The 55,962-nt window shown below is 71.9% G+C and carries 57 protein-coding genes and 1 pseudogene (1 of these 58 only partly in view); 34 read left to right on the forward strand and 24 right to left on the reverse strand.

From position 1 onward, the window contains the following. The 3 genes and pseudogenes from KR546_RS07195 to KR546_RS07205 form a co-directional block, all read left to right on the forward strand. Positions 1-236: pseudogene (locus KR546_RS07195) on the forward strand (hypothetical protein); the annotation flags it as partial. Positions 237-376: 140 nt separating this feature from the next. After that, the gene (locus KR546_RS19625) at positions 377-2,422 is read left to right on the forward strand and encodes a sensor histidine kinase (RefSeq protein WP_238444027.1); all 2,046 of its coding nucleotides are present in this window, start codon (positions 377-379) and stop codon (positions 2,420-2,422) included. Beyond that, positions 2,419-3,135, forward strand: coding sequence for a response regulator transcription factor (locus KR546_RS07205; RefSeq protein ID WP_238444028.1), 717 nt, complete (start codon positions 2,419-2,421; stop codon positions 3,133-3,135). Before KR546_RS19625 ends, KR546_RS07205 begins: the two co-directional genes overlap by 4 nt. 91 nt (positions 3,136-3,226) lie before the next feature. Here the strand turns inward: KR546_RS07205 and KR546_RS07210 are convergent, their stop codons facing one another. From KR546_RS07210 to KR546_RS07230, 5 genes are all read right to left on the reverse strand, one after another. Beyond that, on the reverse strand, positions 3,227-4,528 hold the full coding sequence (locus KR546_RS07210; RefSeq protein ID WP_238444029.1) for a sugar phosphate isomerase/epimerase family protein: 1,302 nt from the start codon (positions 4,526-4,528) through the stop codon (positions 3,227-3,229). 460 nt (positions 4,529-4,988) lie between these two features. Continuing rightward, a complete protein-coding gene (locus tag KR546_RS07215) occupies positions 4,989-5,519 on the reverse strand; it encodes a histidine phosphatase family protein (RefSeq protein WP_238444030.1) in 531 nt (176 codons plus the stop codon). 22 nt (positions 5,520-5,541) lie between these two features. Beyond that, positions 5,542-5,952, reverse strand: a complete 411-nt coding sequence (locus KR546_RS07220; protein WP_238444031.1) for a VOC family protein — start codon at positions 5,950-5,952, stop codon at positions 5,542-5,544. A gap of 86 nt (positions 5,953-6,038) precedes the next feature. After that, positions 6,039-8,426, reverse strand: a complete 2,388-nt coding sequence (locus tag KR546_RS07225) for a glycoside hydrolase family 31 protein (protein ID WP_238444032.1) — start codon at positions 8,424-8,426, stop codon at positions 6,039-6,041. Further along, positions 8,426-8,917 (reverse strand): GNAT family N-acetyltransferase, encoded by a 492-nt coding sequence (locus KR546_RS07230; RefSeq protein WP_238444033.1) that lies wholly within the window; start codon positions 8,915-8,917, stop codon positions 8,426-8,428. The genes KR546_RS07225 and KR546_RS07230 overlap by 1 nt, the downstream gene beginning before the upstream one ends. 80 nt (positions 8,918-8,997) lie before the next feature. Here KR546_RS07230 and cbiB point away from each other — a divergent pair, with 80 nt between their 5' ends. Together cbiB and KR546_RS07240 are read left to right on the forward strand one after the other, a co-directional pair. Further along, entirely contained in the window at positions 8,998-9,960 is a 963-nt protein-coding gene (gene cbiB, locus KR546_RS07235; RefSeq protein ID WP_238444034.1) for an adenosylcobinamide-phosphate synthase CbiB, read from the forward strand. Next, complete coding sequence (locus tag KR546_RS07240; RefSeq protein ID WP_238444035.1) at positions 9,957-10,946, forward strand: aminotransferase class I/II-fold pyridoxal phosphate-dependent enzyme; 990 nt, start codon at positions 9,957-9,959, stop codon at positions 10,944-10,946. Before cbiB ends, KR546_RS07240 begins: the two co-directional genes overlap by 4 nt. On the opposite strand, the gene xdhB is transcribed toward KR546_RS07240, so the two are convergent. From xdhB to KR546_RS07265, 5 genes are all read right to left on the reverse strand, one after another. Next, positions 10,939-13,347 carry a xanthine dehydrogenase molybdopterin binding subunit gene (xdhB, locus tag KR546_RS07245; RefSeq protein ID WP_238444036.1) on the reverse strand — a complete coding sequence of 803 codons (2,409 nt, stop codon included), beginning with the start codon at positions 13,345-13,347 and terminating at the stop codon, positions 10,939-10,941. The genes KR546_RS07240 and xdhB overlap by 8 nt on opposite strands. A 78-nt stretch (positions 13,348-13,425) precedes the next feature. Continuing rightward, on the reverse strand, positions 13,426-13,860 hold the full coding sequence (locus KR546_RS07250; RefSeq protein ID WP_238444037.1) for a VOC family protein: 435 nt from the start codon (positions 13,858-13,860) through the stop codon (positions 13,426-13,428). A gap of 45 nt (positions 13,861-13,905) precedes the next feature. After that, positions 13,906-14,295, reverse strand: a complete 390-nt coding sequence (locus KR546_RS07255; RefSeq protein WP_238444038.1) for an ArsR/SmtB family transcription factor — start codon at positions 14,293-14,295, stop codon at positions 13,906-13,908. Continuing rightward, the gene (locus tag KR546_RS07260) at positions 14,296-14,985 is read right to left on the reverse strand and encodes an SRPBCC domain-containing protein (protein ID WP_238444039.1); all 690 of its coding nucleotides are present in this window, start codon (positions 14,983-14,985) and stop codon (positions 14,296-14,298) included. 182 nt (positions 14,986-15,167) lie between these two features. After that, positions 15,168-16,136, reverse strand: coding sequence for an RNA polymerase subunit sigma-70 (locus KR546_RS07265; protein ID WP_238444040.1), 969 nt, complete (start codon positions 16,134-16,136; stop codon positions 15,168-15,170). Positions 16,137-16,286: 150 nt separating this feature from the next. Here KR546_RS07265 and KR546_RS07270 point away from each other — a divergent pair, with 150 nt between their 5' ends. The 7 genes from KR546_RS07270 (at position 16,287) to KR546_RS07300 (ending at position 23,125) form a co-directional block, all read left to right on the forward strand. Further along, a complete protein-coding gene (locus KR546_RS07270; protein WP_238444041.1) occupies positions 16,287-16,793 on the forward strand; it encodes a hypothetical protein in 507 nt (168 codons plus the stop codon). Between the two features lie 236 nt (positions 16,794-17,029). Further along, positions 17,030-17,608: a hypothetical protein gene (locus tag KR546_RS07275; RefSeq protein WP_238444042.1), complete on the forward strand. Its 579-nt coding sequence runs from the start codon at positions 17,030-17,032 to the stop codon at positions 17,606-17,608. A gap of 68 nt (positions 17,609-17,676) precedes the next feature. After that, positions 17,677-18,084 carry a DUF7144 family membrane protein gene (locus KR546_RS07280; protein ID WP_238444043.1) on the forward strand — a complete coding sequence of 136 codons (408 nt, stop codon included), beginning with the start codon at positions 17,677-17,679 and terminating at the stop codon, positions 18,082-18,084. Between the two features lie 672 nt (positions 18,085-18,756). Then, positions 18,757-20,220: a peroxidase family protein gene (locus tag KR546_RS07285; RefSeq protein ID WP_238444044.1), complete on the forward strand. Its 1,464-nt coding sequence runs from the start codon at positions 18,757-18,759 to the stop codon at positions 20,218-20,220. Between the two features lie 121 nt (positions 20,221-20,341). After that, complete coding sequence (locus KR546_RS07290; protein WP_238444045.1) at positions 20,342-21,049, forward strand: 4a-hydroxytetrahydrobiopterin dehydratase; 708 nt, start codon at positions 20,342-20,344, stop codon at positions 21,047-21,049. A 5-nt stretch (positions 21,050-21,054) separates the two neighbouring features. Next, positions 21,055-21,822 (forward strand): PIG-L deacetylase family protein, encoded by a 768-nt coding sequence (locus KR546_RS07295; RefSeq protein ID WP_238444046.1) that lies wholly within the window; start codon positions 21,055-21,057, stop codon positions 21,820-21,822. A gap of 100 nt (positions 21,823-21,922) precedes the next feature. After that, positions 21,923-23,125 (forward strand): MFS transporter, encoded by a 1,203-nt coding sequence (locus KR546_RS07300; protein WP_238444047.1) that lies wholly within the window; start codon positions 21,923-21,925, stop codon positions 23,123-23,125. Between the two features lie 10 nt (positions 23,126-23,135). Here KR546_RS07300 and KR546_RS07305 read toward each other — a convergent pair whose 3' ends face one another. Further along, positions 23,136-23,543, reverse strand: a complete 408-nt coding sequence (locus KR546_RS07305; RefSeq protein ID WP_238444048.1) for a secondary thiamine-phosphate synthase enzyme YjbQ — start codon at positions 23,541-23,543, stop codon at positions 23,136-23,138. Positions 23,544-23,684: 141 nt separating this feature from the next. Between KR546_RS07305 and KR546_RS07310 the strand changes: the two genes are divergently transcribed. After that, positions 23,685-24,581, forward strand: a complete 897-nt coding sequence (locus tag KR546_RS07310) for an EamA family transporter (protein WP_238444049.1) — start codon at positions 23,685-23,687, stop codon at positions 24,579-24,581. Positions 24,582-24,622: 41 nt separating this feature from the next. On the opposite strand, the gene KR546_RS07315 is transcribed toward KR546_RS07310, so the two are convergent. Then, positions 24,623-24,799: a hypothetical protein gene (locus KR546_RS07315; protein ID WP_238444050.1), complete on the reverse strand. Its 177-nt coding sequence runs from the start codon at positions 24,797-24,799 to the stop codon at positions 24,623-24,625. A 183-nt stretch (positions 24,800-24,982) separates the two neighbouring features. Continuing rightward, entirely contained in the window at positions 24,983-26,452 is a 1,470-nt protein-coding gene (locus tag KR546_RS07320) for an amidohydrolase family protein (RefSeq protein ID WP_238444051.1), read from the reverse strand. Positions 26,453-26,661: 209 nt separating this feature from the next. Here KR546_RS07320 and KR546_RS07325 point away from each other — a divergent pair, with 209 nt between their 5' ends. From KR546_RS07325 to KR546_RS07360, 8 genes are all read left to right on the forward strand, one after another. Beyond that, the gene (locus tag KR546_RS07325) at positions 26,662-27,045 is read left to right on the forward strand and encodes a DoxX family protein (RefSeq protein WP_238444052.1); all 384 of its coding nucleotides are present in this window, start codon (positions 26,662-26,664) and stop codon (positions 27,043-27,045) included. A 63-nt stretch (positions 27,046-27,108) separates the two neighbouring features. After that, positions 27,109-27,912: an IclR family transcriptional regulator domain-containing protein gene (locus tag KR546_RS07330; protein WP_420804244.1), complete on the forward strand. Its 804-nt coding sequence runs from the start codon at positions 27,109-27,111 to the stop codon at positions 27,910-27,912. Positions 27,913-28,003: 91 nt separating this feature from the next. Next, entirely contained in the window at positions 28,004-29,182 is a 1,179-nt protein-coding gene (locus tag KR546_RS07335) for a CaiB/BaiF CoA transferase family protein (RefSeq protein ID WP_238444054.1), read from the forward strand. Beyond that, the gene (locus KR546_RS07340) at positions 29,179-29,985 is read left to right on the forward strand and encodes a citryl-CoA lyase (protein ID WP_238444055.1); all 807 of its coding nucleotides are present in this window, start codon (positions 29,179-29,181) and stop codon (positions 29,983-29,985) included. Before KR546_RS07335 ends, KR546_RS07340 begins: the two co-directional genes overlap by 4 nt. A gap of 60 nt (positions 29,986-30,045) precedes the next feature. Continuing rightward, positions 30,046-30,948 carry a DODA-type extradiol aromatic ring-opening family dioxygenase gene (locus tag KR546_RS07345; RefSeq protein ID WP_238444056.1) on the forward strand — a complete coding sequence of 301 codons (903 nt, stop codon included), beginning with the start codon at positions 30,046-30,048 and terminating at the stop codon, positions 30,946-30,948. Continuing rightward, entirely contained in the window at positions 30,945-31,307 is a 363-nt protein-coding gene (locus KR546_RS07350) for a hypothetical protein (protein ID WP_238444057.1), read from the forward strand. The genes KR546_RS07345 and KR546_RS07350 overlap by 4 nt, the downstream gene beginning before the upstream one ends. 100 nt (positions 31,308-31,407) lie before the next feature. Then, positions 31,408-31,596, forward strand: coding sequence for a hypothetical protein (locus tag KR546_RS07355; protein ID WP_238444058.1), 189 nt, complete (start codon positions 31,408-31,410; stop codon positions 31,594-31,596). Beyond that, a complete protein-coding gene (locus tag KR546_RS07360; protein WP_238444059.1) occupies positions 31,593-31,949 on the forward strand; it encodes a VOC family protein in 357 nt (118 codons plus the stop codon). The genes KR546_RS07355 and KR546_RS07360 overlap by 4 nt, the downstream gene beginning before the upstream one ends. 42 nt (positions 31,950-31,991) lie before the next feature. Here the strand turns inward: KR546_RS07360 and xdhA are convergent, their stop codons facing one another. The 3 genes from xdhA to KR546_RS07375 form a co-directional block, all read right to left on the reverse strand. Next, on the reverse strand, positions 31,992-33,473 hold the full coding sequence (gene xdhA / locus KR546_RS07365) for a xanthine dehydrogenase small subunit (RefSeq protein WP_238444060.1): 1,482 nt from the start codon (positions 33,471-33,473) through the stop codon (positions 31,992-31,994). A gap of 121 nt (positions 33,474-33,594) precedes the next feature. Continuing rightward, positions 33,595-34,668, reverse strand: coding sequence for an ATP-dependent DNA ligase (locus tag KR546_RS07370; protein ID WP_238444061.1), 1,074 nt, complete (start codon positions 34,666-34,668; stop codon positions 33,595-33,597). Further along, entirely contained in the window at positions 34,665-35,057 is a 393-nt protein-coding gene (locus KR546_RS07375; RefSeq protein ID WP_238444062.1) for a YbbD-related protein, read from the reverse strand. The genes KR546_RS07370 and KR546_RS07375 overlap by 4 nt, the downstream gene beginning before the upstream one ends. A 351-nt stretch (positions 35,058-35,408) precedes the next feature. Between KR546_RS07375 and KR546_RS19115 the strand changes: the two genes are divergently transcribed. The 3 genes from KR546_RS19115 (at position 35,409) to KR546_RS07385 (ending at position 37,518) form a co-directional block, all read left to right on the forward strand. Beyond that, positions 35,409-35,534, forward strand: coding sequence for a hypothetical protein (locus KR546_RS19115; RefSeq protein WP_274387755.1), 126 nt, complete (start codon positions 35,409-35,411; stop codon positions 35,532-35,534). 134 nt (positions 35,535-35,668) lie between these two features. Further along, a complete protein-coding gene (locus KR546_RS07380; protein WP_238444063.1) occupies positions 35,669-37,306 on the forward strand; it encodes a 2-isopropylmalate synthase in 1,638 nt (545 codons plus the stop codon). Next, on the forward strand, positions 37,303-37,518 hold the full coding sequence (locus tag KR546_RS07385) for a hypothetical protein (protein WP_238444064.1): 216 nt from the start codon (positions 37,303-37,305) through the stop codon (positions 37,516-37,518). Before KR546_RS07380 ends, KR546_RS07385 begins: the two co-directional genes overlap by 4 nt. A 112-nt stretch (positions 37,519-37,630) precedes the next feature. Here KR546_RS07385 and KR546_RS07390 read toward each other — a convergent pair whose 3' ends face one another. After that, positions 37,631-38,338, reverse strand: a complete 708-nt coding sequence (locus KR546_RS07390) for a polyamine aminopropyltransferase (protein ID WP_238444065.1) — start codon at positions 38,336-38,338, stop codon at positions 37,631-37,633. 132 nt (positions 38,339-38,470) lie between these two features. Between KR546_RS07390 and leuC the strand changes: the two genes are divergently transcribed. The 4 genes from leuC to KR546_RS07410 all read left to right on the forward strand — a co-directional run bounded on the left by leuC (position 38,471) and on the right by KR546_RS07410 (position 43,288). Continuing rightward, positions 38,471-39,904, forward strand: a complete 1,434-nt coding sequence (gene leuC, locus KR546_RS07395; protein WP_238444066.1) for a 3-isopropylmalate dehydratase large subunit — start codon at positions 38,471-38,473, stop codon at positions 39,902-39,904. A 20-nt stretch (positions 39,905-39,924) separates the two neighbouring features. Further along, positions 39,925-40,530 (forward strand): 3-isopropylmalate dehydratase small subunit, encoded by a 606-nt coding sequence (gene leuD / locus KR546_RS07400; protein ID WP_238444067.1) that lies wholly within the window; start codon positions 39,925-39,927, stop codon positions 40,528-40,530. A 190-nt stretch (positions 40,531-40,720) separates the two neighbouring features. Next, positions 40,721-42,403, forward strand: a complete 1,683-nt coding sequence (locus KR546_RS07405; protein ID WP_238444068.1) for an MFS transporter — start codon at positions 40,721-40,723, stop codon at positions 42,401-42,403. Positions 42,404-42,604: 201 nt separating this feature from the next. Beyond that, complete coding sequence (locus tag KR546_RS07410) at positions 42,605-43,288, forward strand: hypothetical protein (RefSeq protein ID WP_238444069.1); 684 nt, start codon at positions 42,605-42,607, stop codon at positions 43,286-43,288. 92 nt (positions 43,289-43,380) lie between these two features. Here the strand turns inward: KR546_RS07410 and KR546_RS07415 are convergent, their stop codons facing one another. The 5 genes from KR546_RS07415 to KR546_RS07435 are packed head-to-tail and all read right to left on the reverse strand — an operon-like array spanning position 43,381 to position 49,073. After that, on the reverse strand, positions 43,381-44,442 hold the full coding sequence (locus tag KR546_RS07415; RefSeq protein ID WP_238444070.1) for a DNA glycosylase AlkZ-like family protein: 1,062 nt from the start codon (positions 44,440-44,442) through the stop codon (positions 43,381-43,383). Between the two features lie 39 nt (positions 44,443-44,481). After that, positions 44,482-45,378: a PhzF family phenazine biosynthesis protein gene (locus KR546_RS07420; protein WP_238444071.1), complete on the reverse strand. Its 897-nt coding sequence runs from the start codon at positions 45,376-45,378 to the stop codon at positions 44,482-44,484. Positions 45,379-45,401: 23 nt separating this feature from the next. Then, positions 45,402-46,343 (reverse strand): NAD(P)-dependent oxidoreductase, encoded by a 942-nt coding sequence (locus tag KR546_RS07425; RefSeq protein WP_238444072.1) that lies wholly within the window; start codon positions 46,341-46,343, stop codon positions 45,402-45,404. A gap of 25 nt (positions 46,344-46,368) precedes the next feature. Continuing rightward, complete coding sequence (gene murD / locus KR546_RS07430) at positions 46,369-47,736, reverse strand: UDP-N-acetylmuramoyl-L-alanine--D-glutamate ligase (RefSeq protein WP_238444073.1); 1,368 nt, start codon at positions 47,734-47,736, stop codon at positions 46,369-46,371. Then, a complete protein-coding gene (locus KR546_RS07435; protein WP_238444074.1) occupies positions 47,733-49,073 on the reverse strand; it encodes a MurL-like N-terminal domain-containing in 1,341 nt (446 codons plus the stop codon). Before KR546_RS07435 ends, murD begins: the two co-directional genes overlap by 4 nt. 145 nt (positions 49,074-49,218) lie before the next feature. On the opposite strand from KR546_RS07435, the gene KR546_RS07440 reads away from it, so the two are divergent. After that, on the forward strand, positions 49,219-49,866 hold the full coding sequence (locus tag KR546_RS07440) for a DUF7847 domain-containing protein (protein ID WP_238444075.1): 648 nt from the start codon (positions 49,219-49,221) through the stop codon (positions 49,864-49,866). Here the strand turns inward: KR546_RS07440 and KR546_RS07445 are convergent. Together KR546_RS07445 and KR546_RS07450 are read right to left on the reverse strand one after the other, a co-directional pair. After that, positions 49,848-50,297, reverse strand: coding sequence for a hypothetical protein (locus tag KR546_RS07445; RefSeq protein WP_238444076.1), 450 nt, complete (start codon positions 50,295-50,297; stop codon positions 49,848-49,850). The genes KR546_RS07440 and KR546_RS07445 overlap by 19 nt on opposite strands. Positions 50,298-50,310: 13 nt before the next feature. After that, entirely contained in the window at positions 50,311-50,874 is a 564-nt protein-coding gene (locus tag KR546_RS07450) for an RDD family protein (RefSeq protein ID WP_238444077.1), read from the reverse strand. A gap of 234 nt (positions 50,875-51,108) precedes the next feature. Here KR546_RS07450 and KR546_RS07455 point away from each other — a divergent pair, with 234 nt between their 5' ends. The 5 genes from KR546_RS07455 to cimA form a co-directional block, all read left to right on the forward strand. Then, positions 51,109-52,155: a 3-isopropylmalate dehydrogenase gene (locus KR546_RS07455; protein WP_238444078.1), complete on the forward strand. Its 1,047-nt coding sequence runs from the start codon at positions 51,109-51,111 to the stop codon at positions 52,153-52,155. Beyond that, complete coding sequence (locus KR546_RS07460; RefSeq protein WP_238444079.1) at positions 52,152-53,372, forward strand: GNAT family N-acetyltransferase; 1,221 nt, start codon at positions 52,152-52,154, stop codon at positions 53,370-53,372. The genes KR546_RS07455 and KR546_RS07460 overlap by 4 nt, the downstream gene beginning before the upstream one ends. Before the next feature lie 154 nt (positions 53,373-53,526). Next, entirely contained in the window at positions 53,527-53,757 is a 231-nt protein-coding gene (locus KR546_RS07465; RefSeq protein WP_238444080.1) for a hypothetical protein, read from the forward strand. A gap of 82 nt (positions 53,758-53,839) precedes the next feature. After that, a complete protein-coding gene (locus KR546_RS07470) occupies positions 53,840-54,061 on the forward strand; it encodes a dodecin (protein WP_238444081.1) in 222 nt (73 codons plus the stop codon). Positions 54,062-54,319: 258 nt separating this feature from the next. Further along, positions 54,320-55,962, forward strand: the 5' portion of a protein-coding gene (gene cimA / locus KR546_RS07475; RefSeq protein ID WP_238444082.1) for a citramalate synthase. Its footprint extends 73 nt past the window's final position; the window shows 1,643 of its 1,716 coding nt (coding positions 1-1,643); the start codon lies at positions 54,320-54,322; its stop codon lies beyond the right edge, outside the window.

Here is a 55,962-nt window from a genome sequence, read left to right on the forward strand (position 1 = left end):
TCCGCGAGGTGGAGGCGGCGCGTGCGCGCGCCGACACCCAGGCCCGCGCCGCTCGCCAGGCCCGGACCCTGGCGGACGAGCTGGCGTCCCAGGCCTCCCGGGCCACCGACCACGCCACGAAGGCACGCGAGACCGCGGAGCGGGCTGACGAGGAGGCCGACGCGGCATCCCGGCGCGCGACCGAGGCCGAGCAGGCCGCCGTCACCGCTCGCGAGGACCTCGACGACCTCGCCTGACCGACCAGGCGTTCCGGCCAGCCCCACCCGGGTCGGTGGGCCGCCCCATCGCGCGCGGACGTCCGATCTGCAAGGATGGGACGACGATGGGACGGGGACGGGGACGCGCCGATGATCGGCCGGCGGCCGGTCTGTCGCCCGTGCCCACCACGCGAGCCGGCGGCTGGCCGCCGGACGTCGTCCTCGGCCTGGGCTGGCTCGCCACGGTCGTGGAGTGCGGGCTGGTCGTCGCCACGGGGGCTTGGGGCGAGGTCTTCTGGATCGCGTCGACCACGACGGGCCTGGCCGCGGCGACCGTGGTCCGGCTTCGTCGACCCGAGTTGGCGTTGTCTTCGTGGTTCGGCGTGCTGGCAGGCGGGACGGCCCTCATCCAACTGTTCGACGTCGCCCTGTCGGCGCTGGACGCCCTCGGTGCCGCCGACGCAGCCATCGCCACGTGCGACCTGCTCGGTGGGCTGTCGTGGGCCCTGACCGCCGTCGCGGCGATGCACCTGTTCGTGCTGTTCCCGGACGGACGTCCGACCAACCGGTTGGAGCGCTGGGTGCCACGGGCGTCGTGGGCGCTGTTCGCGGTCCCCATGCTGCTGGCGATGTCCACGCCGGTCGTGTCCGTGCCGTGGTACGTCGACATCCCGCCCGCCGACAACCCCTACCACGTGCTCCCGGTCGCGCTGGACCCGGTGGCGGCGGGCGACCTCGGCGCGTGGCTCGACTCGTTCTCGTTCGTCGCGTGGATCCTGCTCGGGCTCCGGTACCGGCGGCTCGACGACGCCCGGCGACGCCAGGCGCGGTGGCTCCTCGTCCCCGTCCTGGTCAGCCTGCTCGCCGTGGCGCTCAACCTCGTCGTCCGCGACGGCGCGCCCCTCCTCGTGAGCCTCGTCACGATCGGCCTGCCCGCGATGAGCGGCATCGCGGTCGCGATCGCCCTGTTGCGGCCGGAGGGGATCGACGTCGACCGGGTCCTGCGGCGTTCCCTGGTGTACGGCCTGCTCTGGGTCGCGATCGCGGGGGCCTACTCGGCTGCGGCCGCCGCGGTGGGCTTCGCTGCGGGTCGACGGCTGTCGATCGGCTGGGCGATCCTGCTGACGGTGGTGGCGACACTGCTGTTCCAACCGGCGCGGGCCCGGCTGGAGGTGGTGGCCGACCGGTGGGTGTTCGGATCGCGGGGTGACCCGACGCAGGTCATCGCCCGGCTGGGCGCGACGTTGGCCGAGACCTACGACCTGCAGACCCTGCTCCCACGCATGGCCGCCACCCTGGAGGACGGGCTCGGCCTCACGTGGGCGCGGGTGCACCTGGACGGTCCTGCCGCGCCGGCCAGCTCGCACGATGCACCCCCGCCGACGCCTCCCGTGCTGGCCGTGCCGATCGAGCTGGAGGGGGAGCACCTCGGGACCGTCGAGTGTGGTCCGCGGCGCGACGGCGACCTGACCGACGACGATCGGCTGGTCGTCGAGACGCTCGCCCGCCAGGCGGCGCTGGCGGTCCGCAACGTGCGCCTCACCGCCGAGCTGGCCCGCCAGGCCGACCGGCTCGCCGCGTCCCGGACCCGGCTGGTCCGCGCGCAGGAGGTGGAGCGCCGACGGATCGAGCGCAACATCCACGACGGCGTCCAGCAGGAGCTGGTCGCCCTGATCAGCCAGGCCGGCCAGGTCGGCCGTGACCTCGACCACGACCCGGCCGCGGCCGCGACCGACCTCGCGGACCTCCAGGTCGGCCTGCGCCGGGTCCTCAAGGACCTGCGCGAGCTCGCCGCAGGCATCCACCCGAGCCTGCTCAGTGACCGCGGGCTGTTGGCGGCGGTGGAGTCCCTGGCCGCACGCAATCCGGTCCCGGTCACGCTCCGGGCCGACCCACGGCTGCGCTCGCTGCGTGCCTCCGAGGAGGTCGAGGGGGCTGGCTACTTCACCGTGGCCGAGGCCCTGGCCAACAGCCTCAAGCACGCCGAGGCGTCCTGTGTCGACGTGACCCTGTCACGAGCCGGCGACTCGCTGCACATCACGGTCCACGACGACGGGCGGGGATTCGGGGTCGGAGCCGGACCGGACAGGGACGGTCGGTTCGGCGGCAACGGACTGTCCAACCTCGCCGAGCGGGTGACCGCGCTCGGCGGAGAGTTCCAGGTCGTCGGCGGCCCCGACCGGGGGACCACGGTGACCGCCGTGCTCCCCGTGGGGAGGTCGTGACCGTGGACGGGCCGTTGCGGATCGTCGTGGCCGAGGACCACTACCTCGTCCGCGAGGGCACGCGTCGCGCGCTCGACCAGGCCGAGGGCATCGAGGTGGTGGCCGCCGTGGGCACGGCCGTCGAGCTGGAACACGTCGTCGAGCGTGAGCTGCCCGACGTGGTCGTCACCGACATCCGCATGCCCCCCGACCACCACACCGAGGGCATCGAGGCCGCCCACCGGATCCGGGCCGCCCACCCCGACGTGGGCGTGGTGGTGCTGTCGCAGTACGCCGAGGCCGCCTACGCGATGGAACTGCTGCGCGACGGCACCGCGGGTCGTGCCTACCTGCTCAAGGAGCAGGTCGGTGACCCGGCGCAGCTGGTCGCGGCCGTGCGGACCGTCGCCCGGGGCGGGTCGTGGATCGATCCGGATGTCGTCGGGGCGATGGTGTCGCAGACGGCACGGCGCGTGTCGTCCCCGCTGCGGGACCTGACCGACCGGGAGCGCCAGGTCCTCGAGCAGATGGCGCAGGGCCGGACCAATGCGGCCATCGCGGACCGGCTCGGCCTGTCGGAGTCCTCGGTCGAGAAGTACTCGACGTCGTTGTTCCTCAAGCTGGGCCTGTCCGACGAACCCCACGTGCACCGGCGGGTCGCGGCCGTCCTGACGTTCATGCACGACCAGGGACGGGCGCGTCCCCTGGCGGGGGACGACGCCGCCGAGCGGTGACGGGCGGTCCGTGCCTGGCGTACGGACCACGGTGCGGCACGACGCTGCCCCTGCCCGCCGTGGCGGACAGGGGCAGCTGCCGAGACCTGCGTCAGCCGCGCAGGGCGGTCATGTTGCCGGCGCTGATCGCCGAGTGGCGCAGCGACCGGCCGGGGTCTGACCCACCGCCGGGTGCGTTGTCCTGCTCGTAGTTGGGGTTGTGGGACCCCTTCGCGCCCATGTTCTTGAAGAAGTTCTGGAACCCGATGTCACCGGTCCCGAACGGCACGATGCCGTAGCCGTTGCCGACCCCCGGTTCCTGGCCGGTCTCCGCGCCGTCCTTGGCGTGGAACAGCGGGTAGCGATGCGTCTGCGTCGCGACCTGGGCCAGCGGGTCGAAGATGTCCTCGACGCGGTTGCCGTTCTCGTCGTAGCGCCAGCGGTGCTGGTGCTGCGCGACGTGGGCCCAGTAGATGTCCAGCTCGGCCAGGCACAGGTCCGGGTCGGTGATGTCGAGGTAGTGCTGCATGAGCCGCTTCCCGGACTCCGCGCGCACCATGGTCGGTGCGATGGGCTCCCCGGTGGTGCGGTGCTCGGTCACCTCGACCATCGGGCCGTCCTGCAGGAAGTTGTAGGCCGGCGAGTGGTTGTGCGGGTACAGGTGGATGCCCCACTGCAGCGAAAGCTCGTTGAGGGCCTGCCACTTCTCGCCCGCGAGGTCCCATGCCTCGACGTTGCGGTTGTTGGCACTGGTCGGGTCGTTGCCCGTGCCCATGAACGGCGTGCCGAGGATCGCCGCGAACTCGAGCTCGGTCTGGTAGCGGTTGTAGTCGTTCTCCGACATCGCTCCGTTCGCGCTGCCGGGCCCGGGCCAGGTGTTGGGGATGAACCCGTGGTTGCCGATGGCCTCGAGGTCGAACTCGTCGAGGAAGCCGCGGAGCACGTGGGCGTAGGCGAGGTAGGCGGCCCGTGACTCGGGGGTCGTCACCCCTCCCGGTGCCGGATTGGGAGCGGCCCCGCCGGGGTTGGCGGCATTCTGGCCGTAGCCGGCGAACTCGATCTGCTTGTAGCCGAGGTTGGCGAGGTACTCCAACAGCTCGTGCCAGCCACCCGGGAGCGGGACCAGGTCGCCGAGGTCGTCGGGGTCGTTGGGGAAGTCGGGACCGCCCAGGTAGCCCATGGTGGGCGACACGCCCAGGCTGGCGGCCGCGGCGATGCCGATGCGACCGGGCACGTCGCGCTGGGTGTAGGTGATCGTGCCCATCTTTCCGGGCACGACCAGGCGGCCGTTGCCACCGTTCTTCGGGGCCGCGAAGGCCGTGACGTTGCCGAACGGCAGGCAGGTCGCGGCGGCGGCACCGGCGGCCATGCCGAGGAACCGCCTGCGGCTGAGGTTGGTGGTGCGTGCGTCCATGGACGCCTCCTGTCAGTGGGAGGGGTGGGCCCGTGGTCCTGGGACCGGTGGGATCCACCGCGCCGGGGGCCGGTCGGGAGACCGGCTCCGGAGCGCCGTGACGGGGGTGACCGGAGACACGCCGACGGACGACGCGACCTCCAACGACGGCATGGCACGCCCAACGTTCCTGGGTACGAGGATGCGCGCGCCGGCAAGGACGCCGGACGGGCGCAGAACGGGGACGGTCAGGCCGTGCATGGTCGGTCCTCCGACACGGCGCGGCGTGGGCTCGACGTGTGTCGGTTCCACGGGCGGGGAGGGTTCGAACGTCCCTGGCTGCACCCATCGGTCGTGCGACGATCCCCGCTCGTGCGAACTACACCACGTTCGTCCTGCGATGTCAACACCTTTTTTCGAGCATCGACGGAACCCCCGTCAACAGGGGGTTGCGTCGGGTCGATGGCGACCTGGACGATCGTCAGGCGGCATCGACCGGGGTGACCGCCCAGTCGCCGTCGGCGCGCACCAGGATCGCCCCGGCGCCCGTCGACAGGGGGGCGAGCGTCGTGCCGGTCAGCCCCAGGACGGCAGCCTCGTTGGTCGGGCTGTGACCGATGACCAGGGCCCGTCCGCCCTCCGGGAGGCGGTCCGCCACCCGCCCCAGCGCAGCGCCGAGGGTGACCACCTCGGCGTCGACGAACGCGGGATCGGCCGTGCGGAGCGCGTCGAGCTCCCCCGAGCCGGCGCGTCGGTAGGCGGCCCGCCACCGTTCCTCGTCGGCCGAGCGCAGTCCGGGCTCGACGAGCACACCGTCCGCGACCGACGACCCTGCCGCCGCGAGCACGTTGGCCGCGGTCTGGGTGGCACGCTGGGCCCCGGTGGAGACCACCAGGGTCCAGTCCTCGCCGACGTGCGAGCGGCCCAGGGCGAGGGCCGCGGCGACGCCGTCGTCCGTCAGTGCGTCGCCGTCGTTGTCGGTGTGGCGACGGAGCTCGATCGTGATGGCCATCATCGGTCCTGGTTCGTCCTGCTCAGCCCGGCAGCTCGAACTGGTCCACGAGGACGAGGTTGCCGTCCGGGTCGCGCACCATGAAGTGCCCCGCGCTGCCGTGGCCACCGGCCAGCGGCTCCTCCGGCGCGTCCATGCCGGGGGCGCCGTACTCGGGCTGGATGCCGGCCTCGACCACGGCGTCGTGGATGTCGCGCACGTCGTCGCCGTCGGGTCGGGGCTGCATGTCCTGGCCCATGCGGGGATTGAACGTCAGCACGTTGTCGTCGAACATGCCCGCGAACAGGCCCAGCATCGCCTCGCCGTTGCGCAGGATCTGCCAGCCCTGGTCGGCGTCGCCACCGACCACGACGAACCCGAGGGTCTCGTAGAAGGCACGGGATGCCTCCAGGTCCGTCACCGCCAGCGAGATCGAGAAGGCGCCGAGTTCCATGCGTGTGCTCCGTGTCGAGGACGCCGACCACCCTAGACAGCCCGTCCCCGGCAGCGACGGCCCGACGGCCCCCGTCTCCCGGCCGGTCAGTCCGTCGCGCTCGCCAGGAGCACCTCGGCCAGCGCGTCGAAGACGACCTCGGGGAGGTCCACGGCCCGCAACTGCAGCACCGCGTCGGCCGGGGTCGCGCTGGACCGGATCCGCGTCAGCGCCCGGTTCTTGCGTGGACGGTCCATCATGGCGCGGTCCAGCAGGTCGAAGCACCGACGCTGCGGATCGTGGGTGGTGGGCACGAGCCGCCCGGTCAGCACGACCTCGACCGTGGCGCCACGGGGCACCCGTCCGAGCCGCAGGCGGACCGCCCCCGTGACCGGGTCCCGTGGCGCGGTGACCTCGACCGCGCTCGTGTCGTCGCCGACCGTGGCGCGGGCGTCCTCCACCGTGCAGCCACCTGCGAGCACCACCGACACGTCGCGTTCCTCGGGCAGCAGCTCGACGGCACCGATGGGTGCCGCGATGCGGAGGGTCGCCGCCGCCTGGTCCCACGTCAGCTCGGTCTCGACGGCCAGGTCGTCGTCGCGGTCCTCGACCAGCGTGAAGCTGGCGTCGGCTCCGGGGACCACCACCAGTTCCAGGGCCTCGGGGATCGCCACGTCGTTGGCCACGTGATCGGACGGGACGACCGGGAGGATCGTGCCGAAGCCGGCCAGGACGGGGACCTGCTCGAGCGGACGGTGCAGCAGCAGCCGGCGGTCGCCGTCGTAGACCACCCCGGTGAACAGGTCGACCCAGCGCCCGGGTGGCAGCCACGCCGCCGCGCGCCCGAGCCCGGCGACCGGGTGGCCCGGCCGGGTGATCGGCGCGACCAGCAGCTCCGAGCCGAACCGGTACTGGTTGGGGACCTGGTAGGCCTCGTCCTCCCACGGGTGGTCGTGGTACATCGGCGTCACCAGCGACCGGCCCGTGCGGTGGGTGCGGTGGTTCATCGTGGCCAGGTAGGGCACCAGCCGGTGGCGCAGGCGCAGGAAGTCCTCCATGACCACCCGGGCCGCGATGCCGTGGTCCCACGGGGCCCGGCGGTTGAACTCGTCGGCACCCGCGTGCAGCCGCATGATCGGCGAGAACACGCCGAGCTGGACCCAGCGGGTCGCCAGCTCGTCGTCGCGCACCCCGCCGAAGTGGCCCCCGATGTCGTGGCTCCACCAGCCGTAGCCGACGTTGGCGGCCGTGGCGGTGAACTCGGGTTGGAAGTCCAGCGACTCCCAGCTCACGACCGTGTCGCCCGAGAAGCCGACCGGGTAGCGGTGGCTGCCCAGCCCGGCCCAGCGCGAGAAGGTCAGTTCGCGGCCCCCGTCGCGACCCGAGTCCAGCCAGTGGTGGTGGTTGAGCACCCACAGTGGGTCCAGCCCCGGCATGGACGAGGCCTCGCCCTGCTGCCAGTCCAGCCACCAGAAGTCGACGCCGTCGGCCTCCAGCCCGTGGTGGACCTCCTCGAAGTAGGCGGCCAGGAACTCCGGGTCGGTGGGGTCGAAGGCGACCGGGAGCTCGGACGACGGGTCGATCCCCACCCGGTTGGCCATCGCCTCGTAGACGTCCTCGTGGGCGCGGACGCCGTCGGCGGGGTGGACGTTGAGGCCGACGTGCAGGCCACGCTCGTGCAGTTCGGCCAGGAAGGCCGGCGGGTCGGGGAACAGGGCGCGGTTCCACGTGTAGCCGGTCCAGCCACTGCCGAGGTGCGCCGGGACGTCGTCGACCAGGTGCCAGTCCATGTCCAGGATGCCGACACTGAAGGGCAGGCCGTCGGCGGCGAAGCGATCGAGCAGGGCGAGGTAGGACTGCTCGGAGTACGGGTGGTAGCGACTCCACCAGTTGCCCAGCACCCAGCGGGGGACCAACGGCTGCGGGCCGGACACGGCGTGGAACGCGTCGAGTGCGGCCCCGTAGTCACGGCCGAACACGAACACGTACAGGTCCGTGGTGTCGGGTCGGCGCGATCGCAGGTGCCCGTCGTCGTCCAGCAGGAGCGTGTGCGAGTCGTCGACCACCGCGAGGCCGTCGCGCGACAGGAGGCCGGCGTCCAGGGGGGTGCGGCCGTCGACCTCGTCGAGGGTGCGCACGGTGCCGCCGAGGTTGGTCAGGTCCGCGCCGGGACGCCACGTGCTGTGGTAGTTGCTCACGCCGCCGCGGGCTCGCACCGACACCCCGCCCGACCAGAACGCCTGGCGGTCCCAGGTGAGGTGGAAGCGGTCGGTGATGACCTCGAGCCGGTCCGGACCGTCCACGACGCGGTGCTCGACCGGTGCCATGTCGCGGTGGAGCACGAGTTGGGAGGCACGGTCCTCGAAGGTGCCGGAGGGGTCCCACTCCAGGCGGACCAGGCCGTCGGCCAGCACCGTGATCCGCCCGTGCTCGGTGGTCACGACGTTGGCCGGGTCCGCGACCGGGCGGGTGGGGATGCGGCGGTGGTCGGTCATCAGGTCCTCGTCGCCAGGGCGTGCAGGTCGTCGCCGGCCAGGCGCCACGTCGTCCACTCCGACAGCGGTGCCGCACCGATCCGGTCGTAGAAGTCGATCGCCGGCTGGTTCCAGTCCAGCACGGCCCACTCCAGCCGCCCCCATCCACGGGCGACCACCTCGTCCGCCAACGCCGTGAGCAGGGCCAGCCCGACCCCGCTGCCACGGGCGTCCGGCTCGACGAACAGGTCCTCGAGGTGGATGCCGGGAGTCCCGGTCCAGGTCGAGTAGGTGGGGAACCACAGCGCCATCCCGACGTCACGGTTGCCGTCCTCGCCCGGGACGGACGCGACCAGGCAGTGGAACGGTGGGTGGTCCGCGGCGAGCTGGGCCCGCAGGGACGCCTCGGTCGCCTCCACGGCGTCGGGTTCGCGCTCGTAGACGGCCAGCGCGTGGATGAACGCCAGGATCGTCGCGGCGTCGTCGGGGCCGGCGGTGCGGATCGTCGTCATGGTCGCGAAGTGTAGGTCCGTCGTCGACGGCGGCGGCCGAGGGCCAGTTCTAGCCTCGCGGCAGGACGCAGGTGGTCGACGTGGAGCAGACGATGCAGGGGCGTGCGCGGGCGCCGGCCGCCACCGCAGCGGTGCCACTGGTCGCCCTGCTGGTCGACCGGACGCTGGGCGAGCCACCCGTGCTGCACCCGGTGGTCGGGATGGGCCGGCTGCTCGCTCGAGCGGCGCGGTCGCGGGACCGGGCGACGTCGCCCCTCGCGGCGACGGCGGCAGGGGCGGGCGCCCTGGTCGGGTGCCTGCTGGTCGTGACGGTGGCAGCGCGGGTGGTGGATCGGGCCGTGGGTCGCCTGCCCATCGGCCTCGCCCTGCCCGTGGAGGGGGCGCTGCTGTCGACGCTCCTCGCCGACGCCATGCTCCGGTCCGAGGGTCGTCGGGTCGAAGCAGCACTGGGGGACGGTCCGGCGGCCGGCCGGTCCGCCGTGACGTCCCTGGTCAGTCGTGACCCCGCGCACCTGGACGTCGACGCCCTGCGTGCGGCGACCATCGAGTCGCTGGCCGAGAACACCGGTGACTCGGTCGTCGGCCCGCTGCTGGCCTGGGCCGTGGCGGGCCTGCCCGGCGCGACGGCCTACCGGCTGGTCAACACGGCCGACGCGTCGTGGGGGTACCGCGGTCCTCCGTGGGAGTGGTGGGGCAAGGCCGCCGCGCGACTCGACGACCTGTGCAACCTCGTGCCGGCCCGCCTGGCCGCCGTGCTGCTGGCACCTCCGACGATGCTGGACGGTGACGGGCGTCGGCAGGTGCGACAGCAGGCGCGGCTGACCCCGTCCCCCAACGCCGGATGGCCCATGGCGGCCGTCGCCGTCGACCGGGACCTGCGACTGGGCAAGCCGGGGATGTACGACCTCAACCCCGGCGGACGGGCCCCCGGCGGTGACGACGTCGCCCGGGTGGCGGACGCGGTCGCGCGCGCAGCGGAGGTCGCGGCCGTGCTGGCCGTGGTCCTGCGGGTGGGCATCCGCCAGCTGCGGAGGTGGACGTGACCGGGGTGGTGCACGGAGGTGCGGACGGCGGGCCGCCCGTCCGATGGGACTTCTCGACCAACGCGAACGCCCTGGGTCCCAGCCCGGTCGCTCGGCGTGCCGTTGCGGCCGCGGACGTGCGTGGCTACCCGGACCCGGCCTACACGGCCGTCCGCACGGCCATCGCCTCGCAGCGTGGCCGGGACCCGTCGCGCATCGTGGTCGGTGCGGGTGCGTCCGAGTTGATCCATCGCGTCGTGGCGCGGGTCGCCCTCCCCGGTCCGCGTCGACGTGTCCTGGTGCGGGCGTCGACCTTCGGCGAGTACCGCCACGCGGCCGAGGTCGCCGGGGTCGACGTCGTCGTCGCGGACTCGGCAGGCGCGTTCCGCGACGCGCTCGGACAGGCCGACGTGGCCTTCCTGTGCGTACCCAACAATCCTGACGGCGAGGTCCCCGGGGCCGACTGGCTGGCCGAGACCGCCCGCCTCGCGCGACAGGTCGAGTGCCGTCTCGTGCTGGACCTGGCCTACTGGCCGCTGGCCCGCGACGCGCCGCGACTGCCCGACGACGCCTGGCACCTGTGGGCGCCGAACAAGTCCCACGGGACCACCGGGGTGCGGGCCGGCTGGCTCGAGCTCGACGAGGACGTGCCCACGCTCCACGCCGCGCCGTCGTGGATCGTGTCCGCGGTCGGCGTGGCCTTCCTGCACGCGGTGGTGTCGCCGGAGGCCCGGGACTGGGTGGCGTGGACACGAGAGGTCCTGTGGCGCTGGCGGGACGACCTCCGCGACGGCCTGGACGATCGCGGGATCACCACCGTGTCCACGTCGGCCAACTGGCTGCTGGCGGAGGTGGGAGACGCGGGGACCGTCACGCCGGCCCTGCGCACCCGGGGCATCCGCGTGCGCGACGCGAGCTCGTTCGGTCGCCCGGCACACGTGCGCCTGTCCGCCCAGCCACCGCCGGCCGTCGAGGACCTGCTGGCCGCGCTGGACGCCGTCAGTTGACCCCGTCGGCGCGCACGGCGTCGCAGGCGGCGAGGATCGCCTCGGGCGTGGCGGGTGCGGCCAGCGGCGGGTCGACCGCACCGTCGGCGAGGCTCGCGATCGCGTCCTTGATCGCACACCACACGCTGATGGCCAGCATCAGGGGTGGCTCGCCCACTGCCTTCGACCGGTAGACCACGTCGGCGAGGTTGACCGAGTCCGGCACCAGCCGGACCTCGAAGTGCTCGGGCGGGTCCCCGATCGCCGGGATCTTGTACGTCGACGGCCCGGTGACGGTGGGGCGGCCGTCGTCGGCCCAGTGCAGTTGCTCGGTGGTCAGCCACCCGACGCCCTGGACGAACCCGCCCTCGACCTGGCCCAGGTCGATGGCGGGGTTGATGGAGCGGCCGACGTCGTGCAGCAGGTCGGCGGCGACCACCTTCATCTCGCCGGTGAGCGTGTCCACCACGACCTCGCTGACCGCGGCGCCGTAGGCGTAGTAGAAGAAGGGGTGGCCCGAGCCGGTCTCGCGGTCGTAGTGGATGTCGGGCGTGGCGTAGTGCCCGGTCGACGACAGCGGGACCCGCGCCATGTAGGCCTCGTGGGCGACGGTGGCGAAGGGCAGGGTCCGCTCGCCGACGGTGACCTGGTCGTCGGCGAACACCACGTCGTCCGGATCGACGTCGTCGCGATCGGCGAGCCAGGTCGTGATGGCCCCGCGGATCTCTCGCGCCGCGAACTGGGCAGCCATGCCGTTGAGGTCGGTGCCCGCAGAGGCAGCGGTGGGGGAGGTGTTGGGCACCTTGTCGGTCCGCGCCGACGACACCCGCACCCGCGCCACGTCCACGCCCAGCTCGCTGGCGACCACCTGGGCGACCTTGACGAACAGGCCCTGGCCCATCTCGGTGCCGCCGTGGTTGAGGTGGATCGAGCCGTCCTTGTAGACGTGCACCAGCGCGCCGGCCTGGTTGAGGTGGCGCACCGTGAAGGCGATCCCGAACTTGACTGGCGTGAGCGCGATGCCACGACGCAGCACCGTCGACTGAGCGTTGGATGCGGCGATCTCGTCCCGTCGCGCGTCGTAGTCCGCGGAGGTCGCCACCTCCTCGACCAGGCCAGCGATGATGTTGTCGGTGACCTGCTGGCCGTAGTGGGTCGTGTCGCGACCGTCGCCGCGGTCCACGGGTGCGTAGAAGTTGCGCCGTCGCACCTCCAGGGGGTCGAGGCCACGGTGGCGGGCGATCGCCTCGATGACGGACTCGCCGACCAGCATCCCCTGCGGTCCGCCGAAGCCCCGGAAGGCCGTGTTCGACACGGTGTTGGTGGCGACGGTGTGGCCGCTGACCCGCGCGGCCGGCAGGAAGTAGCAGTTGTCGACGTGGAACATCGCACGGTCGACCACGCCCTCCGACAGGTCCACGGAGTGCCCGGCGTTGCCGACCAGGTCGGTGACCAGCGCGGTGATGCGGCCGTCGTCGTCGAAGCCGACCTCCCACCGGCCGAGGAAGTCGTGGCGCTTGCCGGTGGTGACCATGTCGTCGTGGCGTCGCAGGCGCATCCGCGCGGGTCGTCCCGTGGCGTCGGCCACCAGTGCGGCCAGGCACGCCGCCTGGGCGGACTGGGTCTCCTTGCCCCCGAAGCCGCCCCCCATGCGACGGACCTCGACCGTGATGGACTTCATGTCGCGGTCGAGGATCCGCGCGACCAGGTGCTGCATCTCCGTCGGGTTCTGGGTCGAGGAGGACAGCCACAGGTCCCCGTCCTCGCCCGGGACGGCCCGGGCGACCTGGCCCTCGAGGTAGAAGTGCTCCTGGCCACCCATGACCAGCTCCCCGGACAGCCGGTGCGCCGCCGACGACAGGGCAGCGTCGGGGTCACCGCGTTCCTGCCGGTGGGGCGGCCGGAGGTGGTCGCCCCGTTCGAAGGCCGTCGCGAGGTCGAGGCTGGGGTCCTCGGCCGTGGCGTCGACCTCGACCAGGCGAGCCGCACGACGCGCCGTGTCGAGGTCCTCGGCAGCCACGACCGCGACCACCTGGCCGAAGAAACTGACGCGCTCGTCGGCCATGAGGGGGTCGGCGTCGAAGACCGGTGCCGTGTCGTTTCGTCCCGGGACGTCCGCCGCGGTCCACACCCCGACGACGCCCTCGACCGCCCGGGCAGTCGTCGTGTCGATCGCCTGGATCGTGCCGCGGGCGATGTCGGCGAGGACGGGTGCGAGATGGAGCTCGCCGTCCAGCGCACGTTCGTCGTCGGTGTAGATCGCGGCGCCCGTGACGTGCTTGTGGGCCGAGTCGTGGGGCAGGCTGTCGCCGGCCCCGACCGTGCGCACCCCCGGCGCGGTGGCATCGTGGCGAGAGCCGGTGCCCCCGGAGCGTGGTGTCGCTCGGTCGTCGGCGGGTGTCGGTTCGGCCTTGTCGTGCACGGTCGGTCCCCCGGTCGGTGGGGTCTGTCCACCCTAGTGGCGGACGATCGTCTCCTCCGCTGGGAGCACGTCGGCCGGTCAGCCCTGGGCGTCCCAGTCGGGCAGCACCAGCGATCCGTCGGGTGCCAGGGTGAAGCCGGGGTTGTGGGCGACCTCCCAGACGTGGCCATCGGGATCGGCCAGGCAGGCCGCGTACCCGCCGTAGAAGGTCTCGGCCGGCTCGCGGGTGATCACGGCACCCGCGGCGCGGGCCTGGTCGATGATCGTGTCCACCTCCGCACGTGTGTGGACGTTGTGGGCCAGCACGATCCCGCCGAAGGCCGCACCGTCGTCGTCCACGCCCGCGTCGTCGGCGAGCGCGCCGCGGTCCCACAGCACCAGGGCAATGGGGCCCGCCTGGAAGAAGACCGTCTCCTGGACCTCGGTGCCGCGCCAGCCCAGGGCGGTGTAGAACTGGTGGGACCGGTCCAGGTCGGTCACGCCCAGGGTCACGAGGCTGAGGCGCTGGTCCACGGCGGTTCCGCTCGGTCGGGTGCCGACAGCATGCCGAACCGACCGTCAGGCCGTGCGACCGCCGTGTTCGTCGGGGAGACGAGCAGGCGACGTCCGTCGACGCCGATCACGCTGACCCCGCGCGACCTCGGTCTCGAGTGCGTCGAGGGGCTGGGCGAGCCCGGCCAGCGGGTCGGTGAGTTCGGCCAGCCAGGACCGGGCCGTGGCGATGCCGTCGTCGTCCACGGCGTAGAGGCGTCGTCGTCCGTCCGCTCGCACGGTGACCAGACCGGCGTCGCGGAGCGTGGCGAGGTGCTGGGACACCGCGGGCTGGGAGATCGACCGGGCCGGGTGCAGTGCGGCCACGACGTCGCCGACCGCGCACTCGCCACCCGCCAGCACGCGCAGGATGTGCCGGCGGGTGGCGTTGCCCAGGGCGTCGAAGATCGCGGTCACTCAGCCCTCGACACCATCGGGTCCGGACGGCTCCGGGTCGGCGTCGTCCGGCTGGGGCTCGGGTGGGGTCGTGTAGAAGGCGATGGTGCCCGCGGCAGCGGCCTCGGCCGTCTCGGGGTCGTCGCCGTCGCGGGCGGCTGCCTCGCCCCAGTCGCGCGCGGCGATCTCGACGAAGGCCCGTCCGTCGTCGGTCATCGTGAACGTCGCGCCCTCCGACGGGTCGACCGCCTCGCCGGTCTGGAGGTGCAGGCCGAGCCCGAGCAGGGCCAGGTCCCAGCCGATGCCGACCGCGCCCGGTCCGAACTGGTCCCACATGTCGGGATCGACGGGTGACTCGTGCCGCAGCTCCAGGGTCGTCCCGTCGTCGGCGGGCTCGAGACGCACCGTCAGCCAGGACACCATCGGCCCGTACTCCCACGTGACCGTGAACGCCTCCGGCTCGGCGCATGCCTCGACCACGCCACCGGCGTTGCCCTCCAGTTGGTAGCGGCCACCGACCTCGAGGTCGCCGCTGACCGGCAGGAACCAGCGCGGGATGCGCTCGGGATCGGTCAGTGCGTCCCACAGGTCGGGGCGGTCGGTGGCGTAGTCGCGCCGGGCGACCACGATGCGGGTGGTCTCGCCGTCGCGCGAGCCCGTCCGGACCTCGCGGGTCGTGAGTCGTGCAGCGTGGGTGGGGTCGTCGATCATGGGTCGTCCTCGGGAGATTATATAAGTGTGTGCTTATATCAAGCGAACCACACGACGCTCGGCTGTGCAAGTGCCACGGCTGCGGAACGACCAGTGGCGGGGCGGTCGCCTCAGCGGTTGACCGGGAAGCCGTGCCCGCGCAGTTCGTCGTGGGCACGCAACGTCGCCCGTCGTCGCGATCCTCAGTCGATCGGAAGGTCGACGGGGAGTCCGTGTCGGGCGAGGCGGCCGGGTGAGAGGCGGAAGGCGGTCATTCGGGAGATCCGGTCGTCCCGGGTGCCGAGGGTGATCAGGGCGTTCGCGGCCATGCGGCCCTGGTCGTCGGGGAGGTAGAGACCCACGGAGGGCTGTTGGTTCGCGCTCGACGCCAGGAGGCGCATCCGATCGAGACGGCCGTCGGGCGCGATGGACACCAGGGAGGCGACCACGGCAGCGGGCCCGTCGAAGCGCAGTGGGTCGGGCGGCATCGTGATCACGATGTCGCGTGTCATGAGGCTGGTGAGTGCGTCGATGTCCGCTCGCTGCCAGGCGTCCATCAACTGGTCTCGCAGCGCGGCCTCGTCGTCGGTGCTCGAGCGGGTCTCCGTCGCGTGGCCCACGGTGGCTCGCGCACGTTGCAGGGCGGAGTTGACTGCTGCTCGGGTGGTCTCGAGCGCATCGGCGATGTCCGGCACCGAGAAGCCCAGCACGTCCTTGAGCAGCAGTGCAGCCCGCTGCCGCGGTGGGAGCGCCTGGATCGCGACGACGAACGCCGTGGCGATGTGCTCCCGTCGTTCGACCACGTCGGCGGGGTCGTCGGGGTACGGCTGGAGCCACATGGGCTCGAGCCCGTCCTCCTGGCCCTCCCATGCGACCGGGAGCTCCTGGCGGGCTCGGCCGCCGAGCGCGTCGATGCTGCGGTTGGTGGCGATGCGGTAAAGCCAGGCCCGGAACGACGACCGCCCCGCGTAGGTGCCGAGGCCGCGCCACGCGCGGAACAACGTCTCCTGGAGGATGTCATCGGCGTCGTCCACCGAACCCGTCATGCGGTAGCAGTGGCGGTGGAGCTCGTTCCGGTAGGGCGTGACGGCCCGCATGAACGCGTCGTGGTCGCCGGCGAGGGCGTCGCGCAGGTCGCCGGCCTCGCCGTCGTCGGTCTGGGTGCGGGTCATCGTCGCTCCTGGTCGGCGTCCACCCCATGTGACCGGCTGGGCGGCGCGAGATCATCGGTTGTAGCGAAGTCCGCGCAGCCACCGATGATTTCGTGCGGCCAACGGAGTCACAGTGGGTGAACCCGTCACTCGATCCCGAGGAGTGCCCCCATGGGCAACATCCCGATCCTGCTGATCCAGGTGAGCATGGCCACGCTCGCCTACGCCTTGCTCTACGCCTGGTACGTCCGGCCGCGGCTGGCGCGGCTGCCGCTGCTGCTCGCCGTGCAGCCCCTGCTGTTCGTCCAGATGTTCCGGTTCACCGGCCTCACGCTGATCGCCGAGGGGCAGGTCGACCCGTCCCTGCCGACCGACCTCCTCGCACAGGCGTCCTCCGGCGACCTCGCCTCGGCCCTGCTGGCGCTCGTCGCCCTGCTGCTCGCCCGGGCCGGTTCGTCGGCGACCGTCCCGCTGCTCTGGGTCCTGACCGCCGTCGGACTGCTGGACTTCGCCAACGTGGGCAGGATCGCGCTGGAGACGAACCTGCTCGAGTTCGACCTCGGCGCGATGTGGCTGGCACTCAGCTGGTACGTCCCCGCGGTCCTGATCGCCCACGTCGCGATCATCGACCAACTGCTCGCCTCGAGGGCGTCCCGTCCCATCATCGCCTCGGAGTGACCGACGCGCTCACGCATCGGCGTGCCGGCCCGTTTCATCCAACCCGGGCGATGCCGATGGTCGCGATCATGGAGACGATGGCCACGATGGCCTGGGCGTGCGGATGCGTTGTCGACGGTCAACGTCATCGGAGGAGCCATGATCGCGCAGGAGGTGGACGAGTGACCCCGGGGGGCTCCCTGTCAACCACTGTCGAGTGCCGCTGGTGGGCACCAGGCCCGATCCCCGAGGAGTTCGTGACCTGGTTCGCCACGCTGGGTGAGGTCGACGTCGAGGCGACACGCGTCGACCGCTACCTGCTGGACGAGGGCCACCCTGACCGGAACGCGAAGGTCCGCAACGGGACCACGTGTGAGGTCAAGGTCCGAACACGCTGCGAGCCGATGCTCGTTGCCGGCGGGTCCGGCTGGGTCGAGCGGTGGAACAAGCGGTCCGTGCCCTGGCCGTCTGCACTGGGCGACGGGGCGACGCTCGTCGAGGTCGTCAAGCACCGGCGCCTGGTCACGATCGATGGCTGCCAGGTCGAGTTGACCGAGGCCGCCATCGCCGATGAGACGTGGCACAGCCTGGCCCTGGAGGGTGACGACAACCCCCCCGGGAGCACCGCCCTCGAGCCCGTGGTGGCGCGGTTGGCGAAGGCCGGCCTCGGTCGCTTCATGCACCTCACGGCGGATCGATCGCACGGGTACGCCCAGCACCTGCTGACCATGTTCGACGCCGGCGAGTCACGGACGGTCACTTCCGCCAGCACCCAGTTTCGGCCGTCCCGCCCGATCCATTCACCCACTTCGGATGATTCCGACGACGTTGGATGACCGTACGGTTCGCCGCATGGTGGCACCAGGCCACCGGTGGACTGTCGCCGAGCACGGGGAGCAGTGGGATGAGCGAGCACCAGGTCAGTGGTTGGGCCGTCGGGTGGACGATGTTCGCCGCGATGATGATGGGGATCGCGGGCGTGTTCCAGGTCATCGCGGGCATCGCCGCGATCGCCCAGGACGAGATCTACGCCGTCACGCCCGAATGGGTCCTGAGCCTCGACGTCACGACCTGGGGGTGGATCCACCTGGTCGTGGGCGTCGTGCTGCTGCTGTCGGCCTTCGGGGTGATGGGCGGGAACCTCGCGGCCCGCACGGTCGGGGTCGTGGTTGCTGCACTGAGCGCGATCGCCAACTTCGCCTTCATCCCCTACTACCCGATCTGGGCGTTGGTGGTCATCGCCATCGACGTCGCCGTCATCTGGGCCCTGACTGCCCACGGACGCGACCTCGCCGACACTTCCCACGCCTAGGGTGAGACGGTGGGGCGGCCGGTGTGGTCGTGTCGCCCTGGTTCGTGCAGGACGAGCCATGCGTCGCTGGGGCGGGTGAGGTGACGGGGCACCGTTGCGTTGGACACCGCGAGGTGGGCCTCGATCTGCCGCACATCGTCTCGGTACGGAACTGACGGAGGCTGCCCACATCGGTGACATGCGTGATCGAACACGCCGGCTCTGGGACGAACAGACCCGCCTGGTGGGTCCGCGACGGGGCCTGTATGCAGCAGTCGCGGACGTCGTGGACGTCCGAGAGGTGCTCTACCCGGGGTTCGTACGTCGACCTGACGCCAGCCTTCGTCTGGCCGCGCGTGACCTTCGTGGACACCGACGCCCGCGCGAAGCGATTCTTCGACGACGGGCCGACGGGGATCCGTCACCTGCTCGTCGAGCAGGGCGTGGACCCGGACCGTCACACGGTGGCGTTCATCCACGACGACTACACCAACCCACTCGACCTCGACGCCTCCATGGTCCCCAAGCGTGACCAGCGAATGGTTGGACGAGACTCCGTCCACTTTCGACGAATCTTCAGGATTGTTCTTTACAGGAACGATCAGGCAGACCTAGGGTGCTTTTTGGAGAACCGCCCGTTCCATCGGGGCGATTGTTTGGTGGATTCTCCGGCGACATCCACGGGGGCTGGACATGCCAAAACAGGGCGACAACAAGAACAAGCCGGGCAAGGGCATGAAGCCCGGCAAGGGCGGAAACGACAAGCCGAACGACGGTGGGAAGGGCAAGCCGAACAAGGGCAAGAAGGTCGGGCACGGTGACCTCGACAAGAAGATCACCAAGGCGGTGGTCGACGACGGAACGCACAATTTCGGTCGTCTCGTCGAGATCAAGGGCAACGTGAAGTCGATGGTCGTGACCGACCAGCAGGCCGGACAGATGGCCGGGCTGATGGTCGATGATCCGCCGGACACCGCGGCGGGCGAGTCGAGCATCCCCTCGGGCTACACCTTCTTCGGACAGTTCGTCGACCATGACCTGACCCTGGACGACGGTTCGATCCTGGGGTCCCCGGTCGACCCGTCGACGATCGAGGACATCCGGACCCCGTTCTTCGACCTCGACTGCGTCTACGGGCTCGGCAAGACCGGATCCCCGGGCATCTACGACGGTGATCGTCTCCGGATCGACCAGCACGACGCGGCCGACGACCTGCCCCGTGACAGCGCCGGGCTGGCCCTGATCGGTGATCCCCGCAACGACGAGAACACGGCTGTCTCCCAGTTGCAGCTGGCCTTCCTCAACCTCCACAACGCAGTGCTGGACGGGATCGCCACGACACCGAGCCTCAAGAAGGGCGGCGAGAGCGACTTCGCTGCCGCCCAGCGGCTCACCCGGTGGCTCTACCAGTGGGCAGTCGTGCACGACTTCCTGCCCCGGGTGGTGGGCCAGGCCCTGGTCGACGACATCTTCCAGCCCCACGGGAACCGGCCGGTGCGCACGAAGATCTTCGACTGGAAGAAGCGCATCTTCATGCCCGTGGAATTCTCCGTGGCGGCGTACCGGTTCGGTCACTCCATGGTGCGTGCGACCTACCCGCTCAACGCGTCCAGGCCGGACGTGGCGTTCTTCGGCAGTGGTGTGGACATGCAGGGCTTCCGGCCGCTCCCGGCGGGCCACACCATCGACTGGGACCACTACTTCCAGATCGACGGGTCCTCACCGGTCATGGCCCGGACGATCGACACCCACCTCGTTCCCCCACTGCACGACATGCCATCGAGCGTGGTCGGGACCGGGCTCAAGAACCTCGCGCACCGCAACATCATGCGCGGCCACACCCTGGGCCTGCCGTCCGGGCAGGCCGTCGCCAAGAAGCTCGGAGCGGCGCCGATGTCGGACAGCCAGCTCGGTCACCCCGGCGGCGGCGACGCCCCGCTGTTCTGGTACGTGCTCAAGGAGGCCGAGATCACCCAGGGCGGTCAGCGACTGGGCGAGGTCGGCGGCCGGATCGTCGCCGAGGTCTGTGCAGGCCTGTTGGCAGGCGATCCGACGTCCTACCTCAACGCCTCCCCGGCGTGGACCCCGGGAGCGCCGTTCACGACCACGGGCAACGTGACCGTTCCCGACCTCCTGAAGTTCGCTGGAGTCGCCTGAGCGGCCGCGATGCCCCGCGAACACCGACCACCTGTCCACCCGGGTGGAGGAGACCCGCGGGGTCGGAGACCCGGCCGATGGTGCGAGCAGTGGCGGCGGTCCACGGATAGCGTCCCGCGCCATGGACATGCTGATGGACGCACAGATCGCCGAGGCCGGGTTGGCCGACTGGCGCAAGCTGGCCCAGGGACTGCACGCCCGCTACGTGGTCGACGACTTCGGCACCGGCGCACGGTTCGTCGCCGCCGTCGGCGAGGCGGGCGACGCGCTGGGACACCACCCCAGCGTGTCGATGGGCACGGGCCACGTCGACTTCAAGCTGGTCAGCGACGACGCCGTCCACCGCGACGACGACGGCACCGAACTCGTCCTCCAGTGGGTGACCCAGCAGGACGTCGACCTCGCGTGGCGGATCACCGAGATCGCGGTCGACCACGGTGTCGCGGCGGAGCCGGGCTCGGTCGGCATGATCGAGCTCGGCCTGGACACGCGGCAGTCGGCGACCATCGCCCCGGTCTGGGCCGCCCTGCTGACCGGCAACGCCGAGGCCCAGGGCCACGGGTCTCCCAGCGACGAGATCCGGGACGCGACGGGGCGGGTTCCGAACCTGTGGTTCGGGGACGCCTCCGACGACGGGACGTCGGGCCAGCGGTTCCACGTCGAGGTCTACGTGGCACACGAGGTGGCCGAGCAGCGGATCGCCGCCGCCGTCGCCGCGGGTGGGACGGTCGTCGACGACACCGACGCGCCGTCGCTCACGGTGATCGCCGACCAGGACGGCAACCGGGGAGTCCTGTGCGTCGCCGAGTCCCCAGCAACGACGGACTGAACCGGATGGTGGACGAGCGGATGTTGGTGGTGGTCGCCCACCCCGACGACGAGACCTTCGGGACCGGCTCGCTGTTGGCCCATGTCCACCGTTGCGGGGCGTCCGTGACGGTGGCGTGCGCAACCCGGGGCGAGGCCGGCGACCCGACGCCGGGCAGCGTCCCGGACGGCACGAGCCTGGCCGAGGTGCGAGAGGCCGAGCTGCACACTGCGGCCGCGATGCTCGGGGTCGACGACGTCGTGGTGTGGGACTGGCGGGACTCCGGGATGGACGGCGAGCCGGCGTCCGACACGCTGTGCGCAGCACCGCTCGACGACGTGGTGAGCGCGGTGGTGGAACTGGTCGAGCGCCGTCGGCCGACCCTCGTCGTGACGCTGGACGGCAGCGACGGCCATCGTGACCACGTCCGGGTCCGCGACGCCACGCTGGCCGCAGTGGCGGCGGCGTCGTGGTCTCCGGAGCGGGTCTACCTCCACTGCCTCCCGCGACGGCTCATGCGACGCTGGGTCGAGGAACTGGCCCGACGCAACCCCGAGGCTGCGCACCTCGGGCTCGGTGAGCTCGGGACACCGGACGACCAGATCACGACCCTGCTGGACACCAGCGACCTGCTCGACCTGCGCGAGCGGGCCATGGCCGTGCATGCGTCCCAGACCCCGCCGTACGACGTGATGCCCCCCGACCTGCGTCGGGACTTCCTGGCGACCGATGCCCTCCGTCGCGTGCAGCCGCCCTGGCCCGACGACGCCCCGCGCGAGTACCAGGTCTTCTGATCGGGGTCGTGGCGCCTCGTTCCCCGGACACGCCTTGCCTCGTCCGGCACGCGTCCGTGCCGGCGACACCGTCCGTGCACGGGCGCCGGGAGGTCGACCGATGAGTGGTCCACGGGGTGGCCCCCGGCTGGAACCCGCGACCCGGGTCGGCGGGGCCGGGCTCCTGGCTCTGCTCGTCACCTACGGGGTGGGACGGCAGGCCTTCGGCCTCTTCGTCCCCGCGTTCCAGGACGAGTTCGGGCTCTCGCTGGCCACCCTGGGATTCGTCGCGAGTGCAGCCCAGGCGGCCTACCTCGCCGTCATCGTCGCCACGGGCCTGCTGGCTGCCCGGCTCGGAGCCCGCGTCCCGGTCGTGGCGGGCTGCGTGGTGCTGTCGATGGGGGCGGCCCTGGTGGCGGGGGCACCCGGCCCGGTGGCGTTGGCCGTGGGCGTCACCCTGGCCGGAGCCTCAGCCGGCGGCACGTGGGCGCCGTTCGCGGACGCGGTGTCCCTGCAGGTGCCCGAGGCCAGTCAGCCGCGGGCACTGTCGCTGGTGAACACGGGCGCGCCCTTCGGGTCGGTCGTGGCCAGCGTCGGCGTGCTGGTCGTCGACGACGACTGGCGCATCGCCTGGGTGCTCTTCGCGGCCCTGGGCGTCGTCGCCGCGGTGGTCAACCTGCGCGTGCTGGCGACCTCGACGTCGCGCACGGTGCGACGTCGCCCGCGTCCGTCCTGGCGGTGGTTCCTGACACCACGGTCGGTGCGGCTGTTCGTCGTCACCCTGGGCGCCGCGCTCGCCAGTTCGGCCTACTTCACGTTCGTGCCGGCGGTCATCGCGTCCGCTGGCCAGCCCAGCTGGACGGGACCAGCCATGTGGGCGCTGCTCGGCCTGGTCGGCGGTGGTGTCGGCGTCTTCGCCGGCGACCTGGCAACGCGCGTCGGGTTGCGACGCACCCTGGCGGCGAGCTGGATGGCCATGGCCGCCGCGTTCGGGGTGCTGGTCGCTGGCCCCGGATCGGCGGTGGTGGGGCTGGGATCGGCGACCCTGTTCGGCGTCGGGTTCACGGTGGGCTACGGCCAGATCGTGGTGTGGAGCCAACGCGTGTTCTGGGACCGACCGACGACGGGGTTCACGACGACGATCCTGTTCAGCGCCACCGGCTTCGTCGTCGGGCCGGCCCTGTTCGGGGTGCTGGCCGTCGGAGCGGGTCGCTCCGTGGCGCTGCTGCTCGCGGCGATCCCGGCAGTGGTCGCCGCCGCGGTCCCGCCTGCGCCCCGGTACCGCCGCCCACTGTGGCGTCGGCGCCCACCCGCGGCGCCCTGAGGTCCGGTGGTCAGGCGACCCCGACCAACGACAGGTGGACCGTCCGGGTGTGGTTGTCGACGTTGGTGTCGACCAGGACCACCGACTGCCAGGTCCCCAGGAGCGGGCGCCCGTCCCGGATCGGGATGGTGGTCGACGGAGCCACGAACGCGGGCAGGACGTGGTCCGCGCCATGGCCGGGCGATCCGTGGTCGTGACGCCAGCGGTCGTCGCGGGGGAGCAGGTCGTCGAGCACGCCGGACAGGTCCGGCTCGCTCCCGGCGCCGGTCTCGAAGATCGCGATCCCGGCGGTGGCGTGTGGCACGAACACGTTCAGCAACCCGTCGCCGTCGTGTCGCCGGGCGAACGCGGTGACCTCCGCGGTGAGGTCGGTGAAGCGCTCGCGTCCGGTGGTGATGGTCAGCTCGTGGTGCTGCACGTCGATGGCTCCCTGTCGAGGTTGGATCGGGCGATCCTGCACTGGTTCCGGGCTGCCGGCACGGCCCTGCCCGTCACGGGTAGGGTGCCCTGCCGCCCGGCAGGCCGTCGTCGTGACCCCCGGGCATCCGTGGAGGGTCCCGTGGCCGCACTGCTCGCCCTGTCGTCAGCGATCGCCTTCGGGTTCGCCGACTTCCTCGGCGGCCGCGTGGCCACCCGGGCGCCGGCACTGACCGTCACGGTCGCGACCCAGGTTGCGGGCCTGGCATTCGTGCTGCTGCTCGCGCCGTTCGCCGGCGGCGACCTCTCGGCCGCGGCCCTGGGGATCGGGGCGCTCGCAGGGGTGGCCGGGGGCACGGGCCTGGTCGCCTACTTCCGGGGACTGGCCATCGGGCCGATGGGGGTGGTGGCCCCGCTGACCGGTGTCGTGGGTGCGATGCTGCCCGTGCTGGTCGGTGTCGCCCGTGGCGAGCAGGTGGGCCCGCTGGCCGTCGTCGGGATCGTCGTCGGGCTGGTTGCCGTCGTCCTGTCGACCCTCGACCCCGCCGGCGAGCACGAGGTCGGGGCGCCGACCGGGATCACCCCGCCCGCGTCCGTGCTGGCCCGGGCCCGCGGCCACGTCGCCTCCGGAGGCGCCGCGGGCCCGCTCTTCGGCCTGCTGGCCGGGCTGCTCTTCGGGGCGTTCTTCGTCCTGCTCGACCTGTCACCCGACGGGTCCGGGCTGTGGCCGTTGGTCGGCGCGAAGATGGCGAGCGTGCCGGTGCTCGGTGTCCTGGCCCTGGCCCGGCGGCGCGCCTGGCCGCAGCGTCGCGACCTGGGCCAGGTGACCCTGTCCGGCGTCCTGGACGCCGTCGCCAACGGCCTGTTCCTCTTCGCGACCCGCACCGGTCTGCTGGCACTCGCCGGGTTGCTGTCGTCGCTGTACCCGGTCGTGATCATCCTGCTCGCTCGCCAGGTCCTGGGGGAGCGACTGCGACGTGTCCAGGTGGCCGGGGTGGGACTGGCCCTGCTGGCGGTGGTCCTGGTCAGCGTGGGCTGAGCGCGCTCGGCTGCCGCCGGGGCGATCGGCCCCCGCCAGGGTCAGCCGTTGCCGAACAGGCGGGCCAGGAATCCCGACCCGCGGTTCGACGAGCGGTCCTCGGGCGTGCACTCACAGCGTCCACCGGCGGGGACATCGCGCATCACCTGGTCGACGTGCTGGCCACAACCGGCCCAGGTGGTCTTGGAGCAGGTGGAACAGGTCGCGGCACGGCACATGGGTCGAACATCCTTCGTGGGCAGGGTTCGCTGGCGTCTGCCAACAATTGTACGGACAATAGGTCGACCGTGCGCTGGCCACGAGCACACCCCCGGACCACGGGGTCCGGGGGTGTGGACGATCCCGACCCTGACGAGGGGGAGTGGGCGGGATCGAGGGGCGGCGCGGGGCGACGCCGCCGGTCAGTCGTCGTGGACCTCGCGGGCGCCGCGGCCGGCGTCCCAGTCGGTGTACTGGTAGGGGTTGTCGAACAGTTCCTGCTCGGGCAGCTCGGGGCTCATCCCGCCCGCCCAGTCCTCCGGCCCGAGCTCGCCGGCGAGGAAGTCCACCGTCGCCGACACCTCGTCCTTCGCGCGCTGCAGGTCGTCGCCGACCAGTTCGCCGTCGTGCTTGACGACCCGTCCGTCGACGACGACCGTGTGCACGTCGCCGCGGCCGGCCTGGAACACCAGGTGGCCGTAGGGGTGCAGGATCGGGAACATCGCCGGGTTGCGGTCGTTCTTGACCAGCACGACGTCGGCCCGCTTGCCCGGGGTGAGGCTGCCGACCAGGTCGTCGATCCCCAGCGCCTCGGCCCCGCCCATCGTGGCCCAGCGCACCACCTCCTCGGCGCGCAGTGCGTGGTGCACCACGGTCTCGCCCTCGGACTGGGCGTCGAAGTGCTCGCGGGCCCGGTCCGCGCTCAGGGTCGCCCGCATCGCCGAGAAGACGTCGCCGGACCACCACACGCTGGTGTCCATCGACAGGGAGATCGGGATCTGGTGGCGGCGCAGCATGAACGTCGGGGGATAGCCCTGTCCGGCGTTCTGCTCGCTCTCGGTCGACACCGAGGCGTGCGCGCCCGAGGCTGCGATCCGGTGGTAGGAGTCCTGGGAGAGGGTGGAGGCGTGGACGTAGGTGACCTGGTCGTCCATGCAGCCGTGCTCGGACATCAGCCGGATGCTGTTGTCGTCGGTGGCGCCCCACACGCCGGCATGGGTCGTGACCCGCAGGCCCAGCTCGCGTGCGGCCTCGAAGGCGGCCTTCTCGGGGAACTCCGGGTCCCCCGTCACGTCGAAGGCCAGTTGAAGGGTCAGCAGGTCGTCGCGGCTGCCGCGCCGTCGTTCGACGAACGACGCCACGTCGGGGCTGGGCGCCCATTCCCACGGACCCTGCTGGATGTTGCCGTAGGCCAGCACGAACCGTCCCGGGACGGACTCCAGGGCGTCGGCCGCGGCTTCGGCGTGGTCGACGGTCTGGAGGCCGTGCGACCAGTCGACCGTGGTGGTCACCCCCGAGTCCAGCGACTCCACCCCGGCCAGGAGGTTGCCGGCGTGGATGTCCTCGGGTCGGAAGGTCTTGCCGTGGTTGAGGTAGTAGAAGACGAAGTACTGGGTGAGGGTCCAGTCCGCCCCGTAGCCACGCATGGCGGTCTGCCACATGTGCCGGTGGGTGTCGATCATCCCCGGCATCACGATCCCGCCCGCGGCGTCGACCTCGACCGTGCCCTCCGGGACGTCGAGGTCGGTCCCCACCGCCTCGATGCGGCCGTCGACCACCAGGACGTCACCGTCGGTCACGTCCCCGAGGGACGGGTCCATCGTCAGGACCAGCCCGTTGCGGAAGACCAGTGGTCGGTCGTCGAAGTCGGTCGCGGTGGTGGCGTCTGCCATTGGTCGGTCTCCTCGGTCGTCACCCGGTCAGTGGCGGCCGGGGGGAGGCCGGACCGGGCAGGGCTGGGTGCTCGCTGCATCGGTGTACGCATGGCGGACGTTGATCCGCTTGGCGGACGTGTGTAGTCTCGGCGCGAGACCTCCCCCTGTCAACCCCTTTCGCCAGATCCGCCCGGCACGGGTCCCGGCGGCACCCACCGAGGAGCCTCATGATGCGCCTGCTGACCACGATCGCCAGGGCCATGGTCGCCGCACCGTTCGTGGTGCTCGGGCTCGACGCGGCACGTGAGCCGGGCGGTCGGGTCGACCTGGCCCGGGACCTGGGCGTCCCCGAGCCCGAACTGGCCGTGCGCGCCAACGGCGTCGGCATGGTCGTCGGTGGTGCGGCCGTGGCCACCGGGGTGGCACCCGCGGCGGGAGCCGTGACGGTGGCCGGGTTGATGGTCCCGACCACGCTCGCTGCGCACGCCTGGTGGCGCGACGAGGACCCCGCGGAGGCGAAGGCTGACCGGATCCAGTTCTGGAAGAACGTGGGCCTGGTGGGTGGGCTGCTGGTCGTCGCGGCCGCGAGCCGACACCAGGACCAGCCCTGATGCGGGAGCGCGCAGGCCGGGGGAGCCACGGGACCGCTCGCGGGGTCCGGCGAGGGGGACGCCATCGCCGATCGTGACGCGGGCAAGGACTTCGTGGAGTCCATCGCACGGGGCCTGGACGTGGTCCGGTGCTTCGGTGCCGATCGGCCCCGGATGTCGCTGTCGGACGTGGCCTCGGCGACGGGGCTGGCGCGCCCGACGGCTCGCCGCATCCTGATCACCCTCGAGGAACTGGGCTACGTCCGCAGCCAGGACGGTGGTTTCACGCTGACCGCCCGGGTACTCGAGCTCGGCATGGCCTACGTCCATGCCCAGGGACTGTGGGCGCTCGCCCGTCCACACATGGAGGACCTGGTCGCCCGCACGCACGAGTCGTCGTCCATCGCCCAGCTCGACGGGTCCGACATCGTCTACGTCGCCCGGGTCGCCGTGCCCAAGATCATCACCTTCGCCGTGTCGATCGGCACCCGCTTCCCCGCGCTGCAGACCTCGCTGGGCAAGGTGCTGCTGGCCGGGCTGGACCCGGCCGAGCTGGCCGACGTGCTCGCCCAGCCCAGCCGGTCGGGCATCACCCCTCGATGGCAGCCCGACGACGACGAGCGCGACGCGGCGCTGCGCCAGGTCCGGGCCCGCGGCTGGGCCATGGCCGACGAGGACCTCGCGCCCGGCATCCGCTCGATCGCCGTGCCCCTGCGGGACGGCGCCGGCACGGTCGTCGCTGCCCTGAACACGACCGGCCACGCCGCCGAGACGTCGCGGGAGGTCCTGGTCGACCAGCATCTCCCGCGGCTCCTCGAGGCCGCCAGCGCGGTGGGTGCCGACATCGCCCTCCACGACGAGGTCCCGCACCTGCGGGCCGCCACCTGAGCGAGGCTCCCCGCACGGACCTTGACACCCCGCGACTGGGCTGCCACCATTCGGACATCTGTCCGCCATACGGTCACCTCGGAGTCCACGCGTGTCCCAGTCCCCCTCGTCCTCGTCGACCGGACCGCTCGCCGGGCTGGTCGTGGCCGACTTCTCGCGCATCCTCGCCGGCCCCTACGCCACGATGCTGTTGGCCGACCTCGGCGCCCGGGTCGTGAAGGTGGAGAGCCCGGGGGGCGACGACACCCGCAGCTGGATGCCGCCGGTCCGGGACGGCGAGTCCACCTACTACCTGGGCGTGAACCGCAACAAGCAGTCCATCGCGCTCAACCTCAAGGACGACGACGACCTCGCGACCGCCAGGGCCCTGGCCGACCGGGCCGACGTCCTGATCGAGAACATGCGTCCCGGCGGCATGGCCAGGTTCGGGCTGGGCCACGACGACGTCGCGGCGACCAACCCGGGGGTCGTGTACGCCTCGATCACCGGGTTCGGCACGGCCGGTGGGGCGAAACTGCCGGGCTACGACCTGATGGTGCAGGGCATGTCCGGGCTGATGAGCCTGACCGGCTCGCCCGACGGGCCGCCCTACCGCGCCGGGATCTCGGTGTTCGACGTCATGACCGGCATGCACGCCGTCATCGGGATCCTCGCCGCGCTGCACCACCGTGACGAGACGGGCGAGGGCCAACTGGTCGAGGTCAACCTGTTGTCGTCGGCCCTGTCCGGACTGGTCAACCAGTCCAGTGCCGCCGTCGCCGGGGACGTCACCCCGACCCGGATGGGCAACGCCCACCCCAGCCTGTTTCCGTACGAGCCGCTGCCGACCAAGGACGGCGAGATCATCGTCATCGCCGGCAACGACGGCCAGTTCCGCCTGCTGTGCGACGTCCTGGGCGTCCCCGAGCTGGTCGACGACGAACGCTTCGCCTCCAGCGACCTGCGCACCGAGCACCGTGACGAGCTCCAGCCGCTGTTGGAGGCCCCGCTGGCCGAGCACACCACCGACGAGTGGTTCGACCGGTTCCGCGAGGTCGGACTTCCCGGTGGCCCGGTCTGGACCGTCCCCCAGGGCGTTGCCTTCGCGACCGAACTGGGCCTGGACCCGGTGGTGGAGGTGGGCGACGACGACCGGCGCATCCCGAGCGTGCGCAACCCGATCCGCTTCTCCGACACCCCCGCGGGCTACCACTCGGCGCCCCCGCTGCTGGACGAGCACGGTGACGACGTCCGGGCCTGGTTGGCCGGCGACGACGAGGACGTGGCATGAGCGACGGCCCCGCCTTCCGGACGTCGCTGGGGACCTCGGACGCCACGAGCATCACCCTGCTCGGCCACGACCTCGCCGACGAGATCATGGGTGAGGTCGGGTTCGGCGAGCTCGCCCTGTGGCTGGTGCTGCGGCGTCGTCCGGAGCCGGGCCAGGTCCGCGTCTTCGAAGCGGTGCTGGCCAGCCTCGCCGACCACGGGTTCGTGCCGACCGCGATCGCGGCCCGGATGACCTGGCTGAGCGCGCCGGACTCGCTGCAGGGCGCGGTCGCCGCCGGGATCCTCGGGGGCGGGTCGCGCTACCTGGGCGTGACCGAGGACTGTGGCCAGTTCCTTGCTCGCGCGGTCGACGAACTCGACGACCTGCCCACCGACGAGGACGGCTGGGACGACGTGGCTCGTGACGTGGTGTCGACCGCCCGGGCCGACAAGCAGATCATCCCCGGCCTGGGCCATCCGACCCACACCCACGACCCCCGGGTGGAGCGCCTCGCGACGATCGCACGCGAGGCGGACCTGTTCGGGCCCTGCATGGAGCTGTTCGCCGCGATCGGGCGGGTCCACGGCGAGATCATCGGTCGGACGCTTCCCCTCAACGGCGCCGGGGTGGGTGGCGCCGCGCTGGTCGACGCCGGCTTCCCGCGGCACCTGTTGCGGGGTGCGGCCCTGCTCGCCCGGACCGCCGGCGTGCTCGGACAGGTCGCCGAGGAGGTCGACCACCCGATCGCCAACGACATGTACCTGTCGATCCACGGTCGCACCGACTACGTGGACCCGACCACCGACACGTCCGAGACCACCTGACCCACCGCGGCGCGCCGGGCGCGCCGCACCCAACCCACCGCCGACCGACAGGAACCCACCATGGCGCAGGTCGTCGCCGTCATCGCCTCGACCCACCACCCGTTCTACTACAAGGCGTCCAACGCGACCGGCGAGGAGCGACCACCGTTCGCCGACGAGTGGGTCGAGAAGGTCACGAACTTCCGGGCGACCCTGACCGCGGCCGATCCCGACGTGCTGGTGATGGTCGGCAGCGACCACTTCCACCAGTTGTGGCTCGACAACATGCCCCAGTTCCTGGTCGGCAAGGCGCCGTTCTACGACGCGAACTGGCACAACGAGGAACGTGAGTTCGGGTTGCCGCGCATGACCCTTGCGGGCCACGAGGAGTTGTCGGCCCACATCCTGCGCCAGGGGATCGACGCGGGCTTCGACCTGGCGTTCAGCAACGAGTTGCGCATCGACCACAGCATCACCTGCCCGATCATCACGCTGCGGCCCGAGGCCGACCTGCCGATCGTGCCGATCTACACCAACATTTTCGCGCCGCCCCTGCCACAGCCACATCGGTTCGTCGAGCTCGGGCGCACGATCCGCAGCCTGGTCGAGTCGTGGGAGTCCGACCTGAAGGTCGCGATCATCGGCACGGGTCACCTGTCACTGGAGCTGGGTGGGCCTCGCCAGTTCGGGCCGACCGGGCCCGACCCGGACTTCGACCGCCGGGCGGTCGAGTGGATCGCGAAGTGTGACACGCAGAACTGCCTCGAGGGGGTCAGCCTGGAGAACCTGTGGGAGCCGGGCAACGCCACCCACGGGTTCATGGACTTCATGCTGATGATGGGCGCGGCCGGCGACGACACGCCCGCCGACTACGTCGACACGCTCGACCTGTTCCACACCATGGAGGCCTACTTCACCTGGTATCCCGGGGGCCCACCCGAGGGTGCGCCGACCCGGACCTACGAACAGGGGGCGCCGGCATGAGCAAGTACCTGCTGAACAAGTTCCTGTTCACGGTCGACCGCGACCCGGAGCTGGTCGCGCGCTATCGCGACGAGCCGGCAGAGCTGGTCGCCTGGTGGGAGGACACCCTCGCCAACCGGATCCTGGGCACCCACACCGGCGAGGACAGCACCTGGCTGGCGCTGGCCGACGACGAGCGCCGGGCCCTGGTCGAGCACGACTACGTCACCCTGTTCGAGATGGGTGCGCATCCCTTCCTCACGCTGACGCTGTTCATCGCGATCTACGAGGAGTCCCACGACGAGCCCCTGGGCTTCCAGCTCGAGTACGCCGAGAAACTCGCCCACGTCACCCTGCCCCACCCCGACATCTCCACCTGACGCGTGTCCGACCGGTGGGACCACGGGCCTCGTCCGAACGTGTTCGACCTCGTCGCGGTCTTCCCTACGGTGGAGGTGGCACCGGCGACAGGTCGAACACATGGTTGGTGGTGGCTCCGGACTCGGAATCATCTTCCGCACCCGGACCGAGCGTGACGCGAAGGCCTTCATCGAGGAGCGCGCACAGCGCGACCACGGCGGTTCGCGCAGTCGAGCCGAGCTGGTCGCGATCGTGACGATCGCCGTCGTCACGCTGGCGGTCTGGGGCGTCGTGGGGTTGGTCGGATGATGCGGCTGCACCACGTCCAGCTCGCGATCCCGCCCGGTGGCGAGGACCGAGCACGGGCGTTCTGGGGTGACCTGCTCGGCCTCGACGAGGTGGCCAAGCCGGCGGCGCTGGCGGCGCGTGGCGGCTGCTGGTTCCGGGGCGGCGAGGTCGAGCTGCACCTGGGCGTCGAGGAGCCGTTCGCACCGGCCCGCAAGGCCCATCCCGGGATCCTGGTGGGCGACCTCGACGACCTGGTCGGGCGCCTCGCCGGCGCCGGCATCGGGGCACGGTCCGACGACCTGTTCCCGGGCCACCGGCGGGTGTACGTCGACGATCCGTTCGGCAACCGGCTGGAGTTCCTCCAAGCCGAGTGAGTGCCGGGGGAGGGCTCGCGGTGTTCCTGGAGGGCTTCCGCCCTACGTCGCGGCGGTCGTCACCCGGAGCCGGTCCTCCCCGCGCGCCTCCCGGACCGCCCGCTCGAGCAGGTTGCCGGCGACCCTGGTCCGGTAGGCGGCCGATGCACGCATGTCGTCGATGGGGGAGAAGTCGTCGGCGAGCGCCGTCCGAGCCGCCTCGAGGGTTGCGTCGTCGAGCCGGCCTCCGACCAAGGCCTGCTCGCAGGCTCGCGCACGGGCCGGCGTGGCCGCCATCCCGCCGAACGCCACCCGGGCGTCGGTGATCACGTCGTCGGACAGGGCGAGGTGGAACATGCCGCACACGGCCGAGATGTCGTCGTCGAGCCGCTTGGACACCTTCGACACCGACAGGAACCAGCCGTCGGACGGGGTGGGCACCTCGACCGCCGCGACCAGCTCGCCCGGGGCCAGCACGGTGCGCCGGTAGTCCACGAAGAAGTCGTCGATGGCGACCCGTCGTCGTCCGTCGGGGCCGGCGACGACGACCGTTGCGTCCAGCGCCAGCAGCAACGGGGGCGAGTCCCCGATCGGCGAGGCCGTGGACAGGTTGCCGCCCAGGGTCGCGCGGCTGCGGATCGGCACCGACCCGTAGCGCTCGAACAGCTCGGTCACCGCCGGCCAGTGCGTCGCCAGCACCGGGGCGGCGGTCACCAGTGGCACGGCCGCGCCGACCACGATCCGGTCCTCGTCCACCTCCAGCACGTGCAGTTCGGGCACGCGGGACAGGTCGACCAGCGTCCCGAACCGACGGTCGTCCTGCGTGATCGCGAGCGCTAGGTCGGTCGCACCGCTGACCGGCGTCGCGGCGGGCTCCTCGGCCAGCACCGTGATCGCCTCGTGGAGCGAGCGCGGCGCCGTCCACCGCCGGCCGCCGTGGGCCAGCGAGGCCGCCGCGTCGTCGGCTCGCGTCTCGGCCAGGTCGGCCAGGCTCGCCGCGGTGGTGGTCGCGGCGGCGTCGAAACGGTCGGTCGGACGGGCGGTCGCGACGTCGCGGGCAGCCGCGATGATCGGGCGGTAACCCGTGCAGCGGCACAGGTTGCCGGACAGCGCCGTGTCGACGTCGTGGCGGTCGGTGGTGGGCTCGCCGTGCATCCAGGCGAACATCGACATCACGAACCCGGGTGTGCAGAACCCGCACTGGGACCCGTGCCGATCGACCATCGCGCGCTGGACGGGATGGAGATCGCCCGTGACGGGGTCGGCCAGGTCCTCGACGGTCAGCAGCTGGCACCCGTCCAGGCTGCCGAGCAACGCGATGCAGGCGTTGACCGGTCGGTAGTCGAGGTCGGCGGTGTCCGCGGCACTGTCGACGGGCGCCTCGGCGAGGTGGACGGTCGTGACCGTGCACGCCCCGCAGTCACCCGAGGCACAGCCCTCCTTCGTGCCCACGCGGCCGGACGCACGCAGCCAGTCGAGCACCGTCGTGTTCGGGTCGACGTCGTCGACCTCGACCCGCTCGTCCCCCAGCAGGAACCTGATCATCCGTCGTCACCCCCGTCGGTTCGACCGACCCCCAGCCTACGACCCCATCGGCCTGACCAACCCCCGTCGGTTGGGGAGTTCGTGCCCGCTGGCGATGACGGATCCGACACTCGACGGGCGCTCACACCGCCAGGACGTCCTTGAGCTCGGCGGGAGTGGCGACCTCGACCTGGTCGTAGGTGCAGCTGTCGGGGTCGCGGTCCTTGCGCCAGTGCTTGAACCGGCCAGAGTGGCGCAGTCGGTCACCGTCGAGCTGTTCGTAGGCGATCTCGGCGACCTGCAGCGCGATCACCTCGAAGCTCATGTCCTTGGTGGCGTTCCACCGGTTGCCACCGCGCGGCGAGTCCTCGGTGTCCATCCACTCCTGCCACGGATGCGTCCCGGGCTCGGGCGGCCCGAACACGGCGACCTCCTCGGCGAGCTCCCGACGGCGCGTCTCGCTGAACGACGAGGCGACCCCGATGTGGTGGAGGTGGCCGTCGTCGTCGTAGAGCCCCAGCAACAGCGACCCGACCTGGGGGTCCTCCTGCGTCGAGGCCTTGTGCCACCGGAACCCGGCCACGACGGCGTCGGCCGTGCGTTCGTGCTTGACCTTGGCCAACGCACGCTTGCCGGGTTGGTAGGTGCCGTCGGCCGGCTTCGCGATCACCCCGTCGAGGCCGGCCCCCTCGAACCGGTCGAACCAGTCCTGGGCGGTGTCGGCATCGGTGGTCGCCGGGGTGAGGTGCACCGGCATCGACCAGTCACACAGCGCCTCGAGCCTGGCGCGACGCTCGACCATCGGCAGCCCGGTCAGGTCCTCGTCGCCGACCGCCAGCACGTCGAACGCGATGAACCTCGCCGGCGTCTTCTCGGCAAGCATGGTGATGCGCGACTCGGCGGGGTGGATCCGCTCGCTGATGGCGTCGAAGGCGATCCCGCCGTCCAGGGGGACGACCAACTCGCCGTCCACCACGCACCGCTCCGGGAGGACGGCGCGCAGGGGGTCGAGCAGTTCGGGGAAGTAGCGCTCGAGCTGCTTGGCGTTGCGTGACTGCAGCACGACGGTGTCGCCGTCGCGGAAGACCAGGCAGCGGAAGCCGTCCCACTTCGGTTCGTAGAGGAAGTCGCCCTCCGGCATCGAGCGGACGAGCTTGGCCAGGATCGGCTTCACGGGGAAGGCGACCGGCAGGTCGAGGGTGGGTTCGTCGGTCATGACTCGTCCTCGTCGGGGTCGTCCTCCAGGATCACGGTGTCGCCCAGCGTCCAGATCCACAGCAGGTCTGCCTCGCGCAGGGCCGACCAGTCGTCGTCACAGGTGTGCGGCACGCCGTCCGGTCCCGGCTGCCACCAGTCGGGGGACAGGTCGGGGCGTGCCGGCGGCTGGTCGGTCGGCGTGCAGGCGTCGAGCCACTCGTCGCTCGGGAGGGTGGCTCGCACGACGACCTCGCCCGACTCGGGGTGGTTGCGCTCGACCAGGTCCGTCGCGTCCTCGGGGAGCCACTCGGGCACCCAGCCCCGGTCGATCGCGTCCTGCTGGCGCGCCGTCACGAGGTCGTCCCACGCGGCGTCGTGGACCTCCTGGGCGCATCCGGCGAGGGCCATGGCGACCACGACGCAGAGCACCCGGACCGCCGGTCCACGGGCTCCGCGTGCGGGGCGGGCGACAGGGGGACGAGGCACCTCCGGACCTCCGATGAGCAGGGGTGACACGGTCCGCGAGGCTACAGCGCGCTGTCTTCGCCGCGTTCGCCCGGAAGTGGCCCGCCGGCGCCATGGGACGCGGTCGTCGGGAGGTGCTCGACGCCGTGTGCCACGCGCCGGGCCACGGCGCAGCGTGCGCTGACGCGCTCGCGCTCGCCGATGCGTGCGTCCAACGCGCGAACGAGGGGTGAAGAGGGACGTCGGCGGCCACCCGGGTTGCACATGGGGCCACCACTGGTCAAGACTGGCTGCATGGAGCACCACGACGACCGCCGCCACTCGACCCGGGTCCGTACCCGGGTCGCGCGCCCGGTCGACCTCTCCGGGGCCGTCCTGGCCCTGCTCGGTGCCCTGCTTCTCCTCCTCCTGCTGCTTTGACGCCGCGGCGCTGTCCCGTCCCACCACGACAGCGACCGCGGAGAGCATGACCGGGAACCACGCCCACGCCCGGCGTGCCACCGAGCGCACGCAGCAGATCCTGATCGACAGATCACGAGAAGAGGACATGCCTGATGGGACAGCCCATCGACCACGTCGCCACCGACGCCCTCGGTGCCGACATCACCATCTTCGACACCACGCTCCGTGACGGGGAGCAGTCACCGGGCATCTCGCTGGACGCCCGCGAGAAGGTCGAGATCGCCGAACAGCTCGCCCGGCTGAACGTCGACGTCATCGAGGCCGGGTTCTCGGCCGCGTCTCCAGGCGATTTCGACGCCGTCAAGGCGGTCGCCGAGGTGGTCGGCAACGCCACCCGCGATGCCGAGTCCGACGACGAGTCGGAACGGACACCACCGGTGATCGCCGCCCTGGCCCGGGCCAAGGAATCCGACATCGAGGCGGCCGCGAAGTCGCTGGCCCCGGCGCGCCGACACCGGATCCACACCTTCCTGTCGACCTCCGACATCCACCGCAAGTACATGCTCAAGGCCACCAACGACGAGATCCTCGACCAGGCGATCCGGGCCGTCGAACTCGCCCGCAGCTACACCGACGACGTGGAGTTCTCACCGCAGGACGCCACCCGGACCGACTTCGAGTTCCTGGTCGACATCGTGGCCGCAGCGGTCGAGGCCGGCGCCACGACGGTCAACATCCCCGACACCGTCGGCTACGCACTGCCGCATGACTTCGGCCGGTGGATCAAGCAGCTCCACGAGCGGATCCCCGCGATCGAGGCCAACGACGTGGTCGTGTCGGTCCACTGCCACAACGACCTCGGGCTGGCCGTGGCCAACTCGCTGGAGGCCGTGCGCAACGGCGCCCGGCAGGTCGAGGTGGCCGTGAACGGCATCGGGGAGCGGGCCGGCAACTGCTCGCTGGAGGAGGTGGTGATGGCGATCCGCACCCGCAAGGACCTGCTGGGGGCGGACCACCGGGTCAACACCCCGGAGCTGACCCGCACGTCGCGGATGGTGTCGTCGCTGACCGGCTACGGCGTGCAGAAGAACAAGGCCGTGGTCGGCGCCAACGCCTTCGCCCACGAGTCGGGCATCCACCAGCACGGCGTGCTGGCCGACCGGCTGACCTACGAAATCATGAAGTCCGAGGACGTCGGGGTCGACGGCTCGCAGATCGTGCTGGGCAAGCATTCCGGCCGCCACGCGTTCCGCAAGGCCGTCGACGAGCTCGGCTTCGACCTCACCGACGAGCAGTTCCAGGACGCGTTCGTGCGCTTCAAGGACGTCGCGGACGCCAAGGGTGGGCTGGTCGACACCGACGAGGTGCGGGCGATCATCGTCTCGCAGTCGACGACGACCGCCGACGACGCGCTGGTGCTCGAGTCCTTCGAGGTCGTCACCGGCAGCGACGAGCCCCCTCGGGCGACGGTCCGGGTGCGCCTGGCCGAGACCGGCGAGGTCTCCGAGGGCACCGGGACCGGCGACGGTCCGGTCAACGCGGCGTGCGAGGCGGTCCGCGCCGCCGTGGGCATCGAGGGCGTCACCCTGACCGGGTTCAACGTCTCCGCCGTCGGCTCCGGGATCGAGGCGGTCGGCGAGGTCGCGGTGACCGTCCAGGTGTCCGACGGGGGCACCTTCACGGGTCGGGCCGCCACCACCGACATTGTCGGCGCGAGCATCCAGGCGTATGTTGACGCCCTGAACCGTTCGCAACGGATCACCCATCGCAGCGAGGAGTTCCGCCCATGACCTCCCAACCGCCGTCGCGCGCCGGAGCCCCCGGGGTGCCCCGCATCACGGTCAACCTGCCCCCGGACCAGACGCCGGAGGAGGAGGCTGCCCTGGTCGAGGCCGTCGCCGCGGCCTACGAGGACAGCCACGGGCACCGGGACGTCCAGATCGACGTGGAGCACCCCGAGGAGGTCGACTTCCGGGCCGTCTCGGCGCGGATGTTCCGCTAGGCGCCAGCCACGCACCGACGGGGCCGCAGCCGATCGGCTGCGGCCCCGTCGTGTGCTGCCCCCACCCGAGGCTGGGCCACGCGACCGACCCGCGACGAGCGGATCGCGGTGGTCAGCGGGCGACGTAGACCGTGTTGGCGGACTCCCCACCGGTGAGGAAGTTGGCGAACGACACGACGTGGGCGGTGACCTCGTCGAAGACCTCTCGCGCCGTGGCGACGAAGTCGTCGTCGGGCGGATCGTCCGACCACAGGGCGAACACGCCGTCGGGGCGCAGGAAGCGTGCCATCGACGCCAGCCCCTCGGGCGTGTAGAAGGCGGCATGGTCGGGATGGAGGTGGTGGCGCGGCGTGTGGTCGACGTCCAGCAGCACCGCGTCGACCCGACGATCGTCGGTGTCGGGATCCCAGCCGGCGTCGGCGGCCATGGCGAAGAAGTCGCCGTGCACGAACCGCGTGCGGGGGTCGGTGGCCAGGCCGCCCACGTCGGGCAGCAGGGCCTGGCGGTGCCAGTCGATCACGGTGTCGACCGCCTCCACGACCAGCAGCGACGAGACCCGGTCGTCCTCCAGCGCCGTCGCGGCGGTGTAGCCCAGTCCCAGGCCGCCGACCACGACGTCGAGGTCGTCGCCCTCGACCGCGTCCAGGCCGAGCCGGGCCAGCTCCTCCTCGCCGATCGTGAACAGGCTCGACATCAGGAACTCGTCGCCGAGCTTGACCTCGAAGACGTCGACCTGGCGCGACGGCTCGACGCGGCGACGCAGCGTCAGCAGCCCCGAGGGCGTGTCCCGTCGTGCCAGTTCCTCCAGCAGTGCACCCACGATGGTCCCCGTGTCCGGGCCACCGCTCGTCGGCGGCCAGCGCCCCCACGGTAGGACGCCGGCTGGCTGTAAGGGTTGAACAAGATCATGTCCTGACGGTTGACTGGCCACACGCGACGCGAGGACCCCGCCATGGCCGCCGACCACCCCGGGCCCCGGACCATCATCGACAAGATCTACGACGCCCACCTCGTCGGGGACGGCTCGGGTGACGACCCCAACCTGCTCTACGTCGACCTCCACCTGGTGCACGAGGTGACCTCGCCCCAGGCGTTCGAGGGCCTGCGGTTGGCCGGGCGCGACGTCCGACGACCGGACCTGACGCTGGCGACGATGGACCACAACGTCCCGACCGACCCCGAGCAGGCGGCCGGACGTCTCCCGCTGGCCGACGAGATGTCGGTCCGACAGATGGACGCACTGACGGCCAATTGTGCGGAGTTCGGGATCGAGCTGTTCCCGATGGGATCCCGCAACCAGGGGATCGTCCACATCATCGGACCGGAGCTGGGCGTGACCCAGCCCGGCATGGTGATCGTGTGCGGCGACTCCCACACCGCCACCCACGGGGCCTTCGGGGCACTCGCGTTCGGCATCGGCACGTCCGAGGTCGAGCACGTGCTGGCGACCCAGACGCTCCCGCAGCGTCGCCCGAAGACGATGGCGGTCGACGTGTCGGGGACCCTGCCGGTGGGCACGACCGCGAAGGACCTCATCCTCCACGTCCTGAACCGCCTGGGCGTCGCCGGCGGCACCGGCCACGTCATCGAGTACCGGGGGGAGGCGATCCGCGCCCTCACGATGGAGGAGCGGATGACGGTGTGCAACATGAGCATCGAGGGCGGCGCACGGGCGGGGCTGATCGCGCCGGACGAGACCACGTTCGCCTGGTTGAAGGACCGGCCGCACGCACCGAGGGGTGCTCACTGGGACCGGGCGCTGGCGGCGTGGCGCGACCTGTCCACCGACGAGGACGCCACCTTCGACGCCGTGTTGGAGGTCGACGCCGGCGACGTGGCGCCCTACGTGACGTGGGGCACGACCCCCGAGCAGTCGATCCCCGTGACCGGCACCGTCCCGACCCCCGCCGACGCCACGGACGACTCCCGGGCACGCCAGTACGAGCGGGCCCTGGACTACATGGGCCTGGACGGGGGCGAGGCGATCACCGACGTCACGATCGACAAGGTGTTCATCGGCTCGTGCACCAACGGGCGGCTGTCGGACCTGCGCGCGGCGGCCGAGGTGATCGCCGGCCAGCACGTCGCCGACGGGGTCGAGGCCATGGTGGTGCCCGGGTCCGGGCTGGTGAAGGAGGCCGCCGAAGCCGAGGGCCTCGACCGCGTATTCGTCGAGGCCGGGTTCGACTGGCGTGCGCCGGGCTGCTCGATGTGCCTGGGCATGAACCCGGACCAGCTCGCCCCCGGCGAACGGTGCGCCTCCACCTCCAACCGCAACTTCGAGGGGCGCCAGGGCTTCAAGGGCCGGACCCACCTGGTCAGCCCCGCCATGGCCGCCGCCGCCGCGATCGCCGGCCGCTTCGTTGATGTTCGTGCCCTGAACTGACCCGCCGAGAGGAACGCAGCATGGACGCCGTCCGCACCGTCACCGGCACGATCTGCCCGATCGACGCCAACGACGTCGACACCGACCAGATCATCCCCAAGCAGTACCTCAAGCGCATCGAGCGGACCGGGTTCGGGCCGTATGCCTTCGCCGAGTGGCGCTACCGCGAGGACGGGACACCCGACCCGGACTTCCCGATGAACCAGCCCGCGCACGCCGACGCTTCGATCCTGCTCGCCGGACGCAACTTCGGCTCGGGCTCGTCGCGGGAGCACGCTCCCTGGGCGATCGAGGACGCCGGGTTCCACGCGGTCATCGCCGAGTCGTTCGCCGACATCTTCCGCAACAACTGTGGCAACGTCGGGATCATCGCCGTGCAGCTCGACCACGACACCGTGCGGGAGCTGTTCGAGATGGTGGACCGGGACCCGTCCACCGAGGTCACGGTCGACCTCGAGACGCAGACGGTCACCGGGGGAGGCCTCGAGGTGGACTTCACCATCGACGCGCACACCCGCCACAAGCTGCTCAACGGGCTCGACGACGTGGCCCTGAGCCTGCAGCGCGCGGACGACATCGCCGCGTTCGAGGACCGGCGCGCCAGTTGGATGCCCCGGCTGGCCTGAGCCCCGGCTGGCCTGGGCCCCGGCTGGCCTGGGCACCGGCTGGCCTGGGCACCGGCCGGTCGTCGGAGCGGGGCCGGGAACACCGACCACCGGGGCGGCGTTGGCCACCGGCGCCGCCGGGTCCCACCGGTGGCGCGATCGCGTCCGGAACAGGGCGCGTCCCGGACGTCGCGTGGCCAGGAGGTGACAGGTGAGCGGACCCTCGACCCCCACGGCGCTGCGTCCGTCGACCTTCGCGCCGCTCGCGGTGCCGGAGTACCGGCGCCTGTGGGGCGCCTTCCTGGTCAGCAACCTCGGGACGTTCCTGCAGCTGACCGCGGCCCCGTGGTTGATGCTGCAGCTGACCGGCTCGCCACTGATGGTGGCGCTGGTCACCGCGTCGATGACCCTTCCCCGGATGCTGATGACCCTGCCGGCCGGGGCGCTCGCCGACGTGTTCGACCGGCGGACCATGACCGCGATCGGCCAGGGGATCGCCGCCGTGTCGGTCGGGATCATGGCGTTCCTGACCTGGTCGGACCTGCTGACGCCCGAGGTGCTGCTGGCCCTGACGTTCGGCCTGGGGCTGGGGACCGCCATCTCGATCCCGGCCCTGCAGACCCTGATCCCGGACCTGGTGGGAGACGACCTGGTCGCTCCGGCGACCGCGCTCAACTCGGCCAGCTTCAACGTCGCGCGCGCGATCGGCCCTGCCCTCGGGGGCCTGTTCGTGGCGGCGGGGCGAGCCGACATCGCCTTCGGCGCCAACGCGATCAGCTACCTCGCCGTGATCGGCGTCCTGTTCACCCTGCCGCAGCTGGGGTCGGCCGACCCGACCACGGCCGGCGTGTGGCAGTCCACCCGCACCGGGTTGCGCTTCGTGCGCTTCACCCGGGCAGTCCTGATGGTGGTGGCGGTCACCGCGGTGTTCAACCTGACGGCCCCGGCGTTCCAGACCCTGCTGCCCAGCGTCGTGTCGGACGACCTGGCGCTGGGGGCGAACGGCTACGGGCTCCTGCTGGGCGTGTTCGGCGCCGGATCGCTGACCGGGGCCCTGACCCGGGAGTGGGTCCGTGACAAGGTCCGGCTGATCCTGCCGTTGGCGATCGTCGCCAACGGCGTGGTCGGGATGCTGTTCGGGTTCGTGGCGCGCGATCCCGTGTCGGCCGCGTCGTTGCTGTTCGTGGCCGGCCTGACCTGGGTCTGGACGGTCACCACGATGAACACGATCGTGCAGATCGTCTCGCCCCGGTGGGTGCGTGGCCGCGCGATGTCGGTGTACCTGCTGGCGGCGCTGGGCATGCAGCCCATCGCCGCGGTGCTGGCCGGCACCCTCGCCGAGTTGGTCGGGTCGGCCAACGCCGTCGGGGTCCTGGCGATCGTGACCGTGGTCCTGGGGCTGGTCACGACCCGCATCGACATGCCGGTGCTCGGCGAGGTCGAGATGCCCTCGACGCCCGACGACTGGTCGGTGCCGCGACACGCCGACCGGGTTCCCGGGTCGCCGGTGGTCGTGGCCACGACGTGGAGGATCGACGACGACGACCTGCAGGAGTTCTTCGCGGTGATGCGGGACCTGCGACGCCAGCGCCTGCGGACCGGCGCCCAGTCGTGGTCGTTGTACCGACATGCCGAGGACCCACTGGTCTTCACCGAGTACTTCCAGGTCCACGACTGGGCCGCGCACCTCGCCCAGCACTCCCACATCGACGCCGAGGCGGCCGCAGTCATCCGGCGAGCGCGCGCGATGGACACCGGTGACGGCCCGAAGACCGAGCACGTCGCCCGGGTCGACCTGACCGCGGACGACGCGCTCGACCTGCAGGCCGCCGCCATGGAGGCCCACGGCCATCTCCACGATGCCGACGGCTCCATCCCCGTGCACGGGCACTGACACCTCGGTCCGTCTCGCCGTCATGCGCCGCTCGAGCCGTGGTCTCATCTGGCATGAATGACGGGTCATCGACCGGGGAAACACAGGACAAAGATCCCATGCGGAGGTGGACATCCGGCAGTTGCATGGGGGTTCCCACGCCAACGCCTGCTTCCTGCATGCGTGCGTGGTTCTCCCCGAAATCGATGAACGGATGTCACCATGACACGCAAGCTGCAACTCGCCTGGCGCGGCGGGCTCCTCCTGGCCCTCGCCGGGGCGCTCGTGATCGCCACCCTGGTCACCAACACCGCCCAGGCCCAGTCACCGTCCGGGAAGGCGACCGTCGCGGTCTCCGACGTCACCCTGGTCGAGGACACCGCAGGCCAGGACTGGACGACGGTCCTGTCCAGCCAGATCAAGCCCCCCGGCGGCAATCGCGCCCTGTTCATCGACGTCTCGCTCCAGTGCGGCCTGTACACCCAGACCGAGGTCCGGTCCCGCGGTGGCAACAAGGACACGTCGTCCGCCCAGGGCACGGTGACCGTTCGCGTCCTGCTCAACGGCGAGGAAGCCCACCCCGGTGAGGTCGTCTTCTGTGACCGCTACCAGGAACTGAGTGCCGAATTGCAGGGCATCGTCGACGTGGTCGACGGAGAATTGGTGATCGTCGACGACGAGACCATCGAGTTGATCCAGCGCACCATGAACGCCAACGCCTTCAACTTCGTCGCGCACCCGCTCGACTCGGCCACCACCTATGACGTCGAGGTCCAGGCGCGGGTCGATTCGGCCACGTCGTCGCAGCAGGGCAGCTCCTCGGCGGTCGCCGGCATCGGCAAGGGCTCGATGACCGTCGACGCCCACCGCCTGGTCCAGGGCGACGACGTCATCGTCGTCGACTGAACCGTGCCCGTCGGTGGCGGGTGGCGTGGCACGTGCTGCGCCACCCGCGCCGGCGAGGTGGCCTCGGGCCACCGCCCACGCACCACCCCGGCTCAGGACGTCCAGGTCACCACGATCGGCCGGTCGAGTCCCGGGAGCGGGAGGGACGTGGCCTCGGACTCGACCGCCGCCCGCTCGGCCTCCGTGAAGGCGCGCCACGGGTCCACGTCCAGGTCCGCGCCCGCCCGGCGCCACGTGCCCACGACCTCGCCACCGACCAGGACGGCGCCGGGCCACACGCGGGGCGTCCACAACCGGTCGCGCAGGTCTGGTTCCTCCAACAGCAGCTCGCGGGCTTGGCCCCAGAGCAGCCAGTAGGGGTCGCCACTCGGGAGCAGGCGGACCGACTCGCCCCCGACTTCACCGTCGTCGGTCGCGCCCACGGGGTCAGCCGGTGGTCCAACCCGCAGCGAGGGCAGGTCCGCGGCCAGGACCCAGCCGTCTCCGACCGCCGTCCGCACGGCCGCCAGCTCGTCGCGGAGCTCGTCGAAGGTCACCCGGGCCTGGCGCGTGGCCACGCCGGCCCAGCGGGCGAAGGCCTCGGGCGTGCTGGGGCCGACGACGTGCAGGTGACGTCGTGCCAGCTCGTGGCGGGCGTCCTGCGGCTCGACCCGGGGCGGGTCCACCACCCGGATCGTCGGCTGGAGTGCGCCGTGCCATCGCAGGACGACCGTCCCGGTCGCCGCCGCGTACCGCAGGGCGTTGGGGTGGACGTCGAGGGCCCGGCCGGCATGTCCGTAGCCCAGTTCCTCACCGTCGTCGAGCAGGTCACGGAGTCGGGCGGCGAGGTCCTCGGCACGCTCGCGCCCCCGCGCGTCCGTCGGGAGTCGACCGAGCGTGAACACGGCCCGGTCGCGTGTCGCGACGACGTGGACGCTGAACCGGGGACCCCACACCTGCTCCAGTTCCGGATCGTCGAGCGCGTCGGGTCCGACCCCGGCCACCCGCGCATGCAGCGACAGCAGCGCGGCCCGCGGCATGCTGTCCTGCAGTCCCGCCCAGGCCGCACGCCGCACCGCGTCGGTCCCGGCGGGCAGCCGGTGGGTGAGCACCCCGCTGCGCCGTCGGAACGCGAGCACCCGGTCGCGGGTGACCTCCACCGGTGTCGTCTCCATCCACGCTCCTTGCGCGCTGCGACCGAACCGGCCGGGACGTCAGTCGGGCAGGGTGACCTGGCCACGCACCAGCACGACCCCGGTCCCACCCACCAGGACACCGGCGATGTCGTCGCGTGGTCCCAGCACCTCCACGTCGGCCCGGCCGGGCCGATCCATGTCGTGGCCCTGTTCGGCGACGAACCGGGGGCCGTCGATCTCGCCCTCGGCCCATAGCCACGCGCCCAGGCAGCCGGTCGCCGAGCCCGTGAACGGGTCCTCGGGTGGCTCGGGCGGGGTCAGCAGCAGCCGGGAGAAGACGTCGCCGTCGGGGGTGGCGCCGCCCATGGCGGTCAGGAACGGCTCGAAGAAGTCTGCGTCGTGGTCCTCGTGGAAGGCGAGCAGGGCGTCGACGTCCAGCCGGGCACGCCGGAGCGCGTCGTGGGACACCAGCGGCGAGACGAGGAACGGGGTGCCGGTGCTGACGGTGCGGGGCGTCGCGCGGAAGTCGTCGGCCCGGAGCCCGACGAGGGGGGCGACGAGCTCGGGCTCCCACGAGCGACCGAAGGTCGGGCGGAGTTGCTGCATCGTGATGCGGGGCGGTCCGTCGGCGGTCCCGTCGACCTCGATCGGCAGGACACCCGCGCCGACCTCCAGGGTGAACGATGCGACGTCGTCGACCAGCTCGACCACGCCGGCGTCCAGCAGGGCCGTCACGGTGGCGATCGTGGGGTGGCCGGCCATCGGGATCTCACCGCTGGCGACGTAGTAGCGCGCGCCCACGTCGGCGACCGACGAGGCGACCACGAACGCACACTCCGACAGGCGGGTCTCGCGGGTGAACGCGATCCGGGTGTCCACGTCGACGTCGTCGGCGTCGAACACGACCGCGCACGGATTGCCCCCGAAGGCCCGGTCGGTGAAGGCATCGACCCAGGCCAGGGAGTGGGTGCTCATGCGGCGCTCCTTCGGTGTGACGGTCAGTAGCCGGCCGCCCTGTCGACGGCGCCCAGGAGGCGCCGTCCCTGGGCGAACCGCGTGACGTTGTCGCGGATCCGGTCCGCCAGCAGGCGCTCGCCCATGGCGTCGGTGTTGCCGACGTGCGGGGTGACGACGACGTTGGGCAGGTCCCACAGCGGATGGCCGTCGGGCAATGGCTCCGGGTCGGTCACGTCCAGTCCGGCGCCGGCCAGGTGGCCCGACCGGAGCGCCGCGACGAGGTCGTCGGTGACGACGTGGGCCCCGCGTGCGACGTTGACGACGACGGCCCCCTCGGCAAGCAGCTCGAGCGCACGTGCGTCCAGGATCCCGGTCGTGTCGTCGGTCAACGCTAGGGCCAGGACCACGACCTCGGCGTCGGCCAGCGCGTCGTCGAGGTGGTCGGTCGTCACGACGGTCGCGCCGTCCAGGGGCTGGTCCGAGCGGCGGACGACGGTCACGTCGCAGCGGAACGGGGCGAGCAGGTCCAGCAGCACCTCGGTGATCCCCCCGCCACCGAGGACCGTGACACGGGCACCGAAGAGCATCTCGCCGTGGTCGTCACCCCACGCGGTCGCGGTCGCGTACCGGACGACCTCGCGGCGGGTCGCCAGCACCAGGGCCAGGGCCATCTCGGCCACCGGGTCGGCGTACACGCCCTTGCCCGACGTCCAGGCCCGGTCGTCGTCGAGCACGTCCACGAAGGCGTCCACGCCCGCGAAGGGCAGTTGCACCCAGCGCAGGTGCGGGTGCTCGTCGAGGAGGCCGGCGAGGTCGTCCGCGTCGTGCGGGACCGACCACAGCAATGCCTCGGCGTCGGCCGGTGCCACGACCCGGCCGCCGGCGTCCTCGACGGCCCGTTCGAGGGCTGGCCTGGCGGGGTGGACCGCGACCCGAGGGGGGCCGTCGTCGTCGTCGCGCGGGACGGTCACGGTCGGGAGCACGATGGGGCCTTCCTCGGGGGTGGGGTCATGCCGGCCGCGCACGCGCGAGCGTGGCGAACTGGTGTCCGCGGTCCTCGAAGGACCGGAACTGGTTGAAGCTGGCTGCCGCCGGCGACAGCAGGACGACGCCACCACGCGGGGTGACACGGTCCGCCTCCGCCACCGCCGCCGCCAGGTCGGGGACAGGGCGCACGGCGACGTCCGGATGGGCGCCGGCCAGGTCGATCGCCAACCGGTGGCCGGTGTCGGGCAGGGCCACGACCACGACCGGGCCCGGGCCGCCGGCCCGGGTCGCGAGGACGGCCAGGAGCGGTGCGTGGTCCTGGTCGCGGTCGAAGCCACCGGCCAGCAGCGTCACCGGCGTGTCCGGGAAGGCGTCGAGCGCGGCGACCGTGGCCTCCGGGATCGTGGCGATCGAGTCGTCGACCCACCGCCGGCCGTCGTCGTGCACCAGTTCGAGCCGGTGGGGGAGTGGCCGGAACGACGCCAGTCCACCCAGGAGTGCTGCCGGGTCGACGCCCAGGTCCGCACCGACGGCCACCACCGCGGCCAGGTTGGCGAGGTTGTGGGTGCCGACCAGCCGGGACGACTCGAGTGCCGTGCGCAGGACGGCGCGGGAGACGCCCAGTCGTCCCGCGACGATCGGGTCGCCGGACGCGTCGAACTGGGCGCGGTCCCGATGGTCCCGGGAGCGGGCGAGCACCCGGTCGTCGGCGCCGTTGACGATCAGCCGGTCGGACAGCGCGACGATCCGGCCCTTGTCGGCCGCGTAGGCCTCCCCGCCTCCGTGCCAGCCGTGGTGGTCGCGGTGGAGGTTGAGCCACAGGCCGAGCGACGGTCGGCCGCGCAGGTCCGCCAACTGGTAGCTCGACAGCTCCAGGACCAGGTGGTCCAGCGCGGACGGCGCCACGTCGAGGTCGAGGACCGACGTCCCGACGTTGCCCGCGACCCGGACGGTGCGGCCCGCCTCGCCAAGGAGGTGCCCCAGCAGGGTGGTGGTCGTGGACTTGCCCTTGGTGCCCGTGATCGCGACCACGTTGGTCGGGCGGTGGCGTGCGAAGAACACGTTGAGCACCGTGGTGACCGGCACGTCGGCCGCCCGGGCCGCGACCTGCACGGCATGGCTCGGGGGGACACCGGGAGAGCGCACCAGCACGTCGGCGTCGCCCACCACCTCCACCCCCTGGTCCGGTCCGACCACCGACGTCGCGCCGGCGTCGGCCAGGAACTGACGGTCGTCGTCGCTGGGTGCGGCGTCGTCGAGCACCAGGATCTCGGCGCCGGGGTTCGACGTCGCGAGGTCGGTCACGAGACTGCGCCCCTCGCGCCCCAGCCCGTGCACGGCGACCGTGCCGGCCCCGCGCAGCCAGTCGTCGTCGGGGAGGTCGGTCACAGCACCTGGTCCCACGGCGCCGGCAGGGCGGACGTGTCCGGGGTCGCCAGGAACGACTCCAGCGCGTCGGGGCCGACCGGGAGCCGGTCCGCCAGGGCCGCCACGACGGCGTCGTCGGCCCAGTCCGGGTCGGCTGCGAGGGAGGCCAGCGCGGCGGCCGACTCCTCCGCCTCCCCGACGCACTCGAAGGGCTTGTGGTCGGTCAGCCCGGCCAGTGCGGCGTAGTCGTCGACCTGGTCGGGATCGTCGAGGAGGTCGCGTCCGAGGATCCCGACGACCCGGTCACGTCCCATGAACGGGGCGAGAGCCAGGAACACGAAGCGGCACTTCGGGCAGTGGCCGCACCACTCGCGGCGCTGCCCCTGGAGGTGGAAGGCACGGTTGCACGAGTTGAACACGGTGTCCCAGGAACCCAACTCGCTGAACCGGCGGGCGATCCACAGTTCGGAGGCGGGCCGCAACAGCGACAGGTAGGTGACGTCGGGGGCGACCTCGTCGGCGACGATCCGCGCGAAGGCCCGCTCGAACGCCGACGACTTCGACCACTGGTGGTTGATCGCCCGGCCGTCGTCGGTCACGACCGTGGCCTGGTCCGCCGACCGCTCGTTGGACAGCAGCACGGCGGAGTGGCCACCGGCGACCGCGGCCACCACGGCGATGGCCGACACGATCGCCGTGACGGGCACGTGGCCGTTGACCGCGCCGCGATCGTTGAGTGCGAAGAGCTCGGGGTCGAGGTGACGGTCCACCGTCACGGTCGGATGTCCGGCCGCCTCGAAGGTCCGGAGGATCGGACCTCGGGGGTTGACCGCGAACAACGTGGGCTCGTGGTCGGCGACCGCGTCCAGCGTGACGATCGAGTCCTTGCCGCCACCGATCGGGACCAGCGGTCCGGCCGTGGCGCCGATCGGCACCGCCGCCTCCGGGGCGGTGGCCGGCTCCGGGAACGTGAAGTGGCCCCGCAGGTCCACGTCGTGGTCCCACGCCAGCTCGGCGAGTCCGTCGGTCGTGATCGCCGCCAGGAGGTCACGGACGGCGGGCGAGATCGGGCCGGTCCGCAGGTCGGGTGGCAGCGTGGTCTTGAGGTAGGACACCCCCGCGACCAGGTGCAACAGCCGCAGGGACCGGTCGATCGCGGTGCGTCGGACACCGGTGCCGTCCAGGGACACGCCGTGGAAGACGAGCCGCTCGGTCAGCCGGCCGACCCCGTCCAGGTCCCAGTGCAGGGAGACCTCGTTGCCCTCGCGCTCCACGCCGGTCCAGGTGAACGACGACGAGGCGTCCAGCCCGAGGTCGTCGAGGACCCGGGAGCGCGCGGACTGGAGCATGGTGGTCATGCCGCCGACGGTAGCCACCGGGTCCAGCCCGGGATCGTCCGCGCGCCGGCCCGTCGTCCGGGGTGCTTGTGCCGCGCCGGGACGCCGACCAGCATGGTCGGCCCCACGCCTTCGCGGAAGGATCGCCGATGACCGCTACGACGTCATGGTGGCGTTCCAGTACGCCTGGGACGCCTTCCGCGCCAACGTGGGACCCATCCTCACGGGCGTGGCCGTGCTGTTCGTCGGGTCGATCCTCGTCGGGCTGCTGTGGTTCGGCCTGGTGGCGCTGCTCGGCAGCGCCGTCGACGCGGGCAACGACGCGCTGGGCATCGTCGCCAGCGTCCTGACCGTGGTCGGCCTGTTGGGCTACCTGGCGCTGGCCTTCATCGTCCAGGCCGGGATCGTGCGCGCCGGCCTGGCGATCGTCGACGGCCGACCACTGGCGTGGTCGACCCTGCTGAGCACGGATCGGCTCGGCACGATCGTCGGCGCGTCCCTGCTGGTGGGCCTGGTCGCAGCCGTCGGGTCGCTCCTGTTCGTCGTGCCGGGAGTCATCTTCGCGTTCCTGGCCCAGTTCTTCCTGTTCTTCGTCGTGGATCGCGACGAGGGGGCGTGGGAGGCGATCATGTCCAGCATCCGCTTCACGGTCGACAACGTGGTGGACGTCCTGCTGCTCTACCTGGTCGGGGCGATCGTGACCACGATCGGCGTGCTGCTGTGCGGGATCGGCCTGGTCGTGGCCTTCCCCGTCGTGGTCATCGCGCAGGCCTGGACGTTCCGGTTCCTCCACGGTCAGCCGGTGTCGACCTGACCATCGGCGGGGTCGTTGCCGGTGACCAGCGCGGCGAGCCCGGGATCGGTCAGGTCCGCGACGGCCAGGTCCAGCCATGCCCGGTCGGCCCGGACCTGCCCCGCCGCGACCCAGGCCAGCCGGACCAGGGTCGCCCACTGGTCGGGCAGGTCGCGCGCATGGTCGGCGGCCGCCGCTGCGTCGTCGGCGTGGCCCGCGCAGAACGCGTCCTCCCCGACGTCCAGGAGGCAGTCGCGACACAGGGCGCGCCACGACGCCGGCCCGCAGGTGGTCACCAGGCGCGGGTGCTGCCCACACCGATCACACGTGCCCGGGTCCACGGCCGCCGGACCCCAGTCGGGATCTGCCAGCCACGGATGGACACCCACGAGCGCGGCCAGCAGACGCCGGCGTGTCGCTCGGTCGTCCAGCGGGCCGTCGCCCGGGGTCACGGTGTCGACGAGGTCACTTGGTGCGCACGACCCGGGTGCCGCCGGCGAACCCGTCGTGCCAGCCCTGGTTGGAATCGCTCTGCGAGATGGTGACCGCGATGTAGATCGCCGCGCCCAGCTGGAGCAGGCCGCCGACCACCGGGATCACGTTGAGGGCCAGCCACGAGTTGCGCTTCAGTGACTCCTCGATCGTGGGGTTGGTCCCGTCGGGACCCTGCACGCCCAGGCTGAGGATCTTCTTGCCCGGTGTGCCGCCCATCCTGGAGTCGAACAGCGCGTAGTAGCCCAGGCCGATCGCCAGGGCCAGCAGGCTGTACAGGATCGAGGCGATCCCGAAGCCCCCGCCGCCCAGCGCGCTCATCATCCCGCCGTCGGCGTCGGCGAACATCAGGCCGAAGATGATCGGCGAGAGGATGATCGTCCCGATGATCGCGAGGATGATCGAGTCGATGATCCTGGCGCCGAGCCGGATCCCGACGTCGGCGGCGGCCACGCCCGGCGCGGCCGACGAGGGTGGGGGTGGCATGCCGCCCCCGCTGTCGGGTGGCGGTGGCGGGGCGGGTGGCTGGTTGCTCATCGCGTGGCTCTCCTCGGGATGACGGACGGCGTCGTTGCACGACGCTAGGCGGCACGGGCCGTCGACGAAAGGTGTCGGTGCCTGCTCGGGACGCAGGTCCCGGTCGCCGGTCGCGACCGGGGCCCTCCACGAGTCGACGGATCGGTCCGCTGATACGACCCGATCCACCGGTCGGCATCGGCTCCCTAGGCTGTCGGGCCGAGACCACGCAGCCACCGACCGAGGACCGACCCCATGACCGACCACCGCCTCGCCATCATCGGCGGCGACGGCATCGGGCCCGAGGTCGTCGATCAGGGACTGCGGGTCCTGGACGCCGTCGAGCAACGCCACGGGTTCACCACCACGCGCATCGACTTCGACCTGGGCGGGCGGCGCTACCTCGACACGGGCGAGGTCCTGTCCGACGAGACCCTGGCCGAGCTCGACGACACCGACGCGATCTACCTCGGTGCGGTCGGCACGCCGGACGTCCCGCCGGGCGTGCTCGAGCGCGGCATGCTGTTGCGGATCAGGTTCGCCTTCGACCAGTACGTCAACCACCGCCCCGTGAAGCTGTACCCGGGGGTGACGTCCCCGGTCGCCGGCCTGACCCCCGAGCGCTGTGACTTCGTGGTCCTGCGGGAGAACACGGAGTCGGTGTACGCCGGTGCGGGTGGCACCGTCCACCGTGGGACGGCGGCCGAGATCGCCACCCAGGAGTCACTCAACACCCGCCACGGGGTCGAGCGCATCATGCGCCACGCCTTCGACCTCGCGGACGCCCGCGAGCGCCGGCACCTGACCCTGTGCCACAAGACCAACGTGCTGGTCCACGCCGGTGACCTGTGGTGGCGCACCTTCCACGAGGTCGGCGAGGAGTACCCCCGGGTCGAGCGGGACTACGTGCACGTCGACGCGGCGTGCCTGTACTTCGTGACCCAGCCGGAGCGCTTCGACGTCGTCGTGACCGAGAACCTGTTCGGCGACATCATCACCGACCTCGGCGCCGCCGTGCAGGGCGGGATGGGGCTGGCCACGTCCGGCAACCTCAACCCCACGGGAGCCCACCCGTCGATGTTCGAGCCCGTCCATGGCTCGGCCCCCGACATCGCCGGCACCGGCGTGGCCGATCCCACCGCGGCCGTGCTGGCCCTGTCGCTGCTGCTGGCCGACCTCGGTGAGCACGACGCCGCCGCCGACGTCGAGGCTGCCGTCGCGACCTGGCTGGCCGAGCGGGGTGACGCGAGCACCGGGACCGTCGAGGTCGGCGACCGGCTGGTCGAGCTCGTGTCGTCGTGACCGGTGGTGACCGTCCCGAACTGCGCCGGGTCACCGAGGACGAGTGGGAGGACTTCACCCGCTACTGGGTGCGCGTCTTCCACCACGTCCCACGTGACGAGATCATCCGGCACCGACGCGAGCACGCGCATCCGTCACGCTTCCTGACGGCCACCGACGACGGCGGCCACTACGTGGCCTCGGCCGGTGCCTACGAGTTCGACCTGTCGTTGCCGGGCGGGTCGCGGATCGACTGCGCGGGGGTCTCGGCCGTCACGGTCCGCACGGACCACCGCCGTCGCGGCCTGCTGCGTGCGATGATGGCCCAGCTCCACCGGGATGCCGCCGAGCACGCCGATCCGGTGGCCGCCCTGTGGGCGACCGAGGCGCCGATCTACGGTCGGTTCGGCTACGGCGCGGCCGTGCCCGGCACGCACTTCTCGATCCGCCAGTCCCAGCTGCGCGGCTTGGCGGGCGGGGACGCGTCCCGGGTCCGTGAGCTGGCGCGCGACGACTACCTGGCGGCGGGTCCGGCGGTCCACGAGCAGGTCCGTGACGGACGACCCGGGATGCTGGCCCGCTCCGCGTCGTGGTGGCTGGCCGGGACCGAGGACGAGGAGGCCGCCGAGAAGCGGCCCCTGCGCTACGCCGCCGTCGGCGATCGGGGAGTCGTGCGGTTCATGGTCCACGAGGGCACCTGGGACCACGACGTCCCGGACGCGACCGTGACCGTCAAGGACCTGCTGGCCGTGGATGCCGAGGCCGAGGCGGACCTGTGGGCCTACGTCGCCAGCATCGACCTGGTCACGACCGTCGAGGCCGAGGTCCGGCCGGTCGACGACCCGCTCCCGTGGCGGATCCTCGACCGGGTCCAGCTGCGTCGGCGGGCCGCACCCCCGTTGTTCGTCCGCCTGCTGGACGTGCCGACCGCGCTGGAGGCCCGGTCCTACGACGCGTCGGACCGGTTGGTGCTGGAGGTCCACGACGACCAGCACGCCGACAACGATCGTCGGTGGTCGCTGGAGGCGGGTCCGGAGGGTGCCGAGGTGACGCCGACCGACGACGCGGCCGACGTCGAGCTGTCCGTGACCGACCTCGCCAGCCTCTGGCTCGGTGGGTACTCACCGCTCACGCTGGAGGCCGCCGGCCGGATCGAGATCGCGTCGCACGACCGAGCCCAACGCCTCCACCGGATCTTCGCCACCGACCGCGCCCCGTGGTGCCCGCTCGATTTCTGAGTGTGCGATCCGCGCACGTCGTGCGCGGACGGGCACTATGCTGGAACCGTCCGGAACAGGTCCGGCGACGGGTGAGGCGTGTGCCACGACCCGATCCGCGACCCGGATCCCGACCGGACCCGTTCGAACCTGACCTCGCGACCTGGAGTGGTGGATGCCCGACGTTGACGCAGCGCTGGAACAGGACGACGTGCTCGTGACCGTGGGCAGTGGGAGCAAGGCCCACGTCTTCCGACCACTCGACGGGGCCACCTTCAAGACACGCACCCTCCACGACGGCGGGTTCGTGTACGACCGGGCCCTGTGTGGCACGGGTGGCGAGATGCACACGGCGACCGACGCCGACCTCTGCAAGACCTGCGCCAGCCTGCTGGACAGCAACTGATCCGGGCCGCGGGCCGCGGGGCCTTGCCCTGCGGCGACCGGCGCACCACCCTCGTCGCACCACTCGTCCATGAGGAACCTGCATGTCCAACGTGTACAAGAAGATCGAGCTGGTCGGCTCATCGCGCGACTCCGTCGAGGACGCGATCCAGTCCGCCGTCTCCAAGGCGTCCGAGACCACCCGCAACCTCGACTGGTTCGAGGTCGACGAGATCCGTGGCTGGATCGACGACGGCGTGGTCCAGCACTACCAGGTGGGCCTGCGGGTCGGCTTCCGGGTCGACGACGTCGCCAACGACGGCTGAGCCGTCCGGCTTGACGCTGCGCCGAGCGTCGCCCTAGGTTCGCCGCCATGCAGCCCGACAGCGCCCCGACCTCCCCGCACCTGCACGGTGCGCCGGTCGGCGTCGCCTGCCCGTCGACCCACTGGGCCGACGGCATCATCATCATTGGATCGCTCCCGTAGACGGCGTGTGCCGGGCTGCGGGAGCGGCGCCGGCACCCCCGGCACCGCGTTCCACCGTCCGGCTCCACGCCGATCCCACTCCAGGATCGAGGACGTCGTGAGCCACACCCCACTCCCCAGCCGGGACGAGGCCGCCCGTGCCCTGGCGCCCGGTGCCGCGCCACCCGTGCTGTACGACACCACGCTGCGCGACGGCACCCAGCGCGAGGGCATCAACCTCACCGTCGAGGACAAGGTCCGCGTCGCCCGGCGCATGGACGGGCTCGGGGTCCACTACCTCGAGGGTGGCTGGCCGGGCTCCAACCCCAAGGACACCGCGTTCTTCCGTCGGTTCGCCGAGGGTGACGAGTCGCCGCTGCAGGCGACGCTGACCGCGTTCGGGATGACCCGCATGGCCGGCAACGACGTCGCCGAGGACCCGCTGCTGGCGGGCCTGCTGGAGGCCCGCACCGAGGTGGTGTGCCTGGTCGGCAAGTCGTGGGGCTACCACGTCGACGACGCCCTGGGCGTGCCCCGGTCCGAGAACCTCGCCATGGTGACCGAGTCCGTCGCCCACCTCGTCGCCAACGGCCGCCGGGTCTTCTTCGACGCCGAGCACTTCTTCGACGGCTTCGCCCGCGACCGGGACTACGCCCTGGAGGTGGTCGTGGCGGCCGCCGAGGCGGGAGCGGAGGCGGTCGTGCTGTGCGACACCAACGGTGGGGCGATGCCCTGGGACGTCGTCGACGTCGTCACCGAGGTGCGCAGGCGGGTCGGCGAGACCGACGTCGGACTGCACTTCCACGACGACGGTGGCTGCGCGGTCGCCAACTCGATGCTGGGGCTGCAGGCCGGTGCCGTGCAGGTCCAGGGGACCGCGAACGGGCTGGGGGAGCGGTGCGGCAACGCCAACCTGTTCACCGTGATGGCCGACCTGCAGCTCAAGCAACTCGTGCCGGTGGTCCCGCCCGACGCACTGGAGCGCCTCACCGAGGTCAGCCACGCCGTCGCCGACATCTGCAACCAGGCCACGCCGTCCGTGCAGCCCTACGTCGGCCACACCGCGTTCTCGCACAAGGCCGGCCTGCACGCCTCGGCGCTGGCCAAGGCGCCCGACATGTACAACCACATCGACCCCGGGCAGGTCGGCAACGCCCAGCGGCTGGTGGTCTCGGAACAGTCCGGTCGGTCCAACATCGTCCTCAAGGCACGCGAGTTCGGGCTGGAGGTCGGCCCCGACGAGGCGGCCACGGTCCTGGCCGAGGTCAAGCGACGCGAGGCCCAGGGGTGGACCTACGACGCCGCCGACGCCTCGTTCGAGCTGCTCCTGCGCCGGCTGACCGGCCGACTGGAACGGTCCGACGAACCGTTCCACACCCAGCACTTCCGGGTGTCGGTCGGTGGGGGTTGGGAGGGTCGTGGCGCCCCGGACATGCGGGTCGCGATGGCAGACGCCGGTCGCGGCGACCACGCCGACCTGCCGGTGGACCACGACGAGTCGCCGGCCGAGGCGATCCTGGCCGTCGAGGTCGCGGGCCGACGCCGGCTGGGTGCCGGCGAGGGCAACGGCCCGGTCGACGCGCTCGCCAACGCCTTCCGCAACGCCGTGAACGGGACCTGGCCCGAGCTCGAGCAGGTCCGCCTCAGCGACTACAAGGTCCGGATCCTGGAGGCGACACGCGGGACCGATGCGGTGACCCGGGTGCTGGTCACCTCGACCGACGGGGTCGGCAGCTGGGTGACCGTGGGGGTCGATCCCAA

Origin of the sequence: Salsipaludibacter albus, assembly GCF_019798055.1 — a bacterium.
In the GTDB taxonomy this organism is placed as follows: Bacteria; Actinomycetota; Nitriliruptoria; order Nitriliruptorales; family Nitriliruptoraceae; genus Salsipaludibacter; species Salsipaludibacter albus.

Excerpts from the sequence above, each read along its gene's own strand:
- KR546_RS07470 (WP_238444081.1), top strand. The coding sequence starts at position 53,840 with ATGTCCAACGTGTACAAGAAGATCGAGCTGGTCGGCTCATCGCGCGAC.
- KR546_RS07270 (WP_238444041.1), top strand. The coding sequence starts at position 16,287 with ATGGGCAACATCCCGATCCTGCTGATCCAGGTGAGCATGGCCACGCTC.
- KR546_RS07260 (WP_238444039.1), bottom strand. The coding sequence starts at position 14,985 with ATGATCGACGACCCCACCCACGCTGCACGACTCACGACCCGCGAGGTC.
- KR546_RS07410 (WP_238444069.1), top strand. The coding sequence starts at position 42,605 with ATGACACGCAAGCTGCAACTCGCCTGGCGCGGCGGGCTCCTCCTGGCC.
- KR546_RS07300 (WP_238444047.1), top strand. The coding sequence starts at position 21,923 with ATGAGTGGTCCACGGGGTGGCCCCCGGCTGGAACCCGCGACCCGGGTC.
- xdhA (WP_238444060.1), bottom strand. The coding sequence starts at position 33,473 with ATGATCAGGTTCCTGCTGGGGGACGAGCGGGTCGAGGTCGACGACGTC.
- KR546_RS07220 (WP_238444031.1), bottom strand. The coding sequence starts at position 5,952 with ATGGAACTCGGCGCCTTCTCGATCTCGCTGGCGGTGACGGACCTGGAG.
- leuC (WP_238444066.1), top strand. The coding sequence starts at position 38,471 with ATGGCCGCCGACCACCCCGGGCCCCGGACCATCATCGACAAGATCTAC.
- KR546_RS07415 (WP_238444070.1), bottom strand. The coding sequence starts at position 44,442 with ATGGAGACGACACCGGTGGAGGTCACCCGCGACCGGGTGCTCGCGTTC.
- KR546_RS07350 (WP_238444057.1), top strand. The coding sequence starts at position 30,945 with ATGAGCAAGTACCTGCTGAACAAGTTCCTGTTCACGGTCGACCGCGAC.
- KR546_RS07280 (WP_238444043.1), top strand. The coding sequence starts at position 17,677 with ATGAGCGAGCACCAGGTCAGTGGTTGGGCCGTCGGGTGGACGATGTTC.
- leuD (WP_238444067.1), top strand. The coding sequence starts at position 39,925 with ATGGACGCCGTCCGCACCGTCACCGGCACGATCTGCCCGATCGACGCC.
- KR546_RS07455 (WP_238444078.1), top strand. The coding sequence starts at position 51,109 with ATGACCGACCACCGCCTCGCCATCATCGGCGGCGACGGCATCGGGCCC.
- KR546_RS07420 (WP_238444071.1), bottom strand. The coding sequence starts at position 45,378 with ATGAGCACCCACTCCCTGGCCTGGGTCGATGCCTTCACCGACCGGGCC.
- KR546_RS07370 (WP_238444061.1), bottom strand. The coding sequence starts at position 34,668 with ATGACCGACGAACCCACCCTCGACCTGCCGGTCGCCTTCCCCGTGAAG.
- KR546_RS19115 (WP_274387755.1), top strand. The coding sequence starts at position 35,409 with ATGGAGCACCACGACGACCGCCGCCACTCGACCCGGGTCCGTACCCGG.
- KR546_RS07225 (WP_238444032.1), bottom strand. The coding sequence starts at position 8,426 with ATGACCGACCACCGCCGCATCCCCACCCGCCCGGTCGCGGACCCGGCC.
- KR546_RS07215 (WP_238444030.1), bottom strand. The coding sequence starts at position 5,519 with ATGGCCATCACGATCGAGCTCCGTCGCCACACCGACAACGACGGCGAC.
- KR546_RS07465 (WP_238444080.1), top strand. The coding sequence starts at position 53,527 with ATGCCCGACGTTGACGCAGCGCTGGAACAGGACGACGTGCTCGTGACC.
- KR546_RS07355 (WP_238444058.1), top strand. The coding sequence starts at position 31,408 with ATGGTTGGTGGTGGCTCCGGACTCGGAATCATCTTCCGCACCCGGACC.
- KR546_RS07230 (WP_238444033.1), bottom strand. The coding sequence starts at position 8,917 with ATGACGACGATCCGCACCGCCGGCCCCGACGACGCCGCGACGATCCTG.
- KR546_RS07290 (WP_238444045.1), top strand. The coding sequence starts at position 20,342 with ATGGACATGCTGATGGACGCACAGATCGCCGAGGCCGGGTTGGCCGAC.
- KR546_RS07440 (WP_238444075.1), top strand. The coding sequence starts at position 49,219 with ATGGTGGCGTTCCAGTACGCCTGGGACGCCTTCCGCGCCAACGTGGGA.
- KR546_RS07375 (WP_238444062.1), bottom strand. The coding sequence starts at position 35,057 with ATGGCCCTCGCCGGATGCGCCCAGGAGGTCCACGACGCCGCGTGGGAC.
- KR546_RS07315 (WP_238444050.1), bottom strand. The coding sequence starts at position 24,799 with ATGTGCCGTGCCGCGACCTGTTCCACCTGCTCCAAGACCACCTGGGCC.
- KR546_RS07340 (WP_238444055.1), top strand. The coding sequence starts at position 29,179 with ATGAGCGACGGCCCCGCCTTCCGGACGTCGCTGGGGACCTCGGACGCC.
- KR546_RS07325 (WP_238444052.1), top strand. The coding sequence starts at position 26,662 with ATGATGCGCCTGCTGACCACGATCGCCAGGGCCATGGTCGCCGCACCG.
- KR546_RS07435 (WP_238444074.1), bottom strand. The coding sequence starts at position 49,073 with ATGACCACCATGCTCCAGTCCGCGCGCTCCCGGGTCCTCGACGACCTC.
- KR546_RS07285 (WP_238444044.1), top strand. The coding sequence starts at position 18,757 with ATGCCAAAACAGGGCGACAACAAGAACAAGCCGGGCAAGGGCATGAAG.
- KR546_RS07380 (WP_238444063.1), top strand. The coding sequence starts at position 35,669 with ATGGGACAGCCCATCGACCACGTCGCCACCGACGCCCTCGGTGCCGAC.
- KR546_RS07320 (WP_238444051.1), bottom strand. The coding sequence starts at position 26,452 with ATGGCAGACGCCACCACCGCGACCGACTTCGACGACCGACCACTGGTC.
- KR546_RS07265 (WP_238444040.1), bottom strand. The coding sequence starts at position 16,136 with ATGACCCGCACCCAGACCGACGACGGCGAGGCCGGCGACCTGCGCGAC.
- KR546_RS07360 (WP_238444059.1), top strand. The coding sequence starts at position 31,593 with ATGATGCGGCTGCACCACGTCCAGCTCGCGATCCCGCCCGGTGGCGAG.
- KR546_RS07385 (WP_238444064.1), top strand. The coding sequence starts at position 37,303 with ATGACCTCCCAACCGCCGTCGCGCGCCGGAGCCCCCGGGGTGCCCCGC.
- KR546_RS07345 (WP_238444056.1), top strand. The coding sequence starts at position 30,046 with ATGGCGCAGGTCGTCGCCGTCATCGCCTCGACCCACCACCCGTTCTAC.
- KR546_RS07450 (WP_238444077.1), bottom strand. The coding sequence starts at position 50,874 with ATGAGCAACCAGCCACCCGCCCCGCCACCGCCACCCGACAGCGGGGGC.
- KR546_RS07295 (WP_238444046.1), top strand. The coding sequence starts at position 21,055 with ATGGTGGACGAGCGGATGTTGGTGGTGGTCGCCCACCCCGACGACGAG.
- KR546_RS07210 (WP_238444029.1), bottom strand. The coding sequence starts at position 4,528 with ATGGACGCACGCACCACCAACCTCAGCCGCAGGCGGTTCCTCGGCATG.